Origin of the sequence: Pseudoalteromonas sp. BZB3 (genome assembly GCF_040104455.1) — a bacterium.
In the GTDB taxonomy this organism is placed as follows: domain Bacteria; phylum Pseudomonadota; class Gammaproteobacteria; order Enterobacterales; family Alteromonadaceae; genus Pseudoalteromonas.
Window position 1 is genome coordinate 113,223 of sequence record NZ_JBECOS010000009.1, and the last position, 57,671, is coordinate 170,893.

Annotated in this window: 47 protein-coding genes (2 of these 47 cut by a window edge); 21 read left to right on the forward strand and 26 right to left on the reverse strand. The window is 40.7% G+C overall.

Annotated features, from left to right (window positions below; all coding sequences use genetic code 11):
* The 8 genes from ABMY35_RS08730 to ABMY35_RS08765 all read right to left on the reverse strand — a co-directional run.
* Window positions 1-633 carry the 5' portion of an L-threonylcarbamoyladenylate synthase gene (locus ABMY35_RS08730; protein ID WP_349285849.1) on the reverse strand. Its footprint begins 381 nt before the window's first position, so 633 of the gene's 1,014 nt are visible here — the first part of the coding sequence; it begins with the start codon at window positions 631-633; the stop codon falls past the left edge of the window.
* Window positions 634-642: 9 nt separating this feature from the next.
* Entirely contained in the window at window positions 643-1,440 is a 798-nt protein-coding gene (locus ABMY35_RS08735; protein WP_349285850.1) for a DUF6671 family protein, read from the reverse strand.
* A gap of 244 nt (window positions 1,441-1,684) precedes the next feature.
* Window positions 1,685-3,067: a M20/M25/M40 family metallo-hydrolase gene (locus tag ABMY35_RS08740; RefSeq protein WP_349285851.1), complete on the reverse strand. Its 1,383-nt coding sequence runs from the start codon at window positions 3,065-3,067 to the stop codon at window positions 1,685-1,687.
* A gap of 443 nt (window positions 3,068-3,510) precedes the next feature.
* Window positions 3,511-4,863, reverse strand: a complete 1,353-nt coding sequence (locus ABMY35_RS08745) for a DUF1501 domain-containing protein (protein ID WP_349285852.1) — start codon at window positions 4,861-4,863, stop codon at window positions 3,511-3,513.
* Between the two features lie 10 nt (window positions 4,864-4,873).
* Complete coding sequence (locus ABMY35_RS08750) at window positions 4,874-6,856, reverse strand: DUF1800 family protein (protein WP_349285853.1); 1,983 nt, start codon at window positions 6,854-6,856, stop codon at window positions 4,874-4,876.
* Between the two features lie 100 nt (window positions 6,857-6,956).
* Window positions 6,957-8,324, reverse strand: coding sequence for a HAMP domain-containing sensor histidine kinase (locus ABMY35_RS08755; RefSeq protein WP_349285854.1), 1,368 nt, complete (start codon window positions 8,322-8,324; stop codon window positions 6,957-6,959).
* Complete coding sequence (locus ABMY35_RS08760) at window positions 8,314-9,000, reverse strand: response regulator transcription factor (protein WP_349285855.1); 687 nt, start codon at window positions 8,998-9,000, stop codon at window positions 8,314-8,316. Before ABMY35_RS08760 ends, ABMY35_RS08755 begins: the two co-directional genes overlap by 11 nt.
* A gap of 90 nt (window positions 9,001-9,090) precedes the next feature.
* Window positions 9,091-10,950 (reverse strand): tetratricopeptide repeat protein, encoded by a 1,860-nt coding sequence (locus ABMY35_RS08765; RefSeq protein WP_349285856.1) that lies wholly within the window; start codon window positions 10,948-10,950, stop codon window positions 9,091-9,093.
* Window positions 10,951-11,070: 120 nt separating this feature from the next.
* Here ABMY35_RS08765 and ABMY35_RS08770 point away from each other — a divergent pair, with 120 nt between their 5' ends.
* The 5 genes from ABMY35_RS08770 to ABMY35_RS08790 all read left to right on the forward strand — a co-directional run bounded on the left by ABMY35_RS08770 (window position 11,071) and on the right by ABMY35_RS08790 (window position 17,536).
* Window positions 11,071-12,579: an amidohydrolase family protein gene (locus tag ABMY35_RS08770; protein WP_349285857.1), complete on the forward strand. Its 1,509-nt coding sequence runs from the start codon at window positions 11,071-11,073 to the stop codon at window positions 12,577-12,579.
* A 68-nt stretch (window positions 12,580-12,647) separates the two neighbouring features.
* Entirely contained in the window at window positions 12,648-13,091 is a 444-nt protein-coding gene (locus ABMY35_RS08775) for a GNAT family N-acetyltransferase (RefSeq protein WP_349285858.1), read from the forward strand.
* A gap of 8 nt (window positions 13,092-13,099) precedes the next feature.
* A complete protein-coding gene (locus ABMY35_RS08780) occupies window positions 13,100-13,630 on the forward strand; it encodes a GNAT family N-acetyltransferase (protein WP_349285859.1) in 531 nt (176 codons plus the stop codon).
* A 395-nt stretch (window positions 13,631-14,025) separates the two neighbouring features.
* On the forward strand, window positions 14,026-16,125 hold the full coding sequence (locus ABMY35_RS08785; RefSeq protein ID WP_349285860.1) for a S8 family serine peptidase: 2,100 nt from the start codon (window positions 14,026-14,028) through the stop codon (window positions 16,123-16,125).
* A 157-nt stretch (window positions 16,126-16,282) separates the two neighbouring features.
* Complete coding sequence (locus tag ABMY35_RS08790) at window positions 16,283-17,536, forward strand: adenylate/guanylate cyclase domain-containing protein (RefSeq protein ID WP_349285861.1); 1,254 nt, start codon at window positions 16,283-16,285, stop codon at window positions 17,534-17,536.
* A gap of 80 nt (window positions 17,537-17,616) precedes the next feature.
* On the opposite strand, the gene ABMY35_RS08795 is transcribed toward ABMY35_RS08790, so the two are convergent.
* From ABMY35_RS08795 to ABMY35_RS08810, 4 genes are all read right to left on the reverse strand, one after another.
* Window positions 17,617-19,143: an alkaline phosphatase D family protein gene (locus ABMY35_RS08795; protein WP_349285862.1), complete on the reverse strand. Its 1,527-nt coding sequence runs from the start codon at window positions 19,141-19,143 to the stop codon at window positions 17,617-17,619.
* A gap of 219 nt (window positions 19,144-19,362) precedes the next feature.
* Entirely contained in the window at window positions 19,363-20,265 is a 903-nt protein-coding gene (secF, locus tag ABMY35_RS08800) for a protein translocase subunit SecF (protein WP_349285863.1), read from the reverse strand.
* Entirely contained in the window at window positions 20,258-22,144 is a 1,887-nt protein-coding gene (secD, locus tag ABMY35_RS08805; protein ID WP_349285864.1) for a protein translocase subunit SecD, read from the reverse strand. The genes secF and secD overlap by 8 nt, the downstream gene beginning before the upstream one ends.
* A gap of 72 nt (window positions 22,145-22,216) precedes the next feature.
* Window positions 22,217-22,657, reverse strand: coding sequence for a hypothetical protein (locus tag ABMY35_RS08810; RefSeq protein WP_349285865.1), 441 nt, complete (start codon window positions 22,655-22,657; stop codon window positions 22,217-22,219).
* Between the two features lie 215 nt (window positions 22,658-22,872).
* On the opposite strand from ABMY35_RS08810, the gene ABMY35_RS08815 reads away from it, so the two are divergent.
* The 6 genes from ABMY35_RS08815 to ABMY35_RS08840 all read left to right on the forward strand — a co-directional run bounded on the left by ABMY35_RS08815 (window position 22,873) and on the right by ABMY35_RS08840 (window position 29,168).
* The gene (locus ABMY35_RS08815; protein ID WP_349285866.1) at window positions 22,873-23,226 is read left to right on the forward strand and encodes a hypothetical protein; all 354 of its coding nucleotides are present in this window, start codon (window positions 22,873-22,875) and stop codon (window positions 23,224-23,226) included.
* A gap of 108 nt (window positions 23,227-23,334) precedes the next feature.
* Entirely contained in the window at window positions 23,335-23,601 is a 267-nt protein-coding gene (locus tag ABMY35_RS08820; protein ID WP_349285867.1) for a hypothetical protein, read from the forward strand.
* A gap of 51 nt (window positions 23,602-23,652) precedes the next feature.
* The gene (gene fos / locus ABMY35_RS08825) at window positions 23,653-24,051 is read left to right on the forward strand and encodes a fosfomycin resistance glutathione transferase (RefSeq protein ID WP_349285868.1); all 399 of its coding nucleotides are present in this window, start codon (window positions 23,653-23,655) and stop codon (window positions 24,049-24,051) included.
* 385 nt (window positions 24,052-24,436) lie between these two features.
* A complete protein-coding gene (locus ABMY35_RS08830) occupies window positions 24,437-26,275 on the forward strand; it encodes a S8 family serine peptidase (protein WP_349285869.1) in 1,839 nt (612 codons plus the stop codon).
* Between the two features lie 88 nt (window positions 26,276-26,363).
* On the forward strand, window positions 26,364-26,873 hold the full coding sequence (locus ABMY35_RS08835; protein ID WP_349285870.1) for a GNAT family N-acetyltransferase: 510 nt from the start codon (window positions 26,364-26,366) through the stop codon (window positions 26,871-26,873).
* 504 nt (window positions 26,874-27,377) lie between these two features.
* Entirely contained in the window at window positions 27,378-29,168 is a 1,791-nt protein-coding gene (locus ABMY35_RS08840; protein ID WP_349285871.1) for an endonuclease, read from the forward strand.
* A gap of 55 nt (window positions 29,169-29,223) precedes the next feature.
* On the opposite strand, the gene ABMY35_RS08845 is transcribed toward ABMY35_RS08840, so the two are convergent.
* Together ABMY35_RS08845 and ABMY35_RS08850 are read right to left on the reverse strand one after the other, a co-directional pair.
* Entirely contained in the window at window positions 29,224-29,907 is a 684-nt protein-coding gene (locus tag ABMY35_RS08845) for a LytTR family DNA-binding domain-containing protein (RefSeq protein ID WP_349285872.1), read from the reverse strand.
* Window positions 29,904-30,974, reverse strand: coding sequence for a histidine kinase (locus ABMY35_RS08850; protein WP_349285873.1), 1,071 nt, complete (start codon window positions 30,972-30,974; stop codon window positions 29,904-29,906). Before ABMY35_RS08850 ends, ABMY35_RS08845 begins: the two co-directional genes overlap by 4 nt.
* A 662-nt stretch (window positions 30,975-31,636) precedes the next feature.
* On the opposite strand from ABMY35_RS08850, the gene ABMY35_RS08855 reads away from it, so the two are divergent.
* The 5 genes from ABMY35_RS08855 (at window position 31,637) to ABMY35_RS08875 (ending at window position 38,701) form a co-directional block, all read left to right on the forward strand.
* Window positions 31,637-32,503: an ABC transporter ATP-binding protein gene (locus tag ABMY35_RS08855; RefSeq protein ID WP_349285874.1), complete on the forward strand. Its 867-nt coding sequence runs from the start codon at window positions 31,637-31,639 to the stop codon at window positions 32,501-32,503.
* Window positions 32,490-34,868: a hypothetical protein gene (locus ABMY35_RS08860; RefSeq protein WP_349285875.1), complete on the forward strand. Its 2,379-nt coding sequence runs from the start codon at window positions 32,490-32,492 to the stop codon at window positions 34,866-34,868. Before ABMY35_RS08855 ends, ABMY35_RS08860 begins: the two co-directional genes overlap by 14 nt.
* Window positions 34,869-35,027: 159 nt before the next feature.
* Window positions 35,028-35,669 (forward strand): protocatechuate 3,4-dioxygenase, encoded by a 642-nt coding sequence (locus ABMY35_RS08865; protein ID WP_349285876.1) that lies wholly within the window; start codon window positions 35,028-35,030, stop codon window positions 35,667-35,669.
* Window positions 35,670-35,792: 123 nt separating this feature from the next.
* Complete coding sequence (locus ABMY35_RS08870) at window positions 35,793-37,979, forward strand: OsmC domain/YcaO domain-containing protein (RefSeq protein WP_349285877.1); 2,187 nt, start codon at window positions 35,793-35,795, stop codon at window positions 37,977-37,979.
* Between the two features lie 380 nt (window positions 37,980-38,359).
* A complete protein-coding gene (locus ABMY35_RS08875) occupies window positions 38,360-38,701 on the forward strand; it encodes a hypothetical protein (protein WP_349285878.1) in 342 nt (113 codons plus the stop codon).
* 41 nt (window positions 38,702-38,742) lie between these two features.
* On the opposite strand, the gene ABMY35_RS08880 is transcribed toward ABMY35_RS08875, so the two are convergent.
* From ABMY35_RS08880 to ABMY35_RS08910, 7 genes are all read right to left on the reverse strand, one after another.
* The gene (locus ABMY35_RS08880) at window positions 38,743-39,702 is read right to left on the reverse strand and encodes an ABC transporter substrate-binding protein (RefSeq protein ID WP_349285879.1); all 960 of its coding nucleotides are present in this window, start codon (window positions 39,700-39,702) and stop codon (window positions 38,743-38,745) included.
* A gap of 148 nt (window positions 39,703-39,850) precedes the next feature.
* Window positions 39,851-40,906 (reverse strand): lipocalin-like domain-containing protein, encoded by a 1,056-nt coding sequence (locus ABMY35_RS08885; protein ID WP_349285880.1) that lies wholly within the window; start codon window positions 40,904-40,906, stop codon window positions 39,851-39,853.
* Window positions 40,907-40,908: 2 nt separating this feature from the next.
* Complete coding sequence (locus ABMY35_RS08890) at window positions 40,909-43,299, reverse strand: FtsX-like permease family protein (RefSeq protein ID WP_349285881.1); 2,391 nt, start codon at window positions 43,297-43,299, stop codon at window positions 40,909-40,911.
* Window positions 43,300-43,302: 3 nt separating this feature from the next.
* Entirely contained in the window at window positions 43,303-43,959 is a 657-nt protein-coding gene (locus tag ABMY35_RS08895) for an ATP-binding cassette domain-containing protein (RefSeq protein WP_349285882.1), read from the reverse strand.
* A 112-nt stretch (window positions 43,960-44,071) separates the two neighbouring features.
* Window positions 44,072-44,422, reverse strand: coding sequence for a lactoylglutathione lyase (locus ABMY35_RS08900; protein ID WP_349285883.1), 351 nt, complete (start codon window positions 44,420-44,422; stop codon window positions 44,072-44,074).
* A 138-nt stretch (window positions 44,423-44,560) separates the two neighbouring features.
* A complete protein-coding gene (locus ABMY35_RS08905) occupies window positions 44,561-45,400 on the reverse strand; it encodes a pirin family protein (protein ID WP_349285884.1) in 840 nt (279 codons plus the stop codon).
* A 187-nt stretch (window positions 45,401-45,587) separates the two neighbouring features.
* Window positions 45,588-47,366 (reverse strand): ABC transporter transmembrane domain-containing protein, encoded by a 1,779-nt coding sequence (locus ABMY35_RS08910; protein ID WP_349285885.1) that lies wholly within the window; start codon window positions 47,364-47,366, stop codon window positions 45,588-45,590.
* Window positions 47,367-47,563: 197 nt separating this feature from the next.
* On the opposite strand from ABMY35_RS08910, the gene ABMY35_RS08915 reads away from it, so the two are divergent.
* The gene (locus ABMY35_RS08915; protein ID WP_349285886.1) at window positions 47,564-48,346 is read left to right on the forward strand and encodes a putative porin; all 783 of its coding nucleotides are present in this window, start codon (window positions 47,564-47,566) and stop codon (window positions 48,344-48,346) included.
* Between the two features lie 94 nt (window positions 48,347-48,440).
* Here ABMY35_RS08915 and ABMY35_RS08920 read toward each other — a convergent pair whose 3' ends face one another.
* From ABMY35_RS08920 to ABMY35_RS08930, 3 genes are all read right to left on the reverse strand, one after another.
* Entirely contained in the window at window positions 48,441-48,989 is a 549-nt protein-coding gene (locus tag ABMY35_RS08920; protein WP_349285887.1) for a hypothetical protein, read from the reverse strand.
* Window positions 48,986-51,262: an LruC domain-containing protein gene (locus ABMY35_RS08925; RefSeq protein ID WP_349285888.1), complete on the reverse strand. Its 2,277-nt coding sequence runs from the start codon at window positions 51,260-51,262 to the stop codon at window positions 48,986-48,988. Before ABMY35_RS08925 ends, ABMY35_RS08920 begins: the two co-directional genes overlap by 4 nt.
* 128 nt (window positions 51,263-51,390) lie before the next feature.
* The gene (locus ABMY35_RS08930; RefSeq protein ID WP_349285889.1) at window positions 51,391-52,347 is read right to left on the reverse strand and encodes a LysR family transcriptional regulator; all 957 of its coding nucleotides are present in this window, start codon (window positions 52,345-52,347) and stop codon (window positions 51,391-51,393) included.
* A gap of 94 nt (window positions 52,348-52,441) precedes the next feature.
* Here ABMY35_RS08930 and ABMY35_RS08935 point away from each other — a divergent pair, with 94 nt between their 5' ends.
* The 4 genes from ABMY35_RS08935 (at window position 52,442) to ABMY35_RS08950 (ending at window position 56,891) form a co-directional block, all read left to right on the forward strand.
* Window positions 52,442-53,386: a sodium-dependent bicarbonate transport family permease gene (locus ABMY35_RS08935; RefSeq protein ID WP_349285890.1), complete on the forward strand. Its 945-nt coding sequence runs from the start codon at window positions 52,442-52,444 to the stop codon at window positions 53,384-53,386.
* 359 nt (window positions 53,387-53,745) lie between these two features.
* Complete coding sequence (locus ABMY35_RS08940) at window positions 53,746-54,645, forward strand: hypothetical protein (RefSeq protein ID WP_349285891.1); 900 nt, start codon at window positions 53,746-53,748, stop codon at window positions 54,643-54,645.
* An 87-nt stretch (window positions 54,646-54,732) separates the two neighbouring features.
* On the forward strand, window positions 54,733-55,440 hold the full coding sequence (locus tag ABMY35_RS08945) for a methyl-accepting chemotaxis protein (protein ID WP_349285892.1): 708 nt from the start codon (window positions 54,733-54,735) through the stop codon (window positions 55,438-55,440).
* Between the two features lie 95 nt (window positions 55,441-55,535).
* Window positions 55,536-56,891 carry an ATP-binding protein gene (locus tag ABMY35_RS08950; protein ID WP_349285893.1) on the forward strand — a complete coding sequence of 452 codons (1,356 nt, stop codon included), beginning with the start codon at window positions 55,536-55,538 and terminating at the stop codon, window positions 56,889-56,891.
* An 87-nt stretch (window positions 56,892-56,978) separates the two neighbouring features.
* Here the strand turns inward: ABMY35_RS08950 and ABMY35_RS08955 are convergent, their stop codons facing one another.
* Both ABMY35_RS08955 and ABMY35_RS08960 read right to left on the reverse strand, forming a co-directional pair.
* Complete coding sequence (locus tag ABMY35_RS08955) at window positions 56,979-57,410, reverse strand: YtoQ family protein (protein WP_349285894.1); 432 nt, start codon at window positions 57,408-57,410, stop codon at window positions 56,979-56,981.
* Window positions 57,407-57,671: the 3' portion of a DUF2798 domain-containing protein gene (locus ABMY35_RS08960; protein WP_349285895.1), read on the reverse strand. The gene runs 5 nt beyond the window's last position; the window shows 265 of its 270 coding nt (coding positions 6-270); its start codon lies beyond the right edge, outside the window — the gene reads right to left on this strand; the stop codon is at window positions 57,407-57,409. The genes ABMY35_RS08955 and ABMY35_RS08960 overlap by 4 nt, the downstream gene beginning before the upstream one ends.

Here is a 57,671-nt window from a genome sequence, read left to right on the forward strand (position 1 = left end):
CGATTTACCTAAACATTGCTCAATCTCAGCGGCTGAAATTGGACCTGCACGTAAAACTCTTAGTTCATCTGATGTTAAATCTAAAATGGTCGATTCAAGACCATGCTCACACGCGCCACCTTCTAGAACCGCCGGAATACGACCCGTTAATTGCTCAACCACTTGTTCAGGCACTGTTGGGCTTAATTGCTTATAACGATTTGCCGAAGGTGCAGCTAATCCTGTGTCTAAATCAATTAACACTTTTAAAAACAATGGGTGAGAAGGCACGCGCAGTGCAATGGTGTCTTTTCCACCGGTTACTGGGTTATTCAGCCCAGCTTTGGTGTTTAAAATAACCGTTAATGGCCCCGGCCAAAATGCGTCTGCGAGTTTTTGTAGATCCGCAGGCTTAGAGTCTGCCCAACGAGCAATATGTGTTTCATCGGGAATGTGCACGATTAACGGGTGATTTGATGGGCGACCTTTTGCTGAAAATATTTTTGCCACGGCTTCTGGCTGCGTTGCATCCGCGGCAAGGCCGTACACGGTTTCAGTCGGTAGGGCGACACATTCACCTTGTTTAAGCAGCTTAACGGCTTGGGCGATCCCTTCGTCTCCAGTTAGAAGCTCGAGTGTTTCAAATTCATTCATAGGTAAACCTTAAGGATTACAGAGCTGACAATAATAGGGATCGGCAGCGGTTTGTTCGGTATTTTTTAATTCAGTATGGTCACAGCATTCACAGTGATATTTATGCTGCTTAATTTGTTGTGTTGCAAGGCCGCATTGTTCACAAGGCAAACCTGCAATGGCTTCTTTTACAACAAAATTTTTGGCATTGCACTTAGGGCAAATGGCACTGAGCCTGTTTGCTAAATCGTCGGCAGCTTTACTGATCATTTGCTGGCGAAGCGGGCAATGCATAGCGCGTAAATCTGGCTCAATTAACGCTTCGGTTAATTGCTTGTCAGCTAAAGTTTCAATCAAGGTTTCGCTGCTTAACCCTTTTATGACTCGCTCATAAAATTTCAGTAACCAACGCTGGCTTTGAAAATGATTGAGCTTTTTTAATAAGGCATCGCGACAAGTCTCACTGTTGACTTGAATACTCGAGATTGCAAAAGGCCCTGAAGCGGTTGCATAAATTGCTTGCCCAGTTGCACGTTCATAAAAACATAAAATCTCGTCATTCCAGTTAACAATGCCCGGGTAAGGACCATTGCCAAAACTCCCTTCGCTGCCCAAACCAAATTCGGCACCGAGCAACTCACACGCCATTCTCGCTTTTTTTAAAGCCGCTTCTTTAGGGCTGAGCGTACGTTCAATGTCGCCTGCGAATGTGCCTAAGCTATCGGTGTCAAACGCATTGCTTTCAACCACATCAAAGCCAAGCGGCGCGAGTGCATTTGCGATGCACTTAGCTTTATCATGTTTAGTGATAAGTACAGCTTGATTCATTAATGACCCGACCTTAAAACAACTCAATTACCGAAACGAGATTAAAATAGCAAAAGCTCTGATAAAAACAGGCTTTAAAAAGGGGCGCTATTATACGGTGAGTTGTATAAATTTGTCACTATTTTCGCCTTGTCAGATGGGGAAGTGGGACGTATGGTTTTTAAATCTGGCGAAGATGGGTGAAGAAAAAGAGAAACTGGGTGTTTCTCCTTAAATAATCTGAGCTCAGGTTAAATACGTAAACTTACTTGCCTATCATTTTAGTTGGGCTTTGCGCTGCAAGATACGCAAATACAGCGTAAACTGCTACGTTCTGGTTTAACTTTGCAGGGTCGATTTTATCTAACGTGTCATCAGCAGTGTGGTGGAAGTCAAAATAGTCAGTACCATCTTGATGTAGAGAGAAAATAGGCACGACTTTAGAGTCTTTAAATGGAATTAGATCAGGGCCACCAAAAGCGTTGTTACGCGCATCGTATTTAACCCCTAAGTCTTTTAAATGCTTAGCAATGGCACGTACTGTCGGTAATGAGTTTGAAGCAACGCGCGATTCAACTGCATAGATAAGGTCTGCTCCAAAGTCAGATTCCGCCGCCGCAACAATATTGCCAAGCTCGTTTTGATGCATCTTCACATAAGCTTTCGCCCCCCAAAGACCTTGCTCTTCAGCGGCAAATAACACCACGCGCACACTGCGCTTGGTCTTTGTTAGCTCGCTAATATGCTTTGCAGCAGCCGTGATAATTGCCACACCCGCACCATCATCAAGTGCGCCAGTGCCTAAATCCCATGAATCTAAATGCGCGCCTAACAGCACGTATTCGTTTGGCTTTTCTGTGCCGGTAAATTCACCAATGACATTGTAAGAAGTGCCCATGCCTTTTGATTCAGCTTGTACGTTTAAATTAACTTCAACTTTATGACCCAGTTGCAATAAACGTTCAATTTGGTCGGCATCTGGGTTTGCCAGTGCGACAGCAGGAATGGCCTTGATACCATCTTTATAATGGTTACCGCCAGTGTGTGCAAAACGGTGTTTGGCAGTACTGACCGAGCGCATCATAAATGCCACCGCGCCTTTTTGGCTGGCAACCACGGCACCTCGGTTACGCGCCTGTACAGCAGGGCCGTAACTGTTGCCGTCTAGGCTGCGGTCCATACGGTAATTGATAAAGACAATCTTACCTTTTGCGGCATTTTTAGGTGCTGCTTCTAGCTCTTCTAAGGTTTCAAAGGTGACAATAGGTGCGCGCGTCCCACCTTTTGGCGTACTGACACTGTTACCAAGCGCGGTGATGTGAATAGGTTGCTTTGACGGCAGAATAATTTCGGCAGACTCAGAATAGCGCAACCAAGCAGGAAATTTGGCAGGTTCTTTCCAAACTTTGTCGAAGCCCAGACGCTTTAGCTCTTTCATCGCCCAGTCTACAGCTTCGAGATCTTTAGGCGTGCCCGCCATACGCGGCCCAACTTCGGTGGTTAGCCTTGCCACAATATCGTAAGCCAATTCGCTATTGAGTGACTTTTCTTTTAATTGTTCGGTTACTTCAATTGTTTGTGCATCAAAGGTGTCGGCAGCAAAAACGTTGGCGCTTAACACCAAGGCTGCCAATAATAACTTTTTCATTTTTATAGGCCTGTTATAAATACTACACTTATTTTGGAACGTTCTAGGTGTGTGTGCAACTATACGCGATGAATCACAAACAGCTTATCGATTTGTGATAAATAAGCCAAACAAAAAAGCCCCATACAATCGGGGCTTACTAGGGCGTGTTGACCTTTGCTGTTTGTTTTTGCAGCAGTGAGTTGGGTATTTAGGCCAGGAAGAGGCTGCGTAGCAAGGGTTGCCCCGCATAGTTATTCTATGTAAGTCAGCCGATAACGCCGAATAAATGACCAACTCGCGCTGCTCGAAGAGTTCAACCAAAAGCTTCCACTACTTTGTCATTCGCCACTTGCATAACCCATTATGCTTCGTAGCTCATTTCGTGTACTGAAAGCCTTTGATTTGAACAAAATTCATACCTCAAAGATAAACACGCCCTAGGGGACAATGAGCATTAAACACTATTTAAATAGAGATAATGGCTCACTAAATTGAGATAAATTAGGAAATACTTGGCTCAATGATGTGTCATTTAGTCCTAACCACTGTCCTAAACTTGCCGCATATTGCTCAATGGATGTTGTGGGGATCAATCGGCCGCCTCCAGCATCAAAATCATGGTCGAGTTCAGATACGGGCACATCACCAAAAATGGTGCCACCATTGACAGCGCCTCCCATGACGAAGTGATGGCTACCCCAACCATGATCGGTTCCATCACCATTGATTGCTAAAGTTCGACCAAAATCAGACGCGGTGAAAAGCGTGACGTTATTACTTAAATTTAAGCTTTCCATGGCGTTATTAAAGGCAACAAGTGCACCGTCTATGTTGCTTTGTAAATTGGGTAAGCTTTGCGCTTGGCCTGAATGGGTGTCAAAGCCACCCATTGCCACGATAAAGATTTGTCGTTTGGTGCCCAGCTCGGTGCGTGTTGCAATACTTTTACTCACCGTCTCTAATTGCATAGCCAAAGGTGTGGTAGGGAATTGTGGTAATGACACCTCAGTGTTTGCAACGGCGTTGTTAAATTGCTCGTTGGCCGTATAAGAGTCATTCATAAACTTGGCCAAATCTTTTTGCAGCAAGTTATTTGAGCTATGGTTTTGCGCACTAAAGTGGGCTATTAATTGCGCATTATTATCGAATTCTTCTAATGCTCTGATTGTTGCCGCTTCACCGCCACTAACATTATACGGGAAGGTGTTTTCTCCCGTTAGCCATAAGGGCGCTTCATCGGTCGAGATAGCATTAAATGGCGTTTGTTCAGCAAGCCCTTGCGTTACTAATGCATCGCTCATGAGCCCGCCCCAACCAAATTGGGCACCTTCTGTCTGCCCTGATAACCAAGTTGATTGTTGGTCATTATGCGAGAATAGTCGAGCTGGTAGTTTGGCGGTTTTTTGTTTAATCATCTCGGCCGAAATGGGCTCCACCAGTGGCCCTACATTGCCAACAATGGCCAACTTGCCTTGCTGGTATAAATTGGCCATGCCAGATAACTCGGGAGCCAGCGCAAAACTGCGTGTGCCAAATCGAGAGGGCGTATTAATCGGGTTGAGGTTTGCTATGGTGCGTTTCGTTGTATATTGGCTTAATAAGCTACTTCTGTGGCTCGCCCATGTGTTGTAGCTATCTGTATCATACGGAATAAGCGTATCGTGGTTATCCATTCCGCCGTATAAGAAAACACATACCAGTGCTTTATAATCTTCATCTTGAGCGTCGGTATTCGCAAGTGCTTGTCCTAATTGCAGCATAGATGTTGCCATCATAGAAGCGCCACTGAATTTTAAGAAATGTCGTCTATTCATGAGAAAGCTCCTATTTTTGAACCAAGTAATCAGGTGATGTCATAACCAGTAAAATGGCCAGTTTTACCCTCAGCAAATAACCATCTTCATCGTCTGCTTCGATGCTACTGATAATAGGCTTTATATCCTCGAGCGTTTTAGCTGAAAGCTGCTCTGCACTGAGGAGTAAATTTAAATGTGCCAGCAGGGCATCAACATCATTGGCTAATGCCAGTTCTTTATCGTAATCCGTAAAAAAACTATTCACTGCATTGCGAGCATCCAGTCGAATGTTGTTGTCATCAAAGTCGGCTTGTAACTCTTCTACATCAACATCTCCTTGAAGGCCTGCGATATAAAAGGTCATAAAGTTGGTGTATCCGGGGATAGAAGTGGCATTGGTGATCTGAAGCTCAGGAGCGACCAAACTATTGGCGGCTGTTTCAGTACCGGGGGCTGCGTAGCCGGGTCTAAAAAAGTTAAATACGCTTTTTGAGGCGTAAGGGTGTTGGCTTAACATACTTGCAGGGCTGGTATCCCAAAGCATCTCTTGGAATTCAGGTGTGACGTTTTCGATTTCGAATGCGCGTGCCCACTGTGTAAAACGTAAAATCGGCTCTCTAATTTTACCTGAACTGTTGTTCGGCTCACCTGTGGCTTCTGGGTCAAATAAAATGGCTGCTAAGGTCGCGGTTAAATCACCTCTTTGTTTATCGCCAACATTTGAACCATCGGGGAGTGTAAATTGACCTTGAGAAAAAGCAGTCGCTACTCTAGTTACATAATCAGCAGAGGGGTTCGATGACACCAAACGTTGAATAAGCTGCTTACTAACAAAAGGAGGCATATTTGGATGATTAAAAATATGATCCAGAGCTTGAGTGATTGACGCTTGAGCGCCCGTACCTGCAGCGATTTGCGTTCCTAAAAATGATTTTTCTTTTTCTGAGTGTAATTCAGGGTAAATCGCCATAGGGATCGCAAACTCGTGGCTTTGTGTTGCTTCAGCAGTATCGAGATCAAGATCTAGGCCAGTGAAAACGCGAGCAAGACCGGTAATATCTTCATTACTATACAGTTCAATTTGTTTGCCATCGTCATCTACTTGCTCTGTACCATCTTGATTTAAAGCAACCACACCGAGCGTGAAAAGTTGCAATAGTTCTCTTGCGTAGTTTTCGTCGGGGACTCTGCCAGTTGTCTCATCGCCTTTCATGTTGCCCATGTAAGTTAAGTAAAAGCCCATCGATGGGGAGTAGGTGACAGCCTCGAGTAATGTTCGGTAATTACCAAATGCATGATTGATTAGGATATCTTGATAGCTTGATACTGCTTCTGGAATGTCTGTGAGTTCTTCACCACCTGCATTTGAAACAACGAGTATTTCCGACAAGGCAAAGGCCATACGCTGTCTTAATTGGTCATCAGCTGAGATAGCATGTCGCCAAAATGCAATAGTTGTTGAACCAACATGAAGTACATCGAATTCATCGTCCTCATTGATTTCAGTCGGGGCATATTCATTAACAACAGGCAGTTTTAAACTCGGTGGAAGCTGAAGTTGATCTTTAAACCACTTAGAGGCACTTTGACCTGTTAAATTAGTGATATCGGTCGGTGTTGCGCCAAAAGTGGCATGTTGAATAAAACGAGAAGTCGAGGTAGCAGTTGCAAAGGTTAGATCGCTTTCTTCACTTGTGTCGTCACCGGTATTGTCGTCGGCATCTTGATCATCAGAGTCATTATCTGCATCGTTATCAGCATCATCATTCTGATCTGAGTCACTATCTGAGCCTGAATCTTCGCTCGAATCTTCGCTCGAGTCATCACTCGAATCATCAGTGCTGTCTTGCCCTGAACTGTCATCTGAGTCGTTGTTGGAGCTTGAGCCACTACTATTATCGACAACTTGTTCTGGTGCCTGAGAGGTTGATTCTGAACCACCAGAGCCACAACCCGCAAGGCTTAAGCAGATCAGAACACAGAGATATTTTAGTTGAATTAGTTTAGTCATTGTTTCTCTCTCGTTACTTAACGATAAGTTAAGTGTAGAGCTAAAAACGCTGAGCGTGTTTTACAGTTCTAATACGGCTTTCATACAAAATTGTATGAATTTAAGGCATAGGAATTTCAATATTAAAAACAGCACCTTGCTGCTTATCTAATAAGCATAATTGCGCGTTATGGACATCACAAATTGCCTTAACAATACTAAGACCTAAGCCATTTCCTGGTTTAGAGCGACTGATATCAGCGCGATAAAACTTATCGAAGACTTTATGTTTGTCTTTGTCTGGTATGCCTGGTCCATCATCGCCAATCTGTAGCAGAGCACTTTGAGTGTGGCTTTGTAATCTGATCCAAATCTGCGCATTGTTGTTTGCATACTCAAGTGCATTTTCAAGTAAGTTACATAGCAACTGGCTTATTAAATCTCTATCACCATAGCATTGCACACTGGGGACAACTGATATCTCAAATTGGCGACCGCTATCTTCAAATACAGGTTGGTAACTGAGGGCTAATTCATTGACCAGCTCAGATAAATTAAACACGCTAAAGCCTTGAATATGTTTGCCTGACTCAATGGCATTCAATCGCACTAAATTGTTAAAGGTAGTGATGATATGAGTGAGGTCTTGATTGGCTTTCTCAAGGTGAAAATGCAGCGCGTGTGCATCATCAATATCTTGATACATAGATTGCAGTCGGTTTGATACTCGAGATAAGGGGGTTTTTAAATCATGGGCAATACCGACCGACATGGTTTTCATATTGTTATGCAGGTGTACAATTTCATCTAGCATGGTATTGATTGATTGGCCAAGCGCTTGCCGTTGTGGGTCTGTGGTATCTACTTTAATTCTCGCCGAATCAGGGGCTTGTGCAATGGCATCAAGCTGGCCAATAATCGCTTGAATTGGTTTTGAATCTCGACGTGTAATAAAGGCAAATAAAGTACACAAGGTAAGCCAGCTAAGGGGAATAAGCCAAGCAAGTAATTCATAGGCAAAAATGCCTTTCAGTCTTTGTGTTTCTTCTTGTTTTTGCCAAAAGTGAGCATACGCATGCTCATTAAAATATAAGGTGGTGGTGAGCACTTGAGTAGGGGCGTCATCTTCTAAATTCAGAGTGAACCAAGTTGGGGTATCGGCTGTGGGTAAATCGATGTCGGCGCCAAGCATAAGTTTGCCGTCTCTAAAGCCAGCAACTAACCACCCTTCTTCTAATAGGTGTGTTTTTGCTTCATCATCAGTCCATTTAGGTCTATGGGTTAGCTCAAGCTCTTTTAAGATGGCACGCGGGCCTTGCTCTTCATAGATATGCTCTATTTCTTCAGCATATTCAGCAAACTCATTCTTTTGCTCGTTCTTATCAAGCCAAAGCGAGATTTCGATGAAGGCAGATAAAACAATAAGTAATGCAAACCAAGACAATGTGCTTAGTTTTAAAGTTTGCACGATTTGATGTTTATTCATCATCTAGTTGCCTCGACAATAAGTAGCCACAACCACGTACGGTTTTGATCATATCGAAAGCAAAGGGTTTATCTATTTTATTTCTAAGTCTAGACACATGAGTTTGAACAAGGCTGGTTTTCGGATCAAAGCTAAACCCCCATACTTGCTCTAACAGCATGGTTTTAGTAATGAGTTGCTCGGGGTTTTGCATCATAAACTCAAGGATTTGGTACTCTTTTGGCATGAGTTCAATTTCTTTTCCTGCCCTGAATACTTGCCGAGTGGTTCGTTCAAGCTTGAGTTCACCAATGCAAATTTCAAGGCTACTTTCTTTTAGAGGTTGGCGCCGGGCGAGTGCCTTAACTCGAGCATAAAGCTCCGAAAAAGCAAACGGCTTTACTAAATAGTCATCAGCGCCGGCATCTAACCCTGCAACTCTATCAGATGTGTCACTGAGCGCCGTAAGCATGATGATAGGAATGGTAACTTTGCTTGCTCGCAGGATGCGAACGGCATCAAGGCCATCCATATTAGGCAGTAATCTATCGAATATGATGACATCAAATTCACTTGACGATGCTAACAGCATGGCCTGTTCAGCATTATCACAGTGTTGAACTATTTCGCCATGTTGCTGTAGTCCCTTACTGATAAATTCAGCAGTATCTAAATCGTCTTCAACTAATAAGATATTCATAACGCTCTGAAAGAAATCTATTACCTTTTAAGCATATCTTATTTATTGAGTTTTGATTCATACAATTTTGTAAGCTCTTTTTTGCTAAAGTTATAGATCAGAAAGCTCCAATTCTTTACTACTAATCAGTTTCTTTAGATATAGTTCAGTAAACATATTGTCATTGTAGTCAGGTAACCAGTTGCTTTTGAGCAATTTAGTCGCGGCTAATTTTACGTTTTCATCATCTTGTTTAATGACATGCCACTTAACTTCATTGAAGTCGCTGAACTCACCGTTGAGTTCACGCCATAGTGCTAAGTCCTGTGTGAGCTTTACAAGTGTTTGATTTGTTTCTGAACTTTCATGCACTGCATTACCCATTTCTAAACCTTGCAAAATTTGCGCATAAGTAAGATACAACCCAAGGTTCTGCTCAACAGGTGTTGTTAAACTTGAAAATTCAGCAAAGTGTTTAGTAAATAAACTAAACGCCATTTGAAAGTTGTTATTGGCTATCAGTCCATGAATGTAAGGGGTTACATAGCGATTTAATGCTGGAGCGAGTTGATACCTTTGCTCAAGCTTTTCGAGTGCTGAAGTTAAGCGCCTATCTTTAGCTGCAATTGCCGCTTCAACATACCAAACAAAATCGTTAGGAATATATTGTTTATTTGTTTGCTTAAAAACAGTCTCAGCATTTTCTAATTGGTTTGTGCTGAGTAAAAACAGCACATGCTGTAATTGAAAGTGGGCAAATTTATTGTTGTACTCACTATTCTCATTGTCATAACTGTATTGTTCGTACCAAGCTTCATAGTCCGCAGCAATAGGTTTAGTGAGCGTGTAGAAATCTAACGCATAAAGTGGCGCATTTCGCAGATTCGGTGCGATTAAACGGGCACGTTCAAAGTATTGCTGCGCTTTTTGGCGATCGCGCTTAACTAAATAGGCATAGGCTAATTTTACAAGCACTTCAGGGTCATTTGGGTTTAGCTTGAACGCAGTTTGCAGTGAGGTGAGTGCCTCTGTTGTTTGCTGTTGCGACAGTAAGAAATCACCATAAAAAAGGTGAAATAAACTACTTTTCTGCTCTAGAGAGCGTCCTTGTTCGAAATAGATTTTTGCTGTTTCAAAGTCACCATTTTGCTGGTGGAGCGCACCAAGTAGTGCAATGGCATTAATATGATGAGGTTCAATTTCTATGGCTTTTTGCAGCAAGGGTAAACAGCTTGCGTAGGTTTTCGTTTGGCTGTGCTGACCGTAAACAAGCAATTGGTAATCGCTGTTACACAAACCAAACAGGGCATTAGCGTTGTTGGGGCTCTCATTCAAAATGGTTTTATAGAGTTTGCTCGCTTGGTTAATTGCGCTAACTTTACGCTGTTTGACCAAATGATCTGCAAGGGTTAAATCTTCAAAATAAGTTTGTTCATTTGGCTGGTTTTTTAACTGCGCTTGTAACTCTTCTTTGATTGAGCCGTTGTTCATAAACCAAAAAACGATAACCATAAACGCAAAAATACATACAGCGAAAGCCGTTAACTTATGCTTTTTCGTTATTTTTTCTGCTGGCGATAGCTGTAACGCCTGTGTTTCTGAGCTGTTTTGCGGCAATGAATTTTGTTCTTCACGCTTAAACTTCAGTTCAATATGAGGGGAGAGCCTGTAACCTTTTCCTGAAATCTGTTCAATGGCTTCAGTAATGGTTTTATCTTGATGAAGTGTTTTTCTTAGCTGCGCAACGGCCTGATAAATAGAGCTATCAGTAACCACGCGATCGGGCCAAATTTCTTTGGCGATAAAATTTAAACTCAGCGGTGTGTTTTGATGACGAGTTAGCAAGACCAATAAAGCCATAACTTTAGGAGGCAGCGAGCACTCTAACGATTGTTCGGCTAAAGTTAGCTTGTTCAAATGTGGCTCTACATACCAATTGGCGAGTATAAAAGGGGCCTCTGTCTTTTCCATCTTTATGATAACTTTGCTTATTTTTATTTTGAGACAAAATTCAGGGTAAAATTATATGCTTTTTAAGTAATTAACCCAGTGTTTTTTTAAGGTGGCGCCAGTTTCAAAAAAGGAGTCACCATGAAAACACTTATGCTAACTAGCTTACTATTACCTTTCGTTTTAAATGCGAAAGAATTTGATGTCATCATCAAAAACGTTACCGTTATTTCGCCGCTTAACCCATACCAAGCCAGCGTTGCAGATAAACGTTGGGTCGGCATTCAAGATGACAAAATTAAAACCATATCGACAAAAGCCTTGAACGACGCTGACTCTAATTTGATTGATGGCACCGGCAAGTTTTTAATTCCCGGTTTGATGGACGCCCATGTGCATCTAAATCGCATGCCTGGGTTACCCTTTGAGCTTAGCAAGTTTAATGAAAAGGAGATTGCTGAGCTTGAAAGTTTACAGCTGCAATACCAGCAAAGGCAGGGAAAAAATTACTTATATTATGGTGTGACTCAAGTGCTTGAGCCTGGTGCGAGTAAAGAGAGTATGTCGTTATTTCAAAGTAACGGTGTGGCACCAACAAGCTTTTTTTGTGGTGCTGTGCCTGTTTATCAAGGATATAACGCGCAAGGTATAAATTATGAACACCTACATGAAAAGCGCCCATATTATGCGCATCAACATGGCGATCCAAGTCACCTGCATGAAAAACATATATTAGAAAGTCATTCACCTAGACAATTAATAAAACGCATGGCCGATGATGGCGCTATATGCACCAAAGTGTATTTAGAGGATGGTTTTGGCGAACGCTCAGATATTCCACTAATTGCTTCTAAAACTCTTGATGAACTCAAATTTGCCAGTGAGAAACACGGTTTAAAAATGATGGCCCATGCCAATGCCACCGATATGCAGCGTTTAGGGTTGAATCATCAAGTGGATGTGATGGCGCATGGTAATTGGAATTGGCTCGAAGAAAGCAGAGAAGGCACAAAAGGTGTAAATGATGAGCTACCACCTAAAGTAAAAGCTGTCGCCGATGATATTATTCGCTCAGGTGTTGTTTATCAACCAACACTCAATGTCATGCGTTCACTGACCGATGTGATGCGTGAAGGTCATATTACTCAGCCGGAGTACAAAACAGTATTGCGAAAAGCACAAGTTGCTTGGTACCAAACAGAAGCTGGGCAATGGTTTGCACGAGAAATGAAAAAAGGCTGGGGTAATATGAGCGATGCGCAAAAAATAGCGCGCTTTGAATTTAACCAACAGCTTGGTAAACGCGTTTTAAATTACATCTACCAAAACGGAGGCCTTATTTCACTGGCAACCGACACACCACCTGCACCGACCTATGCATCACAACCGGGATTAGCAACCTATTGGGAATTAAAAGATATGCATGACGCAGGCATGAGTTTGGCAAGTATTCTTGCTGCGGCAACTTTGAATAATGCCAAGGCATTTTCGTTAGATAAACAATACGGCACGGTCGAAGTGGGCAAAGTGGCTAATTTCTTGTTGCTGAATGTCAGCCCTTTACAGAGTGTCGAAGCATATAATCATATAGATACGGTTATTCTTAATGGTGAGCCTTTGTCTAGAACGGATTTAGAAATAACAAAATAAATCAGTAGATTGCATTTTGTTTAGGAAGATGTTTTTATGCTCGAGAATGTACCTGATAAGGAAAAGTCATGATCCGCCTTGCAAATCTAGAAGATCTTCCACAAGTACTCAACTTATACCGAGAACTACGTCCGCAGGACCCCGAGCTTGAAAAGTCTTTCTCTGAGCAGGTATGGTCTGAGATGATGCGCTGCCCAGAAACACATATAGTGGTGGCAGATATCGAAGGGGAGTTAGCCGCAACTTGCGCGCTGGGTTTGAATAAGAGTATTGCAAATGGCGGTCGACCTTTTGCCATTATTGAACATGTGATCACCGCAGAAAAATTCCGCCGTCGTGGATTAAGTCAACAGGTACTTGAGTTTAGCATTCAAAAAGCATGGGAGCTAAATTGCTACAAAGTTATGCTGCTCTCAGGTGAGAATCTCACTGGCGCGCACCGAGTATATGAGTCGGTAGGCTTTAAAGCAGGTATCGAGAAGGGCTTTGTGATTAAAGCGCCAAAAAAGTAATAGAAGAAATGAACAAAACAATATTAGTTACCAAAAGACTCACCTTAGCCCCTTTAAATGAAAGCGATAAGTCTCTTTTCATTCAGTTATGTATGGACCCTGAGGTGATGGAACACTGTTATGATCCTAGTACGTTAGAAGAAGCTGAGGCTGGCTTTGAGGCTTTTGCTCAGCCGTGGGATAGCAACAGCCATGATTGGTTATGTTTTGGGATAACTGAAACAAACACAGGCGATAAAGTTGGCAATATCTCAATCAAAATACTTGATCACAAAACAAGAGCAGCTGAAGTTGGATTTTTATTGAGTCCAAATAAACAGGGCAGAGGGTATGCTTTTGAGGCGCTTGAAGCTGTGGTTAAATTTGCCGTTACTGCATTAGACATTCAAACGCTGATTGCCATTTGCTCGGTAAATAATGTGTCATCTATAAAACTGCTAGAAAAGAGTGGTTTTATAAGAACCGCTTTGCTGAAAAATAATGTTGTCATAAATTCTGAGTATATTGATGATTATCGTTATGAGAGAGCAGTAAGTTAACGTTTAAATTATCTGAATATTCCCATCTTTTTAATGTTTTTTATTTCACTCAAGTTGAATTTCTATTCAATACATCAACGGTTAATCGTGTAATCTTTTAGACTATTTCAAATCATATAAACATACCTTATTACTCTGGGTTATAACAATTTAGTAACAAATTTTGTGCAGTTGTAATTAAGTTAGTACAAACTTTGTTCAAGCTCTGTGTATCTAGACGTATATACGTATCTATATCTATGTAATGAAATTTTTACAGCTTAAATCGTTACTATTAGAGCTTTTGCACCTAAAATAAAAACAAATTGACAGCGCTGGACATTTGCTCTTTCCTTGTTTCTTGTAAATGGGTTGTTAACCGTTTGCGCACCTAAACAACAAGATAAGGCATCGCCATGAAAGCAAGACTAAATAAAACAACACAAGCTTTAATTTTTTGCGGTACGTTGGTCCCAACGGTATATGCTTCGGGTTCATTACCTGAAGTTTTAGGGGAGAATTTTGATCAAGAGCAGCGTTACATTGTGACGTTGAAAAAAGAAAATCAAGCAGTGGCTTTACCATTTAAATTAAGCCCAATGCAAGCTAAGCAGCTTCAGTTTAACCGTCTACAATCGGTTGCTGATGATGTTGCTGCCGAAGCTGTTCAAGTTTTACCATCGATTAATGCAGTGTCAGTTGAGTTGACATTACAACAAAGAATGCAAATTGCGTCTCGTTCAGATGTTGTATCAATTGAAGTGGATCCTAAGCGTCATTTACTAGCTGAGAGCACGCCTTACGGTATTGGCATGGTGCAAGCTAACCAGCTGAGCGATAACATGTCGGGTAACCGTAAAGTTTGTATTATGGATACAGGTTACACGCTTAACCACCCAGATCTTCCATCGACTGGGATCACAGGTGACGACGGCTACGGCAGTAATGATACTGGTAACTGGTATAACGATGGCAACGGTCACGGTACACACGTAGCGGGCACGATTGCGGCGATTGGTGGTAATGGCCAAGGTGTTGTGGGTGTTAACCCATCGGGTCAGCTAGGTCTTCACATTGTAAAAGTATTCAATGACTCAGGCCGCTGGGCATATGGTTCTGACTTAATTAAAGCCATTGAGCAGTGTCAGCAAGCTGGCGCAAACATCACCAGTATGAGTTTAGGTGGTTCTGGCCAATCTTCAGCTGAACGCCAAGCATTTGCGAATAGTTATGCGCAGGGTATGTTACATATTGCAGCAGCGGGTAACGATGGTAATAGCTCAATGAGTTATCCAGCATCTTATGACGCAGTTGTATCGGTTGCCGCAGTTGATAGCAGTGAAAGTAAAGCGTCGTTCTCGCAATACAATAGTCAAGTTGAGATTGCAGCACCGGGTGTTAATGTAAATTCGACTTGGAATAACAACGGTTACAAAAGTATAAGTGGTACCTCGATGGCAACCCCACACGTATCGGGTGTAGCTGCATTGGTATGGAGTCACTTCCCAAATTGTTCTAACCAACAAGTTCGTGATGCGCTTAATGCGACAGCAAAAGATAAGGGCAGTGCAGGCCGAGATACTTCTTATGGTTACGGTATTGTTCAAGCAAAAGCGGCTTATGATTATCTAGCTAACTCAAGCTGTGGTGGTGGCACAGGTGATACAGCGCCAGTTGCATCATTTACTGCTGCAGTGAATGGTAAAACAGTTCAGTTTACTGATGGTTCATCTGACGATAAAGGCATCTCTAGCTATGCTTGGCAGTTTGGTGATGGCGCAACCAGTTCACAGCAAAACCCAAGTCACACTTATAGCAGTACAGGTGATTTCACGGTTAAGCTGACTGTAACAGACACAGCTGGTCAAACAGCGAGTAAGTCTTCAATTGTCAGCATTGCAGATGGTAACACTGGTGGTTGTAATGGTGTTGTAGCATGGTCGGCAACTAAGTCATACCGTGCAGGCGACAAAGTGTCTTACAACGGTTATCAGTACGAAGCAACTTGGTGGTCAACAGGTGCACAGCCTAATGTATTCACTAATGTTTGGAAAAAACTAGGCAAGTGTAGTGGCTCAGGCGGCGGTGACAACCAAGCGCCAGTATCAGCGTTCTCATTCAATACTAACGGTTTGAGCGTATCATTCACTCAGCAAGCAACGGATGATAAAGGTGTAGCGTCTTATGCATGGAACTTCGGAGATGGTCGTTTAAGTTCACTTGCTAACCCGTCACACAGCTATGCACAAGCAGGTTCTTACTCAGTAAGCCTAGAAGTAACCGACGCTGAGGGCTTATCTCACAGTGTATCTAAGACAGTCAATGTATCATCAGATTCAAATGCTGGCTGTAATGGTGTACCAGCTTGGACAGCCGGCGCAGTGTTCTTACCTGATGCACAAACATCGCTAAATGGTCGTTTATATCAGGCTAAGTGGTGGAACCAAGGTCAAAATCCAGAACAGTTCTCAGGTCCATGGGACGTTTGGGCTGATAAAGGTTTATGCCAACAATAAAAGTTTCAATTAAGTAATTCCCACACTTTGTTTTACAAAGGCAATTTAGGTAACTAAATTGCCTTTTTTCATACCCTACCATTATTTCTCGCCTTCATTTTTCGTACTCATTGTTATGACAAGCTATGTTTAATAAAAAAGCAGAACACTTAAACTTATGAAATGGTTGAAACATATTGATGACAGCTTTGATGCATTGCTGACAGATTGCTATCAGCAGCGCGAGATGGAAATGGAAAACCACATCAACAAAATTCGTTTTTTTGGTTTGATGGCGCTGTTTTTACTTGAATTGCTTGTTGGTACGCTCAGTCAGGGACTGGATTTAATTTTAATCAGTGTCGATCTTGGCTCGATGGTAATAACAGCAGCTTGGTGTTGGCTGGTTCGGCACTGGGCAACCACAGGCAGCTATAAGCCTTGGCTCAAGTATGTATCTATTTTATTCGATTATGTGATTATTTTAGGGATCACATTAGAAATGGAATATTTGGCCGAAATAGGGCACTTCTTACGCGATCTACATCAAACACAATTTGAATTGATGCTGATCAGCGCGCTAATCCTATTTAACGTCATGAGTGCATTCAGGCAAGGTCGTGTGATTATTTACTTTTCAACGCTGTGTTGTTTAGCTGCGACAACGCTTATTTTAGAGCACAGCCAGACAGACCGAACCATAGAGATCCACGAACAGATCATCGTGTTATTCTCCGGGTTACTCGCGTGGTCAATTTCTCATTACATTACTAATACATATACACGCTTGCGTCATCGCGAAAGATTATTACGCTATTTGCCTGAAAAGCTGGTTAGCGCGGTTGAAACCGGTGCCGTTGACATAGAGCCGGGCGGTGAGCGCCGAGAAGTAACGATTTTGATGGCCGATATTCGTAATTTCACCACATTATGTGAACGCAATGAGCCAGAGGTTGTAACTCGTATTCTAAATCGGTATTTTTCAGCCATGAGTAATCCTATTTTTAAACATGATGGCATGATAGATAAATTTATCGGTGACGCCATTATGGCTGTGTTTGGTGCACCACAAGCAGGAATGAATAGCGCTCAAGGTGCAATAGATGCAGCAAAGGGCATGCTTGAAGAATTGATTGAGTTAAATAAGCAATTTGCCGAGCAGGGCTTACCGCAGCTTGAAATTGGCATTGGTATTCACAGTGGTGAAGCCATTGCAGGCAATGTGGGGAGTTTGAGTTGTATGGATTACACCGTGATTGGCGACACAGTTAATGTCGCAGCGAGAATAGAGAGCAAGACCAAAGAGCTCGGACAAACATTACTTGTCAGTGAAGACACAGCAGAAAAATCAGAGATGTCTGATTTAGCTTGGGTTGCGGATGTAAAACTCAAAGGCCGAGATAAAACAGTCAATGTCTATTCTTTTCAATGAACATCATTTAAATACTTTTTTACATGACTTTAAGGGGAGCTAAGCTCCCCTGTGTTCAAATTCACTTGCTGATTGCCAGATTACAATTTATGTAGTTTGGCTTCGCCTGAATTAACATACAGGGTTCTATCAACGAATGACTGGTTATTTTTGAAACCAACAATTGGTACATGGTGCCATTGAGAAGTGAGTTTGTCTTGCTTGATGTTAAGGGTGACAAAACCTCGGTTTTTAAGGTCAATATAACGAATATGTGGGTTTTCAGGCTTTAAAATATTGCCTACATCTCCCACTATTTGCTGCAAACCCGGTACAGGGATTGACGGCGAAGTGACAGAAGGAGTGACAATTTCAACGGCAAGTGCACCGTCATGAGTAAAGCGGTTATACTCGCGCCAGTCATATGGGTTTTTAGCAATATCGGCAGCCCAAGATGAGTGTACATCGCCAGTTAAGAACACCACATTTTTAATGTCTCTTTGTTCAACAAAGTTAAGTAGTCTGTCTCGAGCGGCAGGATAGCCATCCCATGCATCAGCGTTAATGGGTTTACCAAACATCTGAATTTGCATAATTTGCACTTGTTGACCAATTAAATTCCACTTCACGCCATTATTTTTGGCATCGAGCAGGTTGTCTTCTAACCATTGCTCTTGCTCAAAGCCCAATAAAGTTCGCATAGGATCAAGGCGCGCATCGTCTTTCACATCGACTTGCTCATCGCGACCAACATAACGGGTATCGAGCATATTTAAATGCAGCAACTGGCCAAATTCGAATTTGCGATACGCCTTTTCACGGTTACCACTTTGAGGCTCTCGAATAGGCATCCACTCATAATATGCTTGAATGGCTGCATTGGCACGGGTTTGCCAGTCGCCTTCATTGTCATTATGGTTTTGCGCACCGCCACGCCAAGTGTCATTGGTAAACTCATGATCATCCCAAATACAGATCATGGGGTGGGTTTGGTGCAGGGTTTGTAAATCTTCATCTGTTTTATACGTCGCATGACGTAAGCGGTAATCATTGAGTGACACCATCTCATGTTTTGGCTCTACCAGCCTCTTCCATAATAACGGGTTACGGTAAACATCTTCGTTACCGTACTCATATAAATAGTCGCCTAAATGTAAAACAGCATCTAGATCATCCATTTCTGCGATGCGAGCATAGACGTTAAAATAGCCATAGCTAAAGTGTGAACAAGATGTCATCGCTAGCTTTACTTCAGACACATCATATTGAGGCAAAGTCTTGGTGCGACCCACAGGCGAGACAACAGGCTCATCGAGCTCTTCAATGATAAAGCGATAGTAATAAGTGCTATCAGCATTTAAACCTGTGACATCGACTTTAACGGTAAAATCTCGCGCTATGCTAGTTTCGACCTTGCCTTCAGTTTCGATAGTCGCGAATGAAGATGATGTTGATACTTGCCAGCGCACAGACAACACCAGGCTGTTGATATCGACAACTTGAGTGATTTCTTCAGGAATGGTGACTCGAGTCCAAATGATTACCGCATCATGGAGCGGATCACCACTGGCAACGCAATGGCTGAAAGGGTTGGTTTTAAACGTACAACCCGAGAGTGTTAAACTCATTGGCATCACGCTCAGTAGAGCTGATCCTTTCAAAAAACTTCGACGTGAAATAGACATAAGTAATTACTCTAAAAAAAGGGAGCGCTAGAATTAACACGTAAAAGTTACAAAAATGTTAATTCATATCAGCTTTTTCAGAAATGAGTAATTTCTAAGTCTATGAATATAAACAGAAGCTCACTCATAGTTGATGAGTGAGCTAAATGCTCTAAATGTTAGTTAGGGCTCAGCGAGTAGTTTTTTCACCTCATCGCTGTCTTGGTTTTGATAGTTTGCAAAACTTAAGCCCATAAATTCAGGCAAGGTTGCACTGATAAAAATAGATGACAAGGTACCCGCAGTTAAACCAATTAACAGGGCGCTGGCAAAAACATTTAAGGCATCACCTCCGAGCAACCAAATCGCAAAAACCGTGGCAAGTGTGGTAAACGAGGTGATCAGCGTACGGCGTAATGTACTTTGCAAGGCTTCATTAATTGAATGACCAATGGGTTGTTCAGGTTTGGCACGAATGAGTTCACGAATGCGGTCGCCAATGATAATACTGTCGTTGAGCGAGTAACCGATAATCGCTAAAAGTGCTGCCAATACCGTTAAATCGAAGGTTAAACCAAGCACAGTGAATAAAGCGATGGTGATTAAAACATCGTGGAACAGCGCGACAGTTGCAGCGACGGCGAGTCGCCACTCAAAACGCACCATTAAATAAATCAACACAGATACCACTGCAAATACAGCCGCCAGTGCACCACTGGTTTTGAGCTCTTCACCTACTTGTGCGCCCAGAAACTTACTTTCTAGGATATGGGCATTTAACTTTGACTCAATCGCAGTTTGAAAAGCGGCGATTGAATCTGAAGCCACGTCGGGTAAAAACAACACACGCCAGTGGCCGTCTTGGCTTTGTGATAAGCTAAACGCGTCTGATGTTAAGGTACTTAATGTGGTTTGCAATTCACTCATACTGGTTAGTGACATTAAAGTGAAGTCTAATACGGTACCCCCCGTAAAATCTAAGCCAAATACAATGGGGTTAAGGGCTAAAGCGCCAAGGCTAACAACAATTGCAATTAGACTAAATATAAAGCCCATTTTACGGGCAGACTGCCAAATATTATGCATGATGCGCTCCTTCTTTCTTTGTTGTTACTGATTCAAGTTGGGCCTTGTTTTTATCTTTTTGATGCTCTTTTTTTCTTTTCTTTTTAAGAAAGAGTGGCGAAAGGTAAGACGACACCAATACGCCCGAGAACAAACTGGTTAAAATCCCAAGGGCTAATGTAATAGCAAAACCTTTGATTGGGCCATAACCTACACCAAGTAAAACCAACGCGGTGATCATCGTCGTTAGGTTCGCATCGATAATGCTCGACATAGCATGTTGATAGCCGCGTTTTAAAGCGCCAAGTGTGCTGGCTCCTTGTTTGATTTCATCACGAATGCGCTCAAAAATAATCACATTGGTATCGACCGCCATACCTATGGTGAGTACTAAACCTGCGATCCCGGGTAGGGTTAACACAGCTCCAGGTAATAACGACATTAACCCAAGTAAACAAACAAGATTCACCACCAATGCAATGATGGCGACTACACCGAGTCGCCCGTAGCAGGCCAACATGAATAGTAGGGTGACAGCTAAGCCCAGTTTGAGCGCATTAAAGCCGTTTTCAATGTTTTGCTCACCTAGGCTTGGGCCAATGGTTTGCTCTTCAACAATGGTGATAGGTGCCTGAAGTGACCCTGCACGCAATACCATAGCCAGCTCTTGTGCACGCTGCATGGTGCCTAAATTAGTGATACTAAATTGGCGGTTTAGGGCTTGTTGAATGGTGGCGACCGAAATCACTTCTTGTTGTTTAACCACATCCCCTTTTTGATTTTGGTGATATTCGCCATAGAGGGTAGCCATTGGCTTATCAATGTTTTGTCGCGAGAAACGGCTCATCTTGTCGCCGCCAGCAGGGGAGAGCATCAGTTGTACTAGCGGTTGTCCTGATTCATCGCGACCAGCTTGAGCCGATTCAATCTCTGAGCCAGTAAAAATAGGTAAGGGGTTCAATTTGGCTGTGCCGCCATCTTTATACTTGTAAGTGTGGCCACCAATGTCTTTCAACGCATGAAAAGACAACTCAGCAGTTGCCCCAATTAAGCGTTTTGCAGCAGCTGGATCTTGTACACCCGGTAACTCAATTCGAATATGCTGCTTACCTTGACGCTGTGTAACTGCTTCTGTGATCCCCAATTGCTCAATACGCGAACGCAAAGTACTAATGGCTTGGCCAATTGCTTGTTCGGCAATTTGCTTTTGGCTGGCTTCGTCAAAACCAAGTTGCCAAATCGCTTGGCTTGCCGTGTTTTGTTTAACACTCGTAAGGCTTGGGTAGTCTGTTTTTAAGTGCTTAACTAAGGTAGCAAGCTTACCTGCTTGGTTACTGTTGGCTTTTATGACCACACTATTATCACGGGCTGCTTCAATCTTGATACCACGTAATTTGTGCTCAATGCGATAATCTTTTGCGACTAAACGCAGTTTTTCGAGTCGCTCTTCAAGGGCTTTGTCGGTATCGACTTTTAATACAAATAGCACACCGCCGTTTAAATCTAAGCCCAATTTTAAAGGCGATAAATTAAAACGTTGCAGCCATGCGGGCGTAGTTGCTTCACTTTTTACGCTAATGTTAGCTGCGCTTTGTAATTGCGTTTGCAACTTTTTTTGTAATTCGGCTTGCGCACTCACACTTGCTTTTGGATGTTCAAGCAACACACGTATTTCACCGGTTTGATGATTTACTGTCGCTTCACGCACAGGCAACTGTGCGTCTTCAAGATATTGGCTAATTTGAGTCGCCGATAACGTATTGTTATGACTGCTGACCTTTAATACCGTGTTATTCGGATAAAGGTTTGGTAGCGCGCTAATTGCCAGAAATACAATGACTAACAGCAACGCCCATGGGGTCAAACGGTTGTTTGACATAGGGTTTAATTGATTTTTCATAATTCACTCATCTAGGGCAGCAAAACACAGTTTTGCCGAAAAAATTAAAAGACTTTTTTGCGATAAGTGAAATTAAGCGTGGTGGGTTAGTCGCGCTTTATAAACTAAATTGGCAGGTTTACAGGCATCAATAAAGCCGTGGTTTGACCGCGTATTGCATTGATACCAAGGTTGTTCTAGCTTGTCAGGGCGCAAACGGTTTTCGCTTATGAACGTATCTGTCACCAGCTCAAAAACTAAAATAAATTCGCTTTGCTGTTTTGGGTGTAAAAACCTAATGGCCTGCTGTTGAGAAGGGCGTTCAATAATTGAAAATAACCCAGAATCATCGGCAGTAATATGGTGCTTTTGAGAATGCTGCAGCGATGAAAGCTCATCACCAACTTCAAACAGACTTTGATAACTAGTCTGGCTGTGAACATTATTCTGCGCGTGCGCAAACTGTTCGGCAGATGACGGGGCAACGGCCAACAGTAAAAACAGCACAGCAAGAATTTTTAAAATTCGGTTCAAAGCAACAAGTTCAAATTAAAAGCGTGCATGTATGATAAGGGCGGATTGGTTTTAATCAAGGGGAAGATAGCTTATTTGGTTATTTATATTAGGTTTGGTTGAACCTATATGAGAAACGCTATATCGTTATTTCAATAAATATCTATAAATTATAGATACCTCACAGATATGAGTAAGTGTTAAGAACTCAGATTTAAAAGGAAAATTATGGAACATTGGCGAAACCTGAGCTTATTAAAGAAGTTTATTTTTTGGCATGCTTGCAATCATTGGTGTTTTGCGATTACCTGAACTTATTTTTTATGCAAGTAGGGGGCATTGAGTTAATCTTTGGTTTTATGGTGATGTACATCCAATCAATGCGCACTTTGCTTGAAATAAAGCGTCAATCATTCAAGCGTATTGTTAATACCATTTATGCTTCTTTACTGAGTACAACTGCATTTAAGCCTCGTACGTTTTATCTGCAAAGCACTTTTTGTGTGATTGCTTTTGTCGTAACCGGTTCCATCAGCTTATCCATGGTCTTTTTTATGCCGGGCATGCTGCTCAATAATTTATCTGTGTGATCTTTTTAGGCTTTCTAGATACTGTTCATTTCACCCATTCAATGAAATGAATTGATTTCAATAAATACAAAAATTAAAAACAATGTCATTTAAACAAGGAGTTTATTTATGTCTCATCAAACTTTATCGAAATTAGTGATGAAATGGGCTATCGCTACACTGGCTATCGTGTGTGCAATGCAAATGCTCTCGACTTATATTGAGTTTATTTATCTTACTGAGGACGATTCAATTGGTTTAGATACTCTAGGTAACAACAACTTTTCTGCACTCGTGATAGCTATTGTTATGGTGTTTTCTTGTATCAAAGATGTGTCATTAAAACTTTTAAAGGAAATTAACGAAAAAGCTAAAGGCACTGCAAATGAGCTTTAATAAGCAAGTCTGTTAATCACGATTTGGTTTAAGTTCTTTTTGGAGAAAACCATGCTTTTGGGGATCAATCATATAACCATCGCAGTAAGTGATTTAGATAGCTCTATTTTGTTCTATCGCGATATTTTAGGGTTCACGGCACATGTAAAGTGGGACAATGGCGCTTACTTATCTGTTGGTGAGCTATGGTTTTGCTTGTCATGTGATGATCCCTGTAGCAAAGATGACTATAGCCATATTGCTTTTGATATTGCACCTGATCAATTTGAGGATTTTAAAGCGCGTGTTCTTTCAAAGGGGGTGTCACAGTGGAAAAACAACAAAAGTGAAGGTTTGTCACTTTATATTTTGGACCCAGACGGTCATAAATTAGAAATACATGTGGGTGATCTTCAAACCAGACTGTCATCTTTGAAAGCTCATCCATATAAAGGTCTGGTCTGGCTTTGAATATAAACTTACCAGGTCCTATAAAGCGAATAACATTTTACAGAAGCTGATTTCCTGTTTTTGATCAGATAAAACCATTTTATTTTTGACTCTTTTCAATAAAGTGGTTAACAAATTCAGATAAAACTGAAGGGATAAAATCTAGTATAACTAAGTTTAACAGGTCAGACATGTTAAATGTAAGGTTAGCAAAGTCAGCTTTTAGACCCCGAATAAACTGGGCTTAGTATCATTTTTACACTGATTGTTTAGCTTAGTTAGTTATATGTTATTGCCTGATATTGTAGATAATCATAATTTTAAATTTGATTTTACATTTTCTTAAAGTTACTTTTGTACTGTAAAAGGGACAAATCTAATAATTCATAAAAATAGAGAAAGTAAGATGAAATCTAAATTTAAAAAAAGCTTAATTTGCGCAGCAATCTTAAGTTCGAGCGTTGCTGTCGCGAACACAGCGCTAGACTCAAATAACAAAAAAGCTGATTATCTAATTACTTATGAAGCATCTAGCCTTCCAGCTGAGTATCAACAACAAATCATCAAAAACATCACTCAAGTTGCTAAAGGTACTGTAGGTTTAATTTCGTTAACAGAAGAGCAAGCAGGTGCGCTTCAGCAAATTTCTGGTGTGCGTGTAGAGCTAGATGTAGAACGATTTGCAATTCTTCCTCAGTCTCCAAGTAATTTTGTGCTGGAACAAGTTGACAGCGATGTCACTGTGGCGAACTTCACGAACAATGAGTTCGAAAATCTAGCTCAACAAGAAGTAACTCCTTACGGCATTACATTGACTAAGTCTGATTTGGTTGCTGATCCTGCGAATAATGGCATCAAAGTGTGTGTTATCGATTCAGGTATCCAAGGCAACCACGAAGAGTTTGCAGCAACTAATTTGAGCGGTAACCACAGTGATTACTCTGATTTTTGGTTTAACGATGCCGTTGATCACGGTACACACGTAGCGGGTACTATCATTGCTAACCGTGATGGTAAAGGTGTCGTAGGTGTGGTTTCTAATGGTGCCGTAGACACATATGTGCAAAAGCTATCTCGTACAGCACATGGTGCAAACTCAGGTTTCAGAACTTCACATATTCTAGAAACAATGGAAGTGTGTGCGAACCAAGGTGCGAACATCATTAATATGTCACTAGGTGGTTCTCGTTCATCTGATACTGAGCGTGATGTAGTAGACCGTTTGACTAATCGTGGTGTGTTAATTGTTGCAGCAGCAGGCAACCATGGTTCAACAGCGACTGATGGTGATGATTCATACCTATTCCCAGCGTCATACAAAAATGTTATGTCAGTCGCGTCAGTTGATCAGAATACTGAAATTTCTACTTTCTCTGCGGTTAACGATCAAGTTGAAATTGCAGCGCCGGGTACACGTGTACTTTCTACTGTTGATAGCGAGTCTGTAAATGTAAATCGCTTTATCTGGAATGCGAAAACTGGCGGTTATTTCTCTTCTGGCTTTAAGCAAATTGATGCAGGTAATACACCTTATCCGCGTATCTCACAATTAAGCGAAAGCTGTTTCTACAAAATCCCATTTGATGCATTCTTAAGCCAGTACTTTGACGGTACATTAAGTGCTACTGACAAAGCGGGTTTTGATGCTGCAACAGCAGCATGTCAAGCAAATGAAGGTCAGGTTCTAGTAACATACTTCGATGTGCCAGCAGGTATTCCTGACTGGGTATCAAGAGACGTTCATAATATTGACTACGCAACTGATTTCCCAACATTAACCGTTGCAAATGTGGTTGGTGAATTAATTAATAGCAGTGGCCTGATGCTAACTGAATACAACAAGTACGGTTATGAGTATAAGTCAGGTACATCAATGGCAACGCCGCATGTATCTGGTGTTGCAGCGAAAGTATGGAGCCACTTCCCAAATTGTACAGGCTCTCAAATCCGCGATGTTCTTAACTTTACTGCAACGGATATCGGTGCTGAAGGTAAAGATCACGAGTTTGGTCATGGTTTAGTTGATGCAAAAGCTGCATATGACTTTATCGCAGCAAATGGCTGTGATGTACCAGAATCAACATGTCCAAAAGCATGGTACGAAAACCAAGCTTATACGAAAGGCGATCAAGTAACCTTAAACGGTCAAATTTTCGAGGCTAATTATTGGACTAAAAATGATCTGCCATCAGAAAATGAAGGTCAATATAAGCAGTGGAAACTTGCAGGTAGTTGTGCACTGTAATTAATGGTTTGATATGAAAATAAAAAATGGCTTGTCTTTGTACAAGCCATTTTTTATTTTACAAGGAAAGATAAAATAAAAAGAAGTTATGAAAGAAAAATTCGCATTACGAAAAGCCACAGAGCAAGATGTCACTTGTTTGTCTGTTTTGAGTAGCAAAGTCTGGTTAGCGACTTATGCGAAAGAAGGAGTTAAACCTGAGTATGCAGACTTTGTAGTTCATAACTTCAATACTGAATCATTTCTGCAAGACATAAATAGTCCATATAAAACCATTTTAGTCGCTGAACAAGAGGGCATTCTGCAAGGTTATTTGCTCGCAAATGGACAGAGCCATTATCAAGGTCAATCTAAGTTTGGCTATGAAATTGAACGCCTTTATGTTGATACTCAATTTAAAGGGCAGGGTATCGGAAAAGCACTTCTGCAAAGGTGCCAAAATGAGTTAGGCCCTAAGTTCTGGCTTTATACCTGGGTTGAAAATGACGCTAATGACTTTTATAAACATTTAGGGCTTATTAATATCGGACAATTAATGTTCGATTTTCATGGCGTAAAAATTCAGAATTGGGTTTACTCTAGTGCTAAGTTAGCCTAAATGCCTCAGTTGTTTTGACTTAAAATAAGTTTTCTCACCATCAGCTCCCATAATTTCTTTATCATGGCATCTAAAGCACATATCAAATTACGCGCCTATTTAATCTGGTTCATAAAACTTAAAGTAGCCTGAATGTTTCAAAAGCAGAGAAAACGAAACTCACTGACTTGAGTGATTTTCGGAGATTTGAATTTACCAACCACATTAAATTCATTAGCTACAAACTCTTACCACCTAGATCTCACAATCTCAATGTCTTTAGTCCGCGCGCGATCCTTTTTAAGTAAATAAATGTAAATCAAGTAACTGCTTGTTTAATATAAATTATTTTTATTATTGAAATTTTGACAGCGTTGACACGTTAGATAACTTATTCTTTTGTTATCTTTTTGTAATAAATTAGAGTGTATACTTCTGCGCGCTGACATGGGGTCAGCTTTTGGAAGCGGTTTGCAAAGGAAGGTGAATATAAAAATAAATCTTAATTAAAACAAACGGTTAATTATGAAACTCTCACTTAGATTGACATCTATGGCGATGCTGATGAGCTCGTTGTCAGGTGTAACCTTGGCTGCTGCGCCACAAAACTATTACCAGAACATTGATAATGCAAATGCAACAACACTGAAACAAAGCTTGCATATAATTATTAAAGGTCACACAAAAATTCCTTATACATCATCAAATACAGATACTTGGGATGTGCTAGAAAAAGCCGATGAAAACCCAGATAACAACTCTCAAGTTGTTGATGTATATAAAAATGCAGTTTACACCAAAGTGGGCGGCGGCAATACTAACTACAACCGCGAACACTCTTGGCCGAAGTCTTATGGTTTTCCAAAAGATGGTAGTCAAAATTTGGCGTATACAGACCTGCATCACTTATTTATTTCAAATGGTAGCTACAATTCGAGCAGAAATAACAAACCTTATGCAAACTGTACTAGTGCATCTTGTTCAATAAAAACTACTGATGTGAATAACAATCGCGGTGGCTCATCTTCTGAAGTGAATCTAACTATGGGCTCAGGTCCGTTAGATGGTATTTGGCAAACTTGGCCGGGCCGTCGTGGTGATGTAGCCCGTGCATTAATGTACTTAGCAGTGCGCTATGAAGGTGGTACAAATGCCAATGGTTTTGTAGAGCCTGATCTTATTTTGACCGATGATCGCAGTAAAATTGAAGCCTCTAAGACGGGTGGTAATGAAGCTGTTGCTTATATGGGTTTAAAAACAGTGCTTATTCAATGGCACAAAGACGATCCAGTTGATGATTTTGAGCGCCGTCGTAACGATGTGATTTTCCAATATCAAGGTAACCGTAACCCATTTATCGATCACCCTGAATTTGCAGCATGTATCTTTGAAAGTGACTGTTCAGGCGTAGGTGCTGGCACTGGCGGTGGCGATACCGGTGGTGGTGACACGGGTAGCAGTGACGCAACACCTTGGATAAATGAACTCCACTATGATAACAATGGTTCAGATGTAAACGAAGGTGTTGAAATCGCAGGCGCTGCGGGGGTAGATCTAAGTGGTTGGCAGCTAGTAGCTTATAACGGTAACGGCGGAGCGGCATACAAAACTATCTCACTTTCAGGCACTTTAGCTGATCAGCAATCTGGTTTTGGCACTAAATTTTTCGCCATGAGTGGCCTACAAAATGGTGGTCCTGACGGTATCGCATTAGTCGATAACACTGGCAAGCTGGTTCAATTCTTAAGTTATGAAGGTACCTTTACTGCAACCGATGGTGCTGCTCAAGGTCAATCTTCAACAGCAATTCCTGTATCTGAAACCTCATCTACTGCAGTAGGTCATGCGTTACAACTTACTGGCTCAGGTTCAAAGTACAGTGACTTCACTTGGCAAGTAACGGCTTCAACGTACAATCAAGTGAATGCAGGTCAAAGTTTTAATGGCGGTACACCGGTTACTGAACCTGTGGTTGAAGAAACATTCTTTGAAATGAATAGTGTTTCTTCTATTCCTGACAACAGCGTAATGACATCAACGCTTGATGTTGATAACTCAACGACATCTGGCACTGCAACCGTAAAGGTGAATATTAGCCATACATACCGTGGTGATATTAGTCTAGTGTTGACCTCGCCAACAGGTGCTCAATATCAACTTAAGAATTATAATGGTCGCGATAGTGCTGATAATGTCGTTGAGTATTACACGGTGAATTTGTCGGGTAGTGTAAAAGGTATTTGGCAATTAAGAGTGCAAGATCACTACAATCAAGACGTAGGTACATTAAACGCTTGGTCGATTAAGATTAACTAAAGTTTTTTTTAGTAAAAAGCCCGCTTTGTTAAGCGGGCTTTTTTATTGAATTAGGTTAGCTGCTTTTTAGCAATACTTTTGTGTCATCAATAAATAGCTTGCTGACTTTCTTAGTTTGTCCATCACTGAGCGTGACGTCTTTGCTTGTAACGCTATGGATGTGCGTTAGATTAATCACCGTTGATTTATTGATTTGTACGAAGTTTTCTTTTGGTAATTCATCGATTAAAGATTTTAACGTGGTATTGGCGAGTATCATGGTGTCTTTAACCCATACTTTTACATAGTTACCGTAAGATTCGAGGTATGTAATGTCTGTAAGGGTGACTTTTTCTAAACTTCTACCTACTTTGAGGGTTAAAGACGTTGCTGTATTTGAGCTGGTCGCTACAAAAGAGAGCTTATTAATGGCTTGCGCAAAACGAGTTTCATTGACGGGTTTTAACAAGTAGTCGACCACATTGAGTTCAAAGCCGTCTATGGCATATTCAGGGTGGGCGCTAACGATGATCACTGGCGGGCACTGTTTAACAACTTTTAGCATCTCAATACCAGTTAGGGCAGGCATGTTGATATCTAAAAATAATAAATCAATGTCTTGATTGGCTAATACTTGCAATGCTTCAACGGCACTATAGCACTGAGCGACAACCTCAAAATTAGGGTACTTTTTTAAATGATGAAGCAGCACTTGGTGTGCAATCGGCTCATCATCTATTAATACAACTTTATGTTTCATGTTAGCTCTATTTCTAAATTGCACTGCCAATGATCACCCTCAGGACCATAGTTTAATTGGTGAGTATTAGCATAAATGAGAGAAAGCCGTTTGCTTAAATTTTGTAAGCCAACGCCGGTATGCTCCTCGCTTTGCTTCATATCTTTGGCCATTTGGTCGCTAAAACTGTTTTCGCAGATTAAGGCTAAGCGATTACCTTCTAGCTGACAGTCAATTCGAATATTGCAACGCTCAAGGCTATTGGCTATTGCATGTTTAAAAGCATTTTCAATGGGCACAATGAGCAGCAGTGGTGCGATTTGATGTGCTGAGGTGTTGAGTCTTGGTAGGTTAACACTCAAATTAATATTGCCGCTTAATCTCACTTTTTGTAGCTCAATAAAGTGTTTGATGTAGTTGAGCTCATCTTCAAGAGAGACAAAGTCTTTGTGCCCTTTATACACAGAGTGTTGCAGCAAGCTCGATAAGTGTTCGATCAAGTTTGGCGCATCGTCAGACTGACAAAGCACTTTGCCATAAATATTGTTAAGTGAATTGAACAAAAAATGTGGGTTTATTTGCTGTTGCAGCAAAGTGAGCTCAGCCTGTTTGTTTTGCTGTTCTAATTCGAACAGCTTGCGCTCTGTTCTGTGGTGTCGACAGAGCAGAATAATCGGGGTGCTAAGTGCTATTAAGCTGAAAGTAAACACATAGTTTTGTGGTTGAAAAATACCTTGTGCATTTGAAGGTATGAGTAACAATGTTTGCCCAGATATGGGTAATACATTAATGAGGGAAAACACAATCGGTGTGCAGATAAGTAAGTAGACGAATGTACCGCACAAATAATTAAATAAACCGAATTGCCCAAGTAGTTTTGCGATGAGAAAACGCTTGTTCAACCAATAAATTACCCAGATAAGTGCTGCAATAATACTAGATTGTATGCCAGTCCAAATAAGCGCTTTAAACTCTGTCACTCCTACGTCTAGGCTGATAACTAGGGTATTAGGGGTGAGTGTTAAAGCTTCATCATGGCTGTTGGCTAAACACATCAAAATAACCCAAGCCCCTAGTGCTATAAGCATAAATAGGTCTTCAATTTTTATGGTTTGTAAGTACCCACTATTTATGCTCCTCAACTTAAATTTGACCAAAGGTATAAAGATACTACACAGACTCAAGCCAATAAAAATCATTACGCCATTAAAACTAAGGTGAGCATTCAAAAAAGTTGGTTGCAGTGTTTGTAAGGTAAAAAGGGCGACGGGGTAAACAACGAAACCAAGAGACCAATAAATAAGCCGCTTCAATATGTACTTATTATAAGTAGCTAAATGAGCAAGTAGCATAGGCAAACTCATCATACCGACTTCAATGAATGTGCTTATATACACTAAAGCGCTTGTCTGTTTTGCTGACAAAAATTGTAAGTGAGTCACAATCATGAGCGCGCATAGCATAGGCACAAAACGTGAAATAAATAGTGTCGGGCTGCTTTGGAACAATTGGCTCATAACGCTGTTTATAAAAAGTTTACTGCGAAAAGTAGATAATGCCACTATATCTTAAACACACAATATAAGGCGACCTAGAGCGCTTTTGAAGTGACGAAAGTGCATTTTTAAATGATGAAAAGCCATTTTTGTGCTTTATCATTTAAACAAAGCAAGACGTCATCAAGTAATAGTCAGTAATCAATTTACTCAATAGCATAAAACCACTGAACAAAGTTGAACAGAGGTGATACATGCTAGTTTTAACTGACATAAATAAGCAATATCCTGACGGCACACATGCCCTAAAGCAGATTAATCTAGAATTACACAAAGGTATGGTTGGCTTACTAGGACCAAATGGCGCCGGCAAATCAACCCTGATGCGAACGCTTGCCTGTTTACAAGCGCCAGATCAAGGCGACTATGCGTTTTTAGGCAAATCATGTTTGCAAGACCCTTCTATGCTACGCAAACAATTAGGCTACGTACCTCAGCATTTTGGTGTGTATCCCAATATGTCTTGCGAAGCATTATTAACCCATATTGCGGTGTTAAAAGGGTTATCGCCCCAGCAATACAAAAAGCAAATTCCAGAATTATTAGCGCTGACAAATTTAACTTCAGTTACTAAACGCCACGTTTCGACTTTTTCTGGGGGGATGAAACAGCGCTTTGGCATTGCTCAAGCTTTACTCGGTGAACCCAAATTACTGATCATGGATGAACCAACGTCAGGACTCGACCCCGCAGAGCGTGAGCGTTTACATGATGTTTTAGTTGAAATAAGCGCTGATAAATTAATCATTCTCTCTACCCACATAGTTGAAGACATTGAAAACCTTTGCCATCAAGTTGCTATGTTGATAGAAGGCCAAATCATCGACAGCGATGACGTAGAAACCTTAATTGCGCCACTAAATAACAAAATATGGTTGAGTGACACGCTTCCTGAGAGCCATGCTCAGGTTTTAAGTAAAAGCTATAAATATGGCAAGCCATCGTGGCGAATTTATAGTGAGCAACAGCCTACTGCGAATGCACGCCCTCAACTTGCAAAATTAGAAGACCGTTATTTTTTAGAGCTTCATAAAAAGGAGGCGCGTCATGCTAATAAATAATGAGTTGAAATACGCATATCGACAACCAATTGTATGGGTGGCGAGTATCGCTGTGTGTTTATTTAGCACTCTAATAGGTTTAGGTAGTTTGCATGAACAAAGCACGGTTAATGAGCTCTACCAAGTGTATGCGCTTTTGCAAATGTTGATAATGCCAGCGGCTTTTGCCGTAATTGCAGCCACTTTACTATTTAGAGACAGTACGTCGAACATGATGGCGCTTATCGATGTAACCCCTGTGTCTTTTCGGGTGCGATGGCGTACCAGAGTGTTTGTATCGACCGCTATTTTAAGTTTTCCCATGTTGTTCGGCTTTGTAGTCGTCTGTGGTGTATTTGCAAGTCAAACAACTTGGTTGATGGGTTTGCAAAGCTTCTTTTTGATCAGTCTATTTGGCATTGTTCAAAGTAGTTTTTTGCTGATATTAATCGCCTTTTATTTGGTTAAACGGTCATGTACGCCGTTTACCTTGTATGCCATCAGTGCTGACGTAGGCATTGTTTACATAGTCATTGGCGGTACTTTAGGGTTTCCGTTTTTGTCGGGCAGCGCGATAGTGAGTGAAATGTTTTATACATTTATGCTCTGGGCAGACCCGTTTGGTATAACGCCTTTGTTAGATATCAATGTTAGTGATCAAGCTTCAAATGTGCCCTTTATAGTTAATAGAATCGTTTATTTTATAGTGGGCGTGCTTGTGTTTTTGGCTTTGTCTAAAGTCAGTATTAATTTAAATGTTGAGCACAATAATAAAAAGGCGGTTAAAACTACTCAGGAAGAAACTAGACATCATTTTGTTTATAAGCGTCTACCCGATCTGCCTGTTGTTCATTTGCTTTTTTTAAACTTTAAAGTGTTGTTGAACTCAAAGCTTACCCCTGTCATTTTAGTTGTTTGGGCCAGTATTGTTCTCAATGAGGCACTTTCAACGTTGCTTTCAGCTCAAGCTTATAATCTCAATAACAGCATAACTTCACTCAATGCCGTCGCCTGGGACGTATATTTGCTATTTACTTCGGTGTGTCTGGCGCTCTGGAGCGGACTAGTTTGTTGGCATACCCAGCGTAACCAGTTTGCAGATGTATTGTCTTCGACACCAATTAGTAACTGGAAAAAAATCATGGCAGATATGGTTACATTGTTATTTTGCTTGTTGGTTTTAACTGTTTTTATGGGGGTTGCGAGCCTAATGGCTGAGCTCATAGCGGGTAGTGATATTTCGCTGTCGCACTATGTACAGCAAATAATATTTAGTCTAATACCACAAGCGCTATTGGCCGTGATATTTGTATGTATTCATCATATTGCTAAATCTGTGATTAAAGCAGGGCTGTGTATATTTGCATTGCTAATTATTAAGTTCACACCCATTACCTCGGCGCTGGGAATAACACACTTACTCTGGAATATTGCGGGTTCGCCATTGCAACCTGCCTCTCAAACAAAGCTGTTTTTAGAGAGTGAACAGGTATTTTTACCATTTATGCTGTTTTGGAGTCTGGTCGCTGCAACGCTTTGTGTATTTGCCGTAAAGCTGTCACATAGAGGGACAGGGTATGTGATAAATAAAAAAATTTGGAGCATGCCAGCTGTTGTGATGGTGTTACTAACGCTAGGAGTCGGTGGTGGTATGCATGTTCAAATAACCAATGAAAAACCTTTGACCTATCAAAAGCAAAGAATGCAGTGGCAAGCGCAATACGAGCAAGCCTTCAGGCACTTTGCCGACTTACCTAAACCAACAATGACAGAATTAGAGACTAAAATCGCGTTTTACCCAGAGCAAGGCAAAGCATACTTTGATGTGCAATACACGTTAAAAAATACCAGTGAATATCCAATCAGTCACTTTTTAGTTAGTCGAGATGGCAATCATAGAAACTGGAGTTTGACTCTGATAAACAGAGAAGGGGAAATAAAGCCACCTAAACTCAATCAGTATGAAATTGGATTAGCTAAACCATTAGAGGTCGGGCAGTCGCTTAACCTGAAAGTGAGCTTTATGCTCAAGCAAGTAATGTTTTGGCCAAGTTCAGAGCACTTGATAATTAAACCTAAGTGGTCACAAATCGCGGCGCAATCAATTTTACCTATGGTGGGTTATCAACCAGAGTTTGAAATTCAAAATCCTTTAGAAAGAGCAAACAAAGGGTTAATTGCAGAGCCATCTCAAACGGGAGAGCCTGTTAAAGCTATGCTAAGAACAACACTTTCGACCCAATTGAAGCATGAAAGCCAAGCGCCAGGCGTAATGGTAAAACAGTGGAAAGAAGATGGCAGAATGTTTTATCAGTTTTCAACAAACCAACCTATAGAGTTAGATGTTGTATGGCAGTCTGAGCCCAGAATAATTTTGCATGAATGATCTATTACCTTCCATAAGTTTATAAAAAATAAAGTTAAATTTATTTTAACTCTCGATTAGGAAAATAATAGAAGATTGATAAGACGAATAAATCGCTACGCTTTACAGTGAAAACCATGCAATGACAAAAAGCCTAGTTAAGCAGGTGAGGAGAATACAATGAAGCGCAGAGAATTTATTAAAAGTGCAGCCTTAGGCTCGATGGGCGGTTTACTTATAAGCCAAACGTTCGGTGCACAGGCTGGTGGTAAAATGTTAACCCCTAGGGAAGTCGAAGGGCCGTTTTACCCCATAACGCCGCAAAAAGACAAGGATGCAGATTTAACCCAAGTCGAAGGTAAAGTAGGGCGTGCCAAAGGCACAATTATAGAAATCTTTGGACAAGTGTTTGATCAAGATGGTAATGCCATTGAAGATGTAACCATAGATCTATGGCAGGCTAATAGTTATGGTAAATATCATCACCCTCACGATAACAGTGAAGCGCCAATTGACCCGCATTTCCAAGGGTGGGCGATTTTACAAAGTGGCAAACAAGGTCGCTTTAAGTTCAAAACTGTAATGCCGGGAGCATATCCGTTAAATGCACCGCAGCAACGTACACCTCATATCCATATAAAAATCAGTAAGTACGGTTATGAGTCTTTACTGACGCAGCTATATTTTCCCGATCAGCCTTTAAACGACAAAGATGGCTTGTTTAAACGTAAATCTAAGCAAGAGCAAAAAATGATGACGGCTAAAAAAACCAGTAAATTGAACGAGTATCGCTACGATATTTTTCTGCAAAAGGCATTTTAGTCTGCCGTTAGCGTTTTTTTATAATTAACCCAAGACAGTTGAGCAGAAAAAGCGGATAATTAGCGGTATTTTTAGAAAAGCGCTTACAAAGCATAGTAAGCGCGCGACCGTGGAAACCGCTCTATGGAAATCAAAGTTAACTTTCTTGATAATCTTCGAATTGAAGCGAAATTCGATGATTTCTCAATTATTGCCGATCAACCAATTCGTTATAAAGGTGATGGCTCAGCACCAAGCCCATTCGATTACTTCTTAGCTTCATCAGCAATGTGTGCGGCTTACTTTATTAAAGTGTACTGTAACGCCCGTGATATTCCGACTGATGGCATTCGTGTCGCGCAAAACAACATTGTTGATCCTGAAAATCGCTATAACCAGATTTTTAAAATTCAGGTAGAGATCCCAGAGCATATCTCTGAGAGAGATAGAGAAGGTATGTTGCGCGCGGTTGACCGCTGTACTGTGAAAAAGGTGATCCAAACTGGCCCTGATTTCCAACTTGAAACCGTTGAAAACCTAGACGCTGACGCGCAAGCGATGTTGATGACAACGCCAGAAGGCGGCACAGAGACATATATTTTAGGTAAAGACCTTCCGCTTGAGCAGACCATTGCCAATATGACATCGGTAATGGAAGACTTAGGCATGAAGATAGAAATTTCTTCATGGCGTAATATCGTACCGAATGTTTGGTCTTTGCATATCCGTGATGCGGCTTCTGAAATGTGCTTTACCAATGGTAAAGGTGCAACCAAAGAGAGCGCATTATGCTCGGCACTAGGTGAATTCATTGAGCGCTTAAGCTGTAATTTCTTCTACAACGACCAGTTCTTCGGTACTGAAATTGCCAATGCTGAATTTGTGCATTATCCAAATGAAAAATGGTTTAAGCCAAACGAACAAGATGAATTACCAACTGAGATCTTAGACGAATACACGCGCGAGATTTACGATCCAGAGGGTGAGTTATGTGGTTCGCACCTGATCGATACCAACTCAGGTAATGTTGAACGTGGTATTTGTTCAATTCCTTACACACGTCACTCAGACGGTGAAACGGTTTACTTCCCAACCAACTTAATCGAAAACTTATTCTTAAGTAATGGTATGAGTGCAGGTAATAACCTAGCTGAAGCGAAAGTTCAGTGTTTGTCTGAAATATTTGAGCGTGCGGTTAAGCGTCAGATCATCGAGCAAGAAATTGTATTACCAGATGTACCACAAGCCGTATTAGATAAGTTCCCAGGTATTGTTGAAGGTATTCAAGGTCTTGAAGATCAGGGCTTCCCGGTTGTAGTCAAAGACGCATCACTTGGCGGTCAATTCCCTGTTATGTGTGTGACGCTAATGAACCCAAAAACGGGTGGTGTATTTGCGTCATTCGGTGCCCACCCAAGCTTTGAAGTGGCCCTTGAGCGAAGCTTAACTGAGCTTCTGCAAGGTCGTAGCTTCGAGGGCTTAAACGACGTACCTAAGCCAACATTTAACAGCATGGCCGTGCAAGAGCCTGAGAACTTTGTTGAACACTTTATTGATTCAACAGGTAAAATTTCTTGGCGTTTCTTCAGTGCGAAGCACGATTATGAGTTTGTTGAATGGGACTTCTCAGGCACAACTGAAGAAGAGTCAGACAAGTTATTTGGTGTTTTAGAATCAATGGGTAAAGAAGCTTATGTGGCTGAATTTACACACATTGGTAACGCATGTCGTATTCTTGTACCAGACTACTCAGAAGTGTATCCGGTTGAAGACTTAATTTGGGATAACACCAATAAAGCCCTGCAATATCGTGAAGACATCTTAAATCTTCATCGTTTGAGTGAAGATGAATTGGCTGATTTAGTTGAGCGTTTAGAAGAGTCTGAACTAGACAACTACATCGACATCATCACATTAATTGGTATTGAGTTTGACGAAAACACAGTGTGGGGTCAGCTGACAATTCTTGAGCTTAAGCTATTAATTTATTTAGCGTTAGGTGATTTAGAAGCAACCAAAGAGTTGGTTGAAGCCTTCTTACAATACAACGACAACACCATTGTTGAACGTGGTTTATTTTACCAAGCGATGGATGCAACCTTAGAAGTAGCACTTGATGAAGAGCTTGAAATTGAAGATTACATTCACAGTTTCACACGCATGTTCGGTCAAGAAGTGATGGATGCTGTTGTCGGCTCAATCAATGGCGATGTAACTTTCTATGGTTTAACTGAAACCAGCATGAACCTTGAAGGCTTAGATAAGCATTTACGTTTAATCGAAAGCTATAAGAAACTACACGCTGCACGAGCACGTTTAACACAAAGCTAATTTTGGCTTCATAAATAAAAAATATTGAAAGGCGCTTGTTGATATAAGCGCCTTTTTTGTATTCGATTTATTCTAGAGTATGTCGCTATACATAACCGCTTACATTTAAAAGCAAAATTGACATCAATGAGTGCAAATAAAGTAATACACTGTGAGCTCACTCAGGTTAGTAAAGCCAACTGCTTATAGTGCTATCAGAATGAGTTGTTTCAATAAGTTAAGGCTTATCTCCCATCCAAGCTTGAGCTACTTATGCCCCATTTCTGGGGCTTTTTTTATTTTAATCATTGTTGCATCTTGTGAAATTTCTTATCATTGCAAAAAATGTATTTTTGGTGCGAGGTTGAGACGTGCTGCTCCGTAATAAAACCCTCTTGTTCATGTCTTCCATCACCGCTATTGCGGCTATTTTAAGCTTAGGCGCAAACAGCTATATCTATATGACTAGTTTAAAGTTTGCACCATTTTCAGCCTTACTTTGTGTAATGGGTGTGTTTGCCAGCTATAGCTTATTTAAAGCAAGGGTGTTTGCCCGTTACTTGGTTTTACTATTTTGGCTTTGCCAAATATTGGTCGTAGGAATAAAAGGTCAGAAGTTTGGCTTTTTATTTGCCTTGGCAATGAGCTTTCATTTTAATATCACACCACAAGTTTATGTGGTGGTTAATGTTTTAGGTGTGATTTTGGCAAGCGTGTGTATTTTTAAAATTAAAAAAGAATGACAAGTTAACTAAATTATCTATCTGAAAAAGGTTGATATTAACTATCGGCATTCTTTACTTATCCAATTTGACCATAGAGATTGGTTTTCACTTAGCCAACGCTTAGCTGCATTTTCTATTGTTAGCCCTTTAATCATGACTAAAGCAGCTATTTCCTCAAATTGCGCGTTGTTTAAATTTACATTTTTTAAAATATTCAAAGCGCATGGGTTACGAGCGGCTAAACTTCGAGACGTTACTTTTTTTAGCCAAGCTGATTTGGGGTTACCACAGTCGTATAGAAAGGTTTTATTTATGCCCCACTCAGGCACTGTCTCGCACTCAGCATCATAATCAGGAAACTCAATAAATTCACCTTGATACTTGGTATTGACCCAATTGGGCGTCCAATTAAACAGCAAAATAGGTTTCTTTAGTGCATAAGCCTCTGTTAATTTATCCCAAAGTTCATCTGCAGAATTTAGGCTGATCAATTTAAAATTTAATTTTAATGCTCTGATCCTTGCTCTATCAGGCTTCTCCCATGGCCCAGCATAGTATATACCGCGGTTTGAGTTTTCATCTGAAAATAAAGCCGCGCACTCGTTTAATGCAGTCCAGTTTGGTAAGTTAGGGCACTGTTCTTTAACATAGCTAGGAAACCACCATTCTTCTCGAGTAGTCGCGTTATAGCGCCCCGCATCAATAATGCTATTTTCTTTTTTTAATTGATAATATTTATCTGCCATACTGCCTTCCCATACTTCTACTTGTATGTCGGCCTTATTATATTTCAGTGCATACCATTGACCTTCAGTCGGTAATTCTACATAACTGACATTAAAGCCGAGTTGTTGGTAGATATTGCCAACGATATGAGAAATGACTTTTTGCGACGCCCAGTTATTGGTAATTATTCGAATGGGTAGATGTTCTTTTTTTGTTGGGCTCGTTGAGCTTTGGGCGCTTAAACTATATACAAAAAGAGCAAGCATCCAAGGTGTGAGGTTGATTCTTAGCATTGAATAGCAGTCCCTAGATACGCTTATTATTTTCAAAGCTAGCGATTATTGTTTTATATAGCATAGCAGTGAACAGAAAAAGTTCAGGGTTATCGTGAAGGTGTAAAGGTTTTTATTCTAAAAAGCGGCTTAATGAAGCCGCTAAATTTTAATAACCAAATAACTCCGCATATCCCATGCCCTCAAATCCGCCACTGGCTTTGACTCTGCCTTCCCAATATTGAATGGAGAGCTTATTGACTGAGTCTTTAGTGATGGTTTCAATCACGATAGGTTCGATATTCGGTAAAGTAACACGCCATTTGCTCGGGTAGTGTTTGTTATCAATACTCATGTGCTTAAGTTTTTCTAGCAGAATATCTTGTTTGAGAATTTGCTGTGTTTTCCCTTTTTCATCAATATGCGTGCCGCTGCAGTAATCATAGTTTTGTTGTGCATCTCGGATGCAGAATAACATCAGGCCTGTTTTTTGACTTTTATCAGTGCTACTTACTAAGCTAAACCAGTCCCAACCCATTTGATTTTTGTCGATCAAGCTTGCTGACCATTCTCGGTCGTACCAAGCATTACCTGTGACTTTATACTCTTTACCTGCAAAAGTGAGGGTGCCAGCGGTTTCAAGAAACGGGTAGCTAAAATAGTAAGAGGCATGACCGCTTTGTGTTTTTTGACTGTAGCCATTGTCACCATGAAGCGTAAGTGGGCTGTTAGTTAGCGAAACATCAATAGCATAGTCGCCTTGTTTGGCTTTCATTTGCAAAGGTAGAAAACTGTGCGCTGTACTTTTAAGTGACCAATCATCTAAAAAAGCAGCAAAGGGTTGTGTTGTTATTTGCGCTTGGCCTGCACGGGCATAGCGCTCAAAAGCAACATGCTTTTGCTCATGTTGCAGGGCGAAATGCGCGAAGTAGAGCTGATCGTCCCACCAAGTTGATTCTAATGTCAGCGGGACTTGGGTTCTAAATAGCGTCCACTGCGCACCAAAGGTTTCACCTGTCTCAGCCGTGAGGGTTGCAGTGATGTACCACCATTCAATGCCTTGCGCGAAATGTGCGCCATGATCTTCTGGAAACTTCACACCACGTTTGGCATCGACAGGTTCGCCGCGCATGGTATGTAAAAGCTGTTTTTCTTGCGGCTGTGGCGCCTTTTCACACCCCAGCAGCATTAATAAAGTTAATAACAATACATAAACAGATTTCACAATTAACCTTCCTTACGATGTAAGCTGGCGGTGAGCCTTTTCACTGGTAGATAAGCGCATATCACAGCAGATAAAAGCAAGAATAAACAGGTGCTGAGCAGAGCAGGTATATCTAGGTAGAAATGTATTGTCCAACCAAATGCAATGGGCATAACGTATTTTAGCAGCGCCAAGCCTAAAGCTAGCCCTAGCGGAATGGCAAATAAGCATGTAAAACCGACTAAACCAGTGGTTTGTATGAGTTTGAGCTTATGTAATTGAGTGGGATCGACACCAAGGCTATTCAGTACTGCCAGTTGTTTAGCGTGTTGGGCACTGAGACTTAATAAGCTAATACATAAACTGATCAGTGCGATGGCGAGAATAAAACCATTGAGTACTTTCGTGACTTTAAAGGTGTCGTTAAACAGTTTCCTCGCGATTTCTTTAAAGCGTTTATTTTCTGAAATAGCGGCGCTATCTATGCCATAGTTATTAATAAGTTTTTCAGTAATTTGAGAAGTTGATACTTGTTCGTTCAATGTCAGAGATAGGCCGTACACTTGCCAATGTAATGAGCTTTGTTTGATATTGTCTTCAAGAGTAATGAGTCCTAATGCGGTATTTCCATAGTCATAAGCAAAGGCTGAAATACGACATAAGAAACTGTGCTGGTTTTGCCTGAACAATACAGTATCACCAAGTTTAATACCGTGTTTTATAAGTGCTTGTTCATTGGCTATGCAGCCATTATTAGTAAAGTGTGTAGCACTGACAGACTTACCTGTAGTTAAGTTGATATGTGAGAAAGCATCAGCGCTATTACCAAAGCTGGCAAGTTTTGCAGGCATAGCGTCGATGTAACCGTTAGATGCCATGTAAATGCCAACACGTTGAATATCAGCATCACCATTTAAATTCGCTCTTATTTCTGGTTGGTCTTTATCAACATGGATATACATGTCGGCACTGAGTTGTTTTTCAAGATGTGCATTGAGGGTATTACTGAAACTCTTAACCATAATTTGCATACCAATAGCGCTACCTAGAGCAACTAAGATAGCCACAATAGCAATACGTAATTCAGCTAATTGAGATTTACTGTCGGCATAAAGCCATTGCCAAATGGGCTGCTTAAATGGGTTTTTGAAACGCAATAAACCTTGTAAGCAGGTTGGTGTGAGCAGCACAAACAAGGCTAAGATGAAAAAGCACAATAACAGCGCTTCAAATTCAGTGCTGGCATTTAAATACAAGTAACTTAGTGTTGCAAGAATACCAAGTAACGATAGACCGAAAAGCATATTGCCTTGGTTTTTAAGCGTGTTTTTCTGAGAAACCACCATAAGTGCCAATGTCGCTAAGTTGACAATAAATCCCAGTGCTAAAGTTTGCCATTGCCAGCCTATGGTAAGCGCTTTATCTAACTGATATAGCCCCATTAAGGTACGGTTTATATCGAGCACCAGTGCATTAGCAATTAAAAAGCCAGCCACGCTGCCAAGTAATGCGGTGATAAAACTCATTAGAGTAAACTCTATGACAATGGCCGTCGTAATCGCCTGTTTTGAGCACCCCAACAGGTTAAATTGAGTGAGCAGTTTTTTGCGCCCAGCAATAGAAAGCTTAATGGCGTTGAAGCTTAAAAACGCAGCGACAATATAGCCAAGTAGCGCCAGTGCTGCGAGGTTAAAAAAGAAAGCTTCAGAGAGCGCATCAAAGTCTTGCTCTTGTGAGGCAACTAATCTGGCTTCATGGCCTAAAATGGCTTCAACCTGAGAAGCTTGCTCTGTTGTAAGGCCTGTGAATTCGATAAAACTGAGTTTACCTTGTGCGTTGAGTAACATGTCTGCATAAGCAATATCGGTGAGCGACCAAACACCTATGTCATCAACTAATATAAATTTTGGCGTATGCGGATTGTTTTGCAGCGCAAGCGTATTGTCGTCTTTATGTAGTTGATATCTTTGTGCTCGATTGCTGTCAATCATGATAGCGTCAAATGCAAGGCCTGTGTTCTCGCTCTCTCCAGTATGTGTAGAAAATGCCGGAATAGGCTGAGTCATCCAGACCAGACTGTTTATGCCCTGAACGTAAAGGATTTTACCTGAAGCGAGAGTCAACTTTCCTCGCAATACAGGTTGTGCGTTGATGAAACCATGTTCGCGTAACTTCAACCATAACTTGCCATCGAGATAGTCTTGCCCTATGGGGGGCTTTACAATATGGCTAACCGCAGAGTCTATGAGAGCTGATGATTTACTGTGGCGATTTTTTGCTTCTTGGTTAAGTCCGGCAATGGCGGTGAGTAGGGCACTGCCTAAACTCAGCCCCACGATAAAGAGCAACAATAGCCAAGGGTGACGCCTAAAATAAGCAATGTGCGTCGTTAATATGAGTTTAATTTCAGCCATGATCTACTCGTTGAATTGCCCATTAGCGAGTACTTTCACCGTATCAAAATACTGTGTCAGTTGCTGCGAGTGAGTGACCATAACTAAATTAATTTGTCGTTCTTTACATAAGCTTGTTAGCATTTCAACCACTTGGTGTGAGCGAGCTTGATCTAAGTTGCCGGTAGGTTCATCAGCAAGTATAAGCTTAGGCTGGTTTAATAAGGCTCTGGCTATACCGACACGTTGCTGCTCACCACCAGACAATTGGTGAGGTAACTTATTCAATTTGCCATTTAAACCAAGTTGCTCAATCAGAAGGTCAAATTCTTTGGCATTTTGATTAGGGTAGTTGAGCTGGTGCTGAAATAAGATGTTTTGTTTAACAGTCAGGCAATCGAGCAATTGGTAATGCTGGAATATAAGGCCTATTTTTCGACGATAATGGGCAAGCTTTTTGTCATTATATGTAGATATAACCTCGCCATTAATACTGATTTGGCCACTATCGGGTTTGAGCAACCCAGCGAGTAGGTGTAATAGGGTGGTTTTTCCTGAACCACTGTCACCCAGTAATGCAACTTGCTCTTGTGCACTGACTTCAAAACTAAAGCCATCGAATAGAGTTTGTACGTGGTCGCCATCAGCGCGAGAAAAACATAGATCATTTACGCTTATCACTGTAATTCCTTGTTGCTCAGTGGTTTTACTTAGTTTACAGAACGCTCATAGATAAAATAAAGCAAAACTTGCAACAAGGTGTGTCAGACATTCAGCCAGTTCAGTAAATGATTTAACGCAAGTTAAACTCGGTTACATGCCACAACTCCCCAGAAGGCCCCCATAAATAAACAACTTTGCCCCATGGTTCAGCTTTAATCTGGGTAAATTTGATATCGAATCCTTGAATTGAAGAGATATGCTCATAAGCCTCATCAATGTCATGTACCGAAAGTTGCATCATTAAATTAGTTGCTAGCTCTTGGTTGTAAAAGCGGCTTAAGAAAAAATAACAATCGCCTTTTTCATAAAGGGTTAAATCTTCTGAAGCATCACTGCCGTTAAACCCAAGCGCAGTATAAAACGCTTTTGATAAAGTAAAATCTTTTGCTGGTATAAAGACGCGGATATCATCAACTTTCATTTTTCATTCCTTTTTAAAACTCATCGTGCTTGGAAATTGCTGTGAAGCATTAAATTAATGATAAACAGGATAATGACCCGAATCAAAATACTCAGGTCAGTTTTGTTTGTTTGAAAAAGGGTTTAATCAGAAAAGCACTTATACAATGTCGCCAAAGCGGCCCATTTGATAATCGCGAACAGCTTGATGAAGTTCTTCTTGGGTGTTCATCACAAAAGGCCCCATGTGGGCGATTTTCTCGCGAATAGGCTCGCCGACTAACACTAAAACACCTAACCCTCTTTCACCTGCTTTTAACGTCAGCGGTGCGTTTGGGTCAACCTCAAACTGATAGGTTTCAACATATTCATTGTCAGCAATAGAGCCAGAGTGAATATAAACAAGGGCTTTACTGTGAGCCGAAATGTCTAAGGTTGTTTCAGTGTTCGCTGGTAATATTACATCGGCAATCGCGCCATTACCGGCTAATTCATCAATTGAAGATATCGCGGTTTGTTGCTCTAGTTGCCAACTTCCTGCCAGTGCTCTTAGCTCTATACCTGCGTCATTTTGTAACACGGGGACTTTTTGCTCCGTGGTATCTTGATAACGAGGCGGACGCATTTTGTCTTTTGCAGGCATATTTAACCAAATCTGAAAGCCGTGCATGCCGTGTTCGGCATCAGCGAGTGGCATTTCAGAGTGTATTACGCCACGGCCAGTGCTCATCCATTGAACGTCACCTGCGCGTATGGCTTTTTTATTCCCCATTTGATCTTGGTGCTCAAAGCCGCCTTTACGGATATAAGTAAAGGTTTCAATTCCACGGTGAGGGTGGGCAGGAAAGCCTGCCATAAAGTCATTTTTGTTGTCTGATTTTAGTTCATCGATCATCAAAAATGGATCAAGGCTTCTACCGTCGAATCCCGCAATACGGCTAATGTTGACGCCAGCACCATCTTGGGTGGCGTGTGCTTTGTTGGTACGAATAATTTTCATGCTGCTTAATCTCTAGCTGTTTGATGAGATAAATTTAGCAAGTTTAGTTGAGGTAAATAAGTGCAGGAAATTGATAGATATATTCAAATTATTTGAAGAGTTTACTTCAAAAGAGATTTCCTAGCTTGATTGAGTATAACCAAGCTAGGGGATAAGCAATATTGTTAAATCAAAACATAGAAAATGACTAAGCTAATTTACCTGAATGTTCAAATTGTAACTCACAAAGTCTTTGATATAACTTTGATTCTTTGAGTAGTGTTTGATGATTGCCTTGCGCAACAATTTGCCCTTTATCCATTACCACTATAGTGTCGGCATGCATTACAGTTGCTAGGCGATGGGCAATTATTAGCGTCGTTCTATCTTGCATTAGCTCATTTAAAGCAGCTTGAACATGAAATTCACTTTCTGCATCAAGGGCGCTGGTGGCTTCATCAAGCAATAAAATCGATGGGTCTTTTAGAATAGCTCGAGCAATCGCGATACGCTGCTTTTGACCACCCGATAATCTTACGCCTTGCTCGCCTAAAAAGCTGCCATAGCCTTCGGGTAAACTGGTAATAAAGTCATGTGCATGGGCACGTTTTGCGGCTTCCATTACTTGTTCATCCGTTGCATCCGGGTTGCCGTATCGTATGTTGTGCCAGACATCGGAGCTAAATAGCACGGGGTTTTGCGGCACCATGCCCATTGTGTGTCTAAGTGAATCTAAAGTCAGAGAATCAATAGATTGCTCGCCTATACAAATGTTTCCAGTTTGCGGGTCGTAAAAGCGCTGTAATAACTCAAATAGGGTGGTTTTGCCAGCACCTGAAGGGCCAACAATGGCAACAATTTTGCCTTTTTCGACTGTTAGATTAACTTTATCAAGCGCCGCAACTTCAGGCCTTGAAGGGTAATTAAAGGTGACATTGTCAAACTTTAAATGAGCGTCTTGATGCCAAGTAAGCATGGAGGCATTAGATTTATTGGTAATATCACTTTTGACATTCAATAAATCTAATAATCGGGTTGCAGCACCGGCTGCACGTTGAAGCTCACCATATACTTCAGAGACAGTTGCGACACTTGAGGCAACAATCACCGCATAAAAAACAAAGGCTGCCAGTTCACCGCCAGACATACGTCCAGCGATCACATCCATACCACCAACCCAGAGCATCACGGTTATGGCGCTAAACGTTAAACCTATTACAGCTGCAATTAAGATTGCACGCTGGGTGATGCGGTGTTTTGCGACTGTAAACGCTTTTTCTACTTCTCCAGCAAATGCGGCTTTTTCTTTTGTTTCATGGGTATAGCTTTGCACTACTTTTATGTTCTGAATAATTTCACCTGCATAGGTACTGATATCAGCAATAGCACTTTGGCTGCTTTCTGAAAGCTTACGTACTTTTTTTCCAAAAAAGAAAAGAGGGAGCAGGGTCAAAGGCACGCAAAGCATTACCAGCAAAGTTAGTTTAAAGTTCAGAATGAATAGCATGATTAAACCGCCAATCATCATCAATGCACTGCGCAGCGCCATTGAAAATGAAGAACCTACGATGGATTGTAACAGTGTGGTGTCCGTGGTTAAGCGTGACATCAGCTCACCGCTGCGGTTTTCTTCAAAGTAACTCGGGTGTAGGTGGATAATTTTATTAAACACGGCCTTACGTATGTCATTACAGACTCGTTCGCCAATCCAGCTCATTAAATAAAATCGAGTAAATGTACCGCCTGCAAATAAAACAATCAGTGCAATCATGACAAAAACCGCATTGGTGAGCTGTTCTACAGAGCCTGCAATAAATCCATGGTCGATGACATATTTCACCCCTTGACCTAATAACAGGTTCAAGCCAGAAGTAAATAGCAGTACTAACAATGCTGAAAGTGCAACTAGTTTGTAAGGTTTTATAAAACCAAAAATAGGTATCAGACTCTTAAAAGCGGACTGCTGCTTTTTGTCGTTAGTGCTCAAAAGAGCCTCCAAGTTTCTAGGTTGACTGAACACGTGTAAGAAGTAGCTAAAGTGTGCCTTTAATTTACTGAACTATAAAGATAAACAACTCAAGAGATTAGAATCTTTTGTAACAAATAGTCATTTGAGGTTAAGGTAATTTCGATTAGAATGCCGCCTCTAATGACAATGTTTTCAATGGAAATTAAAGGAATACCATGAAAAAGCTTCTTACTGTTGCAGTAATTGCAGCACTTACTTCATTTTCTTCTGTAGCTGATGAGTCTAAACAGTTATTCAATCAGGTAAATATTGCTGATTTTCCAGAAGGAGATAATGCATATTACGTCTCTAGTCATTACTTTTTTGCGCCGCAACAGCATTCAGGTGTGTGGGATGATTTTGGTTATTTAAATACCGATACCAATATTCAAGCGGCTTACTTGAATTATGATAATGTGACAGATATTGCTGTATCAGGTGAATGGTTTGCGACTAAAGAGTGGTTCGTATTTGGTGGTACTGAAGACATAAGTCATATTCGCAATGATGCTGAAATTGGTTTTGGTTATTTATTTGCTGATAAATTAAAGTTAAGTATTCGATATCAAGATCGTAAATATGGCAACGATCAAACTATGCTGAAAGCAGAGTATAACCACCAAATTAATGAACATGATTATTTCGGGGTTACCCTTGATACCGAGTCTGATTTAGACACTTGGACCCTTTCTGGGCGTTATTTTAAAAAGCTTTCTGGTGACCAGTTTATTAGCTTAGATATAGACCATGAAAAAGATTATTACTTTAATGAAGACTACACGTCTGCGGTGGTTAATTACTACATGAATCGCAATTTATCATTTGGTGTTGGTTCATACGACTCAGATTTAGGCATTCAAGCGAAATACTTCTTCAGTGATAAGTTTCATTTAGGTGGTAGCATCATCGACTTTGATGGTGGTGAAGTTTACCAATTATCTTTTACAGCTCAGTATTAAGAAGTAAAACTTAACTTTTTAAATAACAAGCTAAATCAAATAAAAGCCATAAAGCTAAACTTGCTTTATGGCTTTTTTGTTAGTAATTATCTAGCTAGTAGCGAATTTCAAATTTCTGTTCTGATAGTGTTTCGTCATATTGCCATTGATAACGCAAGGGTTCAGGGTTGTTGTCATAAAGCCAAATCTCCGCGACAAGGGCGATGTCTTGGCGACTTAAAATTACCTTTTGGTTTAGTTCACCCTGACTTATGGGTTTACGAAGAATGCAATTTTGGTAATCAGCTTTGCCTGAATCGGCTTTGCTTTGACACACATTTAAATATGCTCTTACGTTACCGGTTGATATCTTGGCGTCTATCAACAAACCCACATCGGTTTTTAAATCAAATGATTTGTCGATGACCAAGTCTGTCATGATGACTTCAGAGCCAGCGCCTGAACTTGTACTGTCTTCTGAATTACCATCTGCATTATCACTTTCTGTTTGTGATGAATCATCAGAGTTCGAAGTGTTACTGGTTTGTTGTGATGATGTCGAGCTAGCTGTTGTGTTTGATACATTGCTGCCACTTTCATCCCCACCTCCACCGCAGGCGGCTAGGGCAAATAGGCTCGTTAATATGATGAGATACTTGTTCATTGCTCTGCTCCTAGTTGAATGGTGATATTGGTATCTACGGTATTGAACCAAAGAGGTGATGAAGCGCCATTGTTGATAGCAAAATCTGCAAATTTACTGTAAGCGCTATTTATATCGACTCGTTCATGAGGGTGGCGCCAAGGTGAACCTACAGCCAGTGCAAACGGGATACCATTAGCTGTTTGGAAATATATCGATGATGACGGATCACTATTGTCATCTGCTTCGACTGATAACAGAGCAGAATTAAACGCCTCTGTTGGAGCTTGGTTTTTCACATGTATCTCTAACCCACGGTAATTGCCATCGGTAATTACATCACCATGATAATGGTCATCACTGGCGAAAATAAATGGGTCGAGTAGATTTCCGGGGGCATTTTCAGCTGTAATTGCATTAACCAATGGCAAAGTAACAGAGAAGGTCACCTTTTCATTTACATCACAGTTGACATCAGTTCTGAAATACTCACACCCATTTTGCACATTGACATGATCCCAAATGTCTTGAGCGATTATCGCTATGGCATCAGTTCTTCCAGGTTCTATAATGGCTCGATTAACAGCTTGGCCATTGATGAATAAGCTGGCGTTGTCTGTATTTATTTGATTGGTTGCGACGGTTTTAACCGTACCGGTATTTGCATCTTTTTCATAAAGGCGCACGGCAAACCCATTATGGTAAGAAGCACCCACCCCAATAATCTCTCCTTCAATACGATAGCTGGTTACACCTTCAGATGAGAAATATTTGGTAGTACGATAATGCAGCACTAAATCATTGAAATCAGAGTCATCTAAGTAAGGCCAACGGTCTTCAAAGGCAAGCGTTATCCAGTCATTTTGTCCTGGGTAGCTTTCAGAGCCATAAGTCTCAAATTCATAGTCTTCTACCTCACCACCTTGCACTGCGCCATAAGCCGTGAGTGTTTCTTCTTCTCCGTCAGTGACTCTAAATCTTGCCCATGATGTACCATTGACAGCATCACTGGGGACATCAATTAAAATGCTATTATCACCAGCTGAAAGATTCACTTTATCTATGGCTTTCTCGTCGTCAGAGAAAGTACCATCTTGGTTCCAGTCAAACCAAGCATATAAACTACTTGCTTGTGAGGCATTGACTATAACTTGGGCGGTTAACCCTGCGGCAAAATCAGTCGCAAGAGTTACCCCATCATCTGAGCTGTCTGAGTAATCAATGTTCATATCGGTACTGGTGTTAATATTCTCCCCATCTACGGTTTGGCCGAGATATATTAGATTTTGATTGTCTTGGTTGGGGTCAAAGACATGGCGAGCACCATTGTTATCTAGAGCACTACGATAAGGTAGCGGTGCATCGCCAAAGTCCATTGATTCGTCTGTCACTTCTACTTTGGCAATGGCACATCGAGCACCATCATTCTGCCCAGATTTTGGACCAAGCGTGAAAATTTCTGTGGTGGGGTTATAGCCTGATTTGTCGTCAGGCACATTGGTTAGGTCGACCTTGAAAATATTACCTGAACCATTATTACTAACATAGAAGACGATGTTTTCACTGGTTGTGCCAGTTTCTTCATCATAGACATCTTGAACCCCAAAGTAGGCGGCACCAAAGGCGCCTGTGTCTGAACCAATATCCAAGCGGGTAACAAGCTCAGGGCTGGAACCATCGAGAGATACTTCGAATAAGTCACCATCAGACTCCATCGCATACAACTTGTTGGTAATAGGGTGAAAAGCAAAGTCGTAAACCGTCATGCCCCAGTTTTGGCTGCCAGAAACTCGGGTCGCAGTTAATGGAGCGCTTAAGTTATCACTGATAGGAATTTCATATAAGCCATTGCCTTTGTTGTAGATATAGTAACTAGATGTGCGAGTATCGGGTTCGCCTTCAGCAGGTGCTTCACCCGATACTTTCACATCGCCAACAAAGAAATGAACACCAGATGGCAACCCAGATACTGTAAGTGCAGTTGAGTCATAGTGAGTTGTCTCGCCTTCAACGGTTTGTTCAATACGGACAACTTGTTTACTTTCTTTTCGAAAACCATATAAATATTGGTCTTTAAAGTTAAAGCCAATAGCATTTACACTGGCAGTGTCTTCAGAACCATTTAACCTAAGTGTGCTGGCAATTATATTTGTGCGTCCTGAAGCTAAGTCGATGCCATACATTTTGGCATTGTTGTCTTGCATCAAGAAAGCTTGACTGGGGCAGGTTTCAAAAGGCGCTGCGTTAGCTAAAAATGGCAGCAGCGCAGTTGCAATTATGCATCTTTTAATCATGATAGCACCTTACAGAAGTGATTTTACTTAGAAGATGCAGGATTAGAACCAGTTGTTAAGTATCTGCTTTATATGTTTTTATAAAAATACAGCCTATCATTTTTTTAATCTGCATAGCAATTTGCAAATTATAAATTCTCAAAATGACGAACAATTAGGCCTTCTAGTTCTCCTTGCCACGGTTCACCTAAAACTTGCTCTACAGATGTTTGACAAAAGCTTAAAAACTTCAATGCTGTTTTGGGCATATAACGGTCGTTACGTGCAATAAAATACCAATGATTTACCAAAGGTAACCCATCAACAGGTAAAACGGTTAGGTTGGAGTTATGCAAATCTAATACATGCTGTGACAACATGCCAATCCCCATGCCTGCTGAAATACCAACTTTTATTGCCTCATTACTTGATAGTTGCTGCATGTGCGAAGGAGTTGCGCCTTGGTTTTGCAAAAAGCTATCAAACATCATTCGTGTCGCTGAGCCTTGCTCTCTCAGCAGAAAACGGTTCTCGAGTAATTCTCTGATATCGATGCGTTCATTATGAGCAAGAGGATGTGCGCTATTGGCAACCATCACTAAGGGGTTCACCAGAAAAGGTTCAGCAATTGCATGCTCTAATGAGGGGGGATGACTGAATACATATAAGTCGTCTAAGCCCTGTTCGAAACGTTGTAGAACCTGCTCACGGTTACCTATTTCAAGCGTTATTTCTATTCCTGGAAAACTTATCTGAAAAGGACCAATTAGTTTAGGTAATATGTATTGAGCGGTATTTACCATGGCAATTTTTAGGTGCCCAGATTGGCCTGCATCTATATCGTCTAGTTGCGAGGTAAATTCATCTAAACATGCGAAAATCTTCTGGCAAGATAAGTACAGAGCATTTCCGGCTTCAGTTAAGACAAATCTCTGTTGTTGAAAAGAATATAATCTATGACCTACTGTTTCTTGCAGTTTTTTAAGCTGAATAGATACAGTAGGTTGGGTTAGATGAAGTTGCCTTGCAGTTTCGCTAATAGAGCCGGTTTGAACTAATGTGATATAGACCCTTAACAAGCGAAATGTCAGATAGCGTTCAATCATATTTATGATTATCTATATATGTATTATTAAATTTTAATTATTATCAATATAAATAGTCTTTTACAATGCTTCGCAGCAATTTAGAGGAGTATTTATGCCTGACATAATCGTCATGTTTTTTATCTTAGGTTTGGTCGCTGGGTTATTAAGATCAGATCTGGCCATTCCGAAAGCCACTTACGATACGTTAAGCTTATTATTAATGCTGACAATTGGTTTAAAAGGCGGAACTGCATTACACGGTAATGTGAGTTGGTCTTTATTACCACAGATGCTGACGGTTGTTGCGCTAGGAGCATTAATCCCGCTGAGTTTATTTCCATTATTAAGAAAATTAGTCGGTCTTTCTGTGGCCAATAGCGCTAGTATCGCTGCGCATTATGGCTCAGTAAGCGCAGGTACATTTGCGGTTGCTTTAGCATATGCCGAAACGAATCAGTTGGCAGTAGGCGCTGAGGTGACTTTATATTTAGTGTTGTTAGAATTACCCGCAATTATTGTTGGCTTATTGTTATTTAGAAAACTCTCTCATGACACCTCTACGCAAGTTTCGATGAAAGCGCTTTGGCACGAGGCATTAACGAATAAGAGTGTGATCCTACTTGTAGGCGGTGTATTTATAGGCCTAATGTATGGTGAGCAACAAGGCGCACAAGTAACTGGATTACTAACTTCGAGCTTTAAAGTAGTACTGGCGCTGTTTTTATTAGAAATGGGTATTACAGCGGCGCAAACTTTAAGACCGCTGCCATTTAAGTATTGGAAGCTGGCAATATTTGCATTAACGATCCCGTTTATACTTGGGTCATTAGGTGTGTTTGTTGGCGCAACTTTAGATTTATCTCTAGGTTCTATTGTTGTTTTAGCTAGTATTCTGGCCAGTGCCTCTTATATCGCTGCACCTGCCGCGATAAAAGCATCGATAAAAGAGGCTGACATAGGTTTGGCGATGTTGAGTTCGCTTGGTTTAACTTTTCCACTCAATGTAGTCATAGGCATTGGCGTGTATCATCAAATAGCACAGTGGTATTTATCTTAAAAATAAAAGCTGGCATTGCCAGCTTTAACATCAAAAACTTTCATCAATCAATATTATCCCGCAAAATTTAAGATACCTTCTGTATTCATAAAAACTAAACTATTCATGGGCTGAAATGATAAAGGAAGTGTTTAATACTGAGAGTTATCTAAATGTTCCAGCGTCTAAAGTTACATGTTTAACTTAACTTTGCCTTAAGCTCAGAGCATGATAATTTTGTTGAATATCGTATGAATGTCAGAGACAGTAATTTGTCTGGTCGTATTCAAGCTAACTTGTTAATGGTCAGACTCAATACTTTGAAGTTTCTTAAATAACAAGATCAGAAGAGTGTTTCTGAGTTTGAATAACGTTTTAACTTGTTAAATAAATTCATCGAGCAGGGGAAAAACCAATTTCAAGATAGAAATAAGCTGACTGTCATCAATGATATAGAAAAAAAAGCTAAAGATTACAACTCTGCATTTACACAAGTTATGAGCTTATTCGAACAGCGAACCCAAGTTGTGCAAAATGACTTAGATGGTAATGGCGCTGAAATGCGAAAGAGCATTACAAAAATCATGGATAGAAGTGCGTCTATTCGAGATACAGATTTACTTCATAAATCTTCAAAATTACAAGAAGCGCTGTTACTTGGACGTTTATATGTAAGCAAATTTCTTATTAATAACTCAGTCGAAGGGTACCAACGCTCTCTAGACGAGTTCGAAGAAGTTGCAATAGAGGCACAAATGCTTAAATCAGTGCTAACCAATACTCAAGATATAGCCGCTTTTAATGATTTTGAAAGACTTTCTAAAGTTTATGTCGAAGGGATTAAGAAAGTTCAAGAGATCATTATTTCAAGAAATAATTTAATTGAAAACTCATTAAATAAAATAGGTTCTGAAATCGCTGAGCAAATTGAAAGGATTAAACTTGCAAGCAAAAGCCGTCAAGATGAGGTAGGCCCCCAGCTTCAATCAGATAGTGAATCTACCATTGTAACAATTATTGTATTTTCATTAATTGTTATAGGTGTAGGTGTGTTCTTAAGCTACTTTATTTCAAATTTAATCAGAAAGCCGATTGGCGGAGAGCCAGCAGAGATGGCTAATATTGTACAAGCTGTTTCTAAAGGTGACTTAACTTACCAATTTAAAAATATCGGTAATGAGACTGGTATATATCTAGCGATGCGCGAGATGGTTGATAAATTGAATGCTATGATTGCGCAAGTTATGCAGTCGACAACCCAGGTCACAAGCACTTCATAAGAACTGAATCAAATCACCACACAATCAAAAATAGGTGCGGAGCAACAAACAGATCAATTAACACAAACTGCGGCAGCAATGAATCATATGGCTACTACGGTTAATGAAGTCACGCAAAGTGCACAAATGGCCGCTGATTCAGCGATGAGTGCTGATAATGATGCAATTTCAGGTAAAAGAATTGTTCAAGAGGCGCAACAAGCTATGGCTGAGCTCGTTGAAACAATGCTTAATGTAAGCCAAACAATAGAGAACTTAGAAGCAGAAACTGAATCTGTTGGGTCAATATTTGATGTGATCAGGTGCATAGCAGATCAAACTCATTTGCTTGCGCTAAATGCCGCAATTGAGGCTGCGCGTGCTGGTGAGCAGGGCAGAGGGTTTGCAGTTGTAGCTGATGAAGTAAGGTCATTAGCAAGTCGCACTCAACAAAGTACAGAAGAAATACAGGTGATGATTTCTAAGCTACAAAGTGAAGCAAAACGTTCAGTCGATTCTATGCGTGCAAATATGCAAGGTGTAGAGCAAACTGCTGAAAAAACAGCTAATACAGAGCAAGTTTTAGAAACGATCTCTCACTCAGTTGGCACCATTAAAGATATGAATATACAAATTGCTAGTGCATCAGAAGAGCAAAATGTGGTGAGCCAGCAAATCAGTGATAGTGTGCAAAACGTTAATGAGAAAGCGCATGATACGATGGAAGGGGCCGATCAAGCTTCTCAAATTGCACATAACTTATCCAAACTTGCCAGTGAGCTAGATGGGATTGTTAAACAATTTAGAGTGCGCTAATTATATAAAAAATTAACTATTTAAATGGTTTTTACTCAGCCATAACGCAGTATCTCAACTATGCTTTTGTATATGCATACTTTGAGGTACTGCTTATGATGTATGGTGTCGATAAAATTAATGCTTTCGCGCTAGCCATGTTGAACCAAGCTGAGTTAGACGATTTGCTCTGGTCAATTGCACAAGGTGTTGGCGAAATCATGGAGTTTGATGATTGCGTCATTTATTTGCGTAATGGCGATAAACTTGTGCAAATGGCAGCTTTCGGTATTAAAAACCCCAAAGACAGAGAAATTTTTGAGCGAATAGAAATACCTGTGGGTGAGGGGATTGTTGGTACTGTTGCTTTAACGGGTGAATCCGAAATCGTCTGTGATACCCGAACTGATCCTCGTTACATCAATGACCAATATGATGGTTTGTCTGAGCTTGCTGTACCTGTAGTCTATGAAGGAGAAACCATAGCTGTAATAGACTCTGAATCAAATAAGCCAAACGACTATTCTGAATTTGAACAAGCCTTATTACAGGTAATAGCTAACATTGCCTCACCGCGCATAGCATCAGCACAATATCAATTGAAATTGAAGCAAACACAAGTTCGCTTAGAAAGAAGTAACGAAGAGTTAAAACATAGTTTAAATGAACTTGCGAAGAATCAAGCTGCATTGATCCAATCTGAAAAAATGGCCTCTGTGGGTGTGCTATCAGCGGGGATTGCCCATGAGATTAATACCCCTTTGGGCTTTTCGATAAGTAATCTAAACACAGTTTTAAAAGATTTTTTGCCAGAGCTAACCCAAGTAATTCAACGAGTAAAGTCAGATCCAGAACTACCGGTTACGAGCCGAGCCTTACTTTATGACGAAGAGTTTAACTATGTGTTAGATGACTTATCTGCACTGACGCAAGAAACGTTAAATGGCCTCAAATCAGCCAAGCAGATAATGCTAGATTTAAAACGTTTTTCACGGGAAGACTCTGATGTTTTCATTCTCTCAGATATTAATCAAGGCATTGAATCGACATTAAATATTCTACGCAATGAGTTAAAAACAGATTGTGAAGTCACGCTTGATTTACAGCCTTTACCTGAGGTGCCGGTCAATATTGGTAAGCTCAACCAAGTATTTATGAATCTCATAATGAATGCGAAACAAGCGATTTCTGAACGAGGAAAAATATCGATTAGCACACAATTTATTGATGACTGGATAGAAATAAAAGTCAGTGATACAGGCTGTGGTATTCCAAGGTCACACCTAAAAGATATTTTCACACCTTTTTACACGACCAAGCCAGTAGGAGAGGGCACCGGACTGGGTTTAGCGATTTGCTATCGGATCATATGCCAAGAGCATAATGGTAAATTGAGCGTTGATTCTGACAATCAAGGTACTGTATTTACAATCCAGTTGCCGGTGAAACACCAAGTTGAGAAGACTGCTTAAATATCTCGGCTAGAGAAATAATACGTATTATAAATTTATGTTTTGCGCGGCATAAACCGCGCGATTGCCAAGATGGTTTAATAATCTTTAAGCCAAAGTATATTCAATTAATTGAACAACTTGATCTGTTGTGGTCGCCCAGGCATGTGCAGAGCCATCCACTTCTTTGAGAGGGTGAATAATAGACTCGTCGTGTAAAGTAATATAAGGCTTTGCTAGTGCAGCACAGAAACCGGCATCAAATGCGGCATTCCATTGTTTATAGTTATTGCCAAAGCGGATCACCGCAAGGTCACAGCTTTTAATGGCATTTTGAATTCTTATGGCATTAACTTTAGCTGATTTGTGATCACGCCAAAACTGGTTTTCTTCTTCTCCCAAGCAATCGCCCGCTGCGTCACTACTCTCATGGTCAGTATTTGCTGAAATAAATGTCACCGGTAAGTTTTTCGCTTTACAGCCAGTAATAATTTGGTCGCGCCAATCAGTGTGAATTTCGCCAGATAAGTAAATTTTCATGATTGCTCCTCATGTGGTGTCGATTGAATAATAACTAAGCTTACCAGTTTGTTGACGATGGGGGCGACAAGATTAATGGCTGGAAACGCCACAACAAACGTAAAAGACCATGTTTTTAACCAAATAAACAGGACATTTTCAATAAAACCAACATTAAAAAGTGTAATGACAAAAGACACAATGCATGACATTAATAATGCAATAAAAAATGAGAAAACGAGTTTTTGATAATTAACCTGAACTATGGCTAATAAATTTATC

Bases quoted from the DNA above. Each gene is read 5' to 3' on its own strand.
- ABMY35_RS08770 (WP_349285857.1), top strand. From the start codon at position 11,071: ATGAAAACACTTATGCTAACTAGCTTACTATTACCTTTCGTTTTAAAT.
- ABMY35_RS08760 (WP_349285855.1), bottom strand. From the start codon at position 9,000: ATGAATATCTTATTAGTTGAAGACGATTTAGATACTGCTGAATTTATC.
- ABMY35_RS08915 (WP_349285886.1), top strand. From the start codon at position 47,564: ATGAAAAAGCTTCTTACTGTTGCAGTAATTGCAGCACTTACTTCATTT.
- ABMY35_RS08840 (WP_349285871.1), top strand. From the start codon at position 27,378: ATGAAACTCTCACTTAGATTGACATCTATGGCGATGCTGATGAGCTCG.
- ABMY35_RS08765 (WP_349285856.1), bottom strand. From the start codon at position 10,950: ATGGAAAAGACAGAGGCCCCTTTTATACTCGCCAATTGGTATGTAGAG.
- ABMY35_RS08860 (WP_349285875.1), top strand. From the start codon at position 32,490: ATGCTAATAAATAATGAGTTGAAATACGCATATCGACAACCAATTGTA.
- ABMY35_RS08925 (WP_349285888.1), bottom strand. From the start codon at position 51,262: ATGATTAAAAGATGCATAATTGCAACTGCGCTGCTGCCATTTTTAGCT.
- ABMY35_RS08950 (WP_349285893.1), top strand. From the start codon at position 55,536: ATGATGTATGGTGTCGATAAAATTAATGCTTTCGCGCTAGCCATGTTG.
- ABMY35_RS08850 (WP_349285873.1), bottom strand. From the start codon at position 30,974: ATGCTTATAGCACTAGGGGCTTGGGTTATTTTGATGTGTTTAGCCAAC.
- ABMY35_RS08920 (WP_349285887.1), bottom strand. From the start codon at position 48,989: ATGAACAAGTATCTCATCATATTAACGAGCCTATTTGCCCTAGCCGCC.
- ABMY35_RS08795 (WP_349285862.1), bottom strand. From the start codon at position 19,143: ATGAGTTTAACACTCTCGGGTTGTACGTTTAAAACCAACCCTTTCAGC.
- ABMY35_RS08775 (WP_349285858.1), top strand. From the start codon at position 12,648: ATGATCCGCCTTGCAAATCTAGAAGATCTTCCACAAGTACTCAACTTA.
- secF (WP_349285863.1), bottom strand. From the start codon at position 20,265: ATGCATAATATTTGGCAGTCTGCCCGTAAAATGGGCTTTATATTTAGT.
- ABMY35_RS08830 (WP_349285869.1), top strand. From the start codon at position 24,437: ATGAAATCTAAATTTAAAAAAAGCTTAATTTGCGCAGCAATCTTAAGT.
- ABMY35_RS08875 (WP_349285878.1), top strand. From the start codon at position 38,360: ATGTCTTCCATCACCGCTATTGCGGCTATTTTAAGCTTAGGCGCAAAC.
- ABMY35_RS08845 (WP_349285872.1), bottom strand. From the start codon at position 29,907: ATGAAACATAAAGTTGTATTAATAGATGATGAGCCGATTGCACACCAA.
- ABMY35_RS08755 (WP_349285854.1), bottom strand. From the start codon at position 8,324: ATGATGAATAAACATCAAATCGTGCAAACTTTAAAACTAAGCACATTG.
- fos (WP_349285868.1), top strand. From the start codon at position 23,653: ATGCTTTTGGGGATCAATCATATAACCATCGCAGTAAGTGATTTAGAT.
- ABMY35_RS08835 (WP_349285870.1), top strand. From the start codon at position 26,364: ATGAAAGAAAAATTCGCATTACGAAAAGCCACAGAGCAAGATGTCACT.
- ABMY35_RS08790 (WP_349285861.1), top strand. From the start codon at position 16,283: ATGAAATGGTTGAAACATATTGATGACAGCTTTGATGCATTGCTGACA.
- ABMY35_RS08740 (WP_349285851.1), bottom strand. From the start codon at position 3,067: ATGAAAAAGTTATTATTGGCAGCCTTGGTGTTAAGCGCCAACGTTTTT.
- ABMY35_RS08780 (WP_349285859.1), top strand. From the start codon at position 13,100: ATGAACAAAACAATATTAGTTACCAAAAGACTCACCTTAGCCCCTTTA.
- ABMY35_RS08745 (WP_349285852.1), bottom strand. From the start codon at position 4,863: ATGAATAGACGACATTTCTTAAAATTCAGTGGCGCTTCTATGATGGCA.
- ABMY35_RS08900 (WP_349285883.1), bottom strand. From the start codon at position 44,422: ATGAAAGTTGATGATATCCGCGTCTTTATACCAGCAAAAGATTTTACT.
- ABMY35_RS08865 (WP_349285876.1), top strand. From the start codon at position 35,028: ATGAAGCGCAGAGAATTTATTAAAAGTGCAGCCTTAGGCTCGATGGGC.
- ABMY35_RS08890 (WP_349285881.1), bottom strand. From the start codon at position 43,299: ATGGCTGAAATTAAACTCATATTAACGACGCACATTGCTTATTTTAGG.
- ABMY35_RS08750 (WP_349285853.1), bottom strand. From the start codon at position 6,856: ATGACTAAACTAATTCAACTAAAATATCTCTGTGTTCTGATCTGCTTA.
- ABMY35_RS08820 (WP_349285867.1), top strand. From the start codon at position 23,335: ATGTCTCATCAAACTTTATCGAAATTAGTGATGAAATGGGCTATCGCT.
- ABMY35_RS08905 (WP_349285884.1), bottom strand. From the start codon at position 45,400: ATGAAAATTATTCGTACCAACAAAGCACACGCCACCCAAGATGGTGCT.
- ABMY35_RS08855 (WP_349285874.1), top strand. From the start codon at position 31,637: ATGCTAGTTTTAACTGACATAAATAAGCAATATCCTGACGGCACACAT.
- ABMY35_RS08945 (WP_349285892.1), top strand. From the start codon at position 54,733: ATGGCTACTACGGTTAATGAAGTCACGCAAAGTGCACAAATGGCCGCT.
- secD (WP_349285864.1), bottom strand. From the start codon at position 22,144: ATGAAAAATCAATTAAACCCTATGTCAAACAACCGTTTGACCCCATGG.
- ABMY35_RS08930 (WP_349285889.1), bottom strand. From the start codon at position 52,347: ATGATTGAACGCTATCTGACATTTCGCTTGTTAAGGGTCTATATCACA.
- ABMY35_RS08935 (WP_349285890.1), top strand. From the start codon at position 52,442: ATGCCTGACATAATCGTCATGTTTTTTATCTTAGGTTTGGTCGCTGGG.
- ABMY35_RS08870 (WP_349285877.1), top strand. From the start codon at position 35,793: ATGGAAATCAAAGTTAACTTTCTTGATAATCTTCGAATTGAAGCGAAA.
- ABMY35_RS08735 (WP_349285850.1), bottom strand. From the start codon at position 1,440: ATGAATCAAGCTGTACTTATCACTAAACATGATAAAGCTAAGTGCATC.
- ABMY35_RS08880 (WP_349285879.1), bottom strand. From the start codon at position 39,702: ATGCTAAGAATCAACCTCACACCTTGGATGCTTGCTCTTTTTGTATAT.
- ABMY35_RS08955 (WP_349285894.1), bottom strand. From the start codon at position 57,410: ATGAAAATTTACTTATCTGGCGAAATTCACACTGATTGGCGCGACCAA.
- ABMY35_RS08785 (WP_349285860.1), top strand. From the start codon at position 14,026: ATGAAAGCAAGACTAAATAAAACAACACAAGCTTTAATTTTTTGCGGT.